The sequence below is a fragment of the Bradyrhizobium sp. LMTR 3 genome, from assembly GCF_001693485.1.
GTDB lineage: Bacteria > Pseudomonadota > Alphaproteobacteria > Rhizobiales > Xanthobacteraceae > Bradyrhizobium.
This window is the reverse complement of sequence record NZ_MAXC01000003.1, coordinates 1-55,438: the sequence shown is the minus strand read 5'-3', so window position 1 is coordinate 55,438 and position 55,438 is coordinate 1. Positions and strand designations below refer to the sequence as shown.

The 55,438-nt window shown below is 62.6% G+C and carries 55 protein-coding genes and 1 pseudogene (1 of these 56 cut by a window edge); 31 read left to right on the top strand and 25 right to left on the bottom strand.

The annotated features are described in order from the left end of the window. On the bottom strand, positions 1-862 hold the beginning of the coding sequence (locus tag LMTR3_RS03450) for an FAD-dependent oxidoreductase (RefSeq protein WP_065743700.1). Its footprint begins 863 nt before the window's first position; 862 of the gene's 1,725 nt are visible here — the first part of the coding sequence; it begins with the start codon at positions 860-862; its stop codon lies beyond the left edge, outside the window. A gap of 509 nt (positions 863-1,371) precedes the next feature. Between LMTR3_RS03450 and LMTR3_RS03440 the strand changes: the two genes are divergently transcribed. Continuing rightward, the gene (locus LMTR3_RS03440) at positions 1,372-1,899 is read left to right on the top strand and encodes a hypothetical protein (protein WP_141686453.1); all 528 of its coding nucleotides are present in this window, start codon (positions 1,372-1,374) and stop codon (positions 1,897-1,899) included. 152 nt (positions 1,900-2,051) lie between these two features. Here LMTR3_RS03440 and LMTR3_RS03435 read toward each other — a convergent pair whose 3' ends face one another. Then, on the bottom strand, positions 2,052-2,660 hold the full coding sequence (locus LMTR3_RS03435) for a TetR/AcrR family transcriptional regulator (RefSeq protein WP_065743829.1): 609 nt from the start codon (positions 2,658-2,660) through the stop codon (positions 2,052-2,054). 102 nt (positions 2,661-2,762) lie between these two features. Between LMTR3_RS03435 and LMTR3_RS03430 the strand changes: the two genes are divergently transcribed. The 6 genes from LMTR3_RS03430 to LMTR3_RS03405 all read left to right on the top strand — a co-directional run bounded on the left by LMTR3_RS03430 (position 2,763) and on the right by LMTR3_RS03405 (position 7,242). Next, positions 2,763-3,458, top strand: a complete 696-nt coding sequence (locus LMTR3_RS03430) for a PspA/IM30 family protein (protein ID WP_065743697.1) — start codon at positions 2,763-2,765, stop codon at positions 3,456-3,458. Between the two features lie 44 nt (positions 3,459-3,502). Next, positions 3,503-3,778, top strand: coding sequence for a YiaA/YiaB family inner membrane protein (locus LMTR3_RS03425; RefSeq protein WP_057841492.1), 276 nt, complete (start codon positions 3,503-3,505; stop codon positions 3,776-3,778). A gap of 203 nt (positions 3,779-3,981) precedes the next feature. Continuing rightward, entirely contained in the window at positions 3,982-4,344 is a 363-nt protein-coding gene (locus tag LMTR3_RS38865; protein WP_065743696.1) for a hypothetical protein, read from the top strand. Positions 4,345-4,689: 345 nt separating this feature from the next. Further along, a complete protein-coding gene (locus tag LMTR3_RS03415; RefSeq protein WP_502686598.1) occupies positions 4,690-5,730 on the top strand; it encodes a hypothetical protein in 1,041 nt (346 codons plus the stop codon). An 11-nt stretch (positions 5,731-5,741) separates the two neighbouring features. Continuing rightward, positions 5,742-6,941, top strand: coding sequence for a hypothetical protein (locus tag LMTR3_RS03410; RefSeq protein ID WP_065743695.1), 1,200 nt, complete (start codon positions 5,742-5,744; stop codon positions 6,939-6,941). Between the two features lie 94 nt (positions 6,942-7,035). Next, positions 7,036-7,242 carry a hypothetical protein gene (locus LMTR3_RS03405; protein ID WP_065743694.1) on the top strand — a complete coding sequence of 69 codons (207 nt, stop codon included), beginning with the start codon at positions 7,036-7,038 and terminating at the stop codon, positions 7,240-7,242. A 218-nt stretch (positions 7,243-7,460) separates the two neighbouring features. Here LMTR3_RS03405 and LMTR3_RS03400 read toward each other — a convergent pair whose 3' ends face one another. Next, entirely contained in the window at positions 7,461-8,312 is an 852-nt protein-coding gene (locus tag LMTR3_RS03400) for an SDR family NAD(P)-dependent oxidoreductase (protein WP_065743827.1), read from the bottom strand. A 191-nt stretch (positions 8,313-8,503) separates the two neighbouring features. Between LMTR3_RS03400 and LMTR3_RS03395 the strand changes: the two genes are divergently transcribed. The 3 genes from LMTR3_RS03395 to LMTR3_RS03385 all read left to right on the top strand — a co-directional run bounded on the left by LMTR3_RS03395 (position 8,504) and on the right by LMTR3_RS03385 (position 11,919). Continuing rightward, positions 8,504-10,000 (top strand): aldehyde dehydrogenase family protein, encoded by a 1,497-nt coding sequence (locus LMTR3_RS03395; protein WP_065743693.1) that lies wholly within the window; start codon positions 8,504-8,506, stop codon positions 9,998-10,000. Positions 10,001-10,118: 118 nt separating this feature from the next. Further along, positions 10,119-11,243: an alkene reductase gene (locus tag LMTR3_RS03390; protein WP_065743692.1), complete on the top strand. Its 1,125-nt coding sequence runs from the start codon at positions 10,119-10,121 to the stop codon at positions 11,241-11,243. 163 nt (positions 11,244-11,406) lie between these two features. Then, entirely contained in the window at positions 11,407-11,919 is a 513-nt protein-coding gene (locus LMTR3_RS03385) for a GFA family protein (RefSeq protein ID WP_065743691.1), read from the top strand. Positions 11,920-12,075: 156 nt separating this feature from the next. Here the strand turns inward: LMTR3_RS03385 and LMTR3_RS03380 are convergent, their stop codons facing one another. Further along, positions 12,076-12,795: a P-loop NTPase family protein gene (locus LMTR3_RS03380; RefSeq protein WP_065743690.1), complete on the bottom strand. Its 720-nt coding sequence runs from the start codon at positions 12,793-12,795 to the stop codon at positions 12,076-12,078. 1,146 nt (positions 12,796-13,941) lie between these two features. On the opposite strand from LMTR3_RS03380, the gene LMTR3_RS03375 reads away from it, so the two are divergent. Further along, positions 13,942-14,730 carry a Crp/Fnr family transcriptional regulator gene (locus LMTR3_RS03375; RefSeq protein WP_065743689.1) on the top strand — a complete coding sequence of 263 codons (789 nt, stop codon included), beginning with the start codon at positions 13,942-13,944 and terminating at the stop codon, positions 14,728-14,730. A gap of 367 nt (positions 14,731-15,097) precedes the next feature. Next, the gene (locus tag LMTR3_RS03370) at positions 15,098-16,762 is read left to right on the top strand and encodes a thiamine pyrophosphate-binding protein (protein WP_065743688.1); all 1,665 of its coding nucleotides are present in this window, start codon (positions 15,098-15,100) and stop codon (positions 16,760-16,762) included. Positions 16,763-16,876: 114 nt separating this feature from the next. On the opposite strand, the gene LMTR3_RS03365 is transcribed toward LMTR3_RS03370, so the two are convergent. Further along, entirely contained in the window at positions 16,877-18,259 is a 1,383-nt protein-coding gene (locus LMTR3_RS03365) for an LLM class flavin-dependent oxidoreductase (RefSeq protein ID WP_065743826.1), read from the bottom strand. Between the two features lie 185 nt (positions 18,260-18,444). On the opposite strand from LMTR3_RS03365, the gene LMTR3_RS03360 reads away from it, so the two are divergent. Next, complete coding sequence (locus LMTR3_RS03360; RefSeq protein WP_065743687.1) at positions 18,445-19,827, top strand: M20 family metallopeptidase; 1,383 nt, start codon at positions 18,445-18,447, stop codon at positions 19,825-19,827. Positions 19,828-19,879: 52 nt separating this feature from the next. Here LMTR3_RS03360 and LMTR3_RS03355 read toward each other — a convergent pair whose 3' ends face one another. The 4 genes and pseudogenes from LMTR3_RS03355 to LMTR3_RS03340 all read right to left on the bottom strand — a co-directional run. Further along, complete coding sequence (locus LMTR3_RS03355) at positions 19,880-21,388, bottom strand: tripartite tricarboxylate transporter permease (protein ID WP_065743686.1); 1,509 nt, start codon at positions 21,386-21,388, stop codon at positions 19,880-19,882. A 7-nt stretch (positions 21,389-21,395) separates the two neighbouring features. Continuing rightward, positions 21,396-21,881, bottom strand: coding sequence for a tripartite tricarboxylate transporter TctB family protein (locus LMTR3_RS03350; RefSeq protein ID WP_065743685.1), 486 nt, complete (start codon positions 21,879-21,881; stop codon positions 21,396-21,398). A gap of 161 nt (positions 21,882-22,042) precedes the next feature. After that, positions 22,043-23,011, bottom strand: coding sequence for a Bug family tripartite tricarboxylate transporter substrate binding protein (locus LMTR3_RS03345; RefSeq protein WP_065743684.1), 969 nt, complete (start codon positions 23,009-23,011; stop codon positions 22,043-22,045). A gap of 257 nt (positions 23,012-23,268) precedes the next feature. After that, positions 23,269-23,682: pseudogene (locus tag LMTR3_RS03340) on the bottom strand (FAD-dependent oxidoreductase); the annotation flags it as partial. Positions 23,683-24,117: 435 nt separating this feature from the next. Between LMTR3_RS03340 and LMTR3_RS03330 the strand changes: the two are divergent. From LMTR3_RS03330 to LMTR3_RS03305, 6 genes are all read left to right on the top strand, one after another. Then, complete coding sequence (locus LMTR3_RS03330) at positions 24,118-25,080, top strand: LysR family transcriptional regulator (protein ID WP_245319721.1); 963 nt, start codon at positions 24,118-24,120, stop codon at positions 25,078-25,080. A gap of 43 nt (positions 25,081-25,123) precedes the next feature. Further along, entirely contained in the window at positions 25,124-26,035 is a 912-nt protein-coding gene (locus LMTR3_RS03325) for an amino acid ABC transporter substrate-binding protein (protein WP_065743680.1), read from the top strand. A 228-nt stretch (positions 26,036-26,263) separates the two neighbouring features. Further along, positions 26,264-26,995: an amino acid ABC transporter permease gene (locus LMTR3_RS03320; protein ID WP_065743679.1), complete on the top strand. Its 732-nt coding sequence runs from the start codon at positions 26,264-26,266 to the stop codon at positions 26,993-26,995. 1 nt (position 26,996) lies between these two features. Beyond that, entirely contained in the window at positions 26,997-27,689 is a 693-nt protein-coding gene (locus LMTR3_RS03315; RefSeq protein ID WP_065743678.1) for an amino acid ABC transporter permease, read from the top strand. Between the two features lie 6 nt (positions 27,690-27,695). After that, entirely contained in the window at positions 27,696-28,427 is a 732-nt protein-coding gene (locus tag LMTR3_RS03310) for an amino acid ABC transporter ATP-binding protein (RefSeq protein ID WP_065743677.1), read from the top strand. 168 nt (positions 28,428-28,595) lie between these two features. Next, a complete protein-coding gene (locus LMTR3_RS03305; protein WP_065743676.1) occupies positions 28,596-29,453 on the top strand; it encodes a D-amino-acid transaminase in 858 nt (285 codons plus the stop codon). 143 nt (positions 29,454-29,596) lie between these two features. Here LMTR3_RS03305 and LMTR3_RS03300 read toward each other — a convergent pair whose 3' ends face one another. From LMTR3_RS03300 to LMTR3_RS03285, 4 genes are all read right to left on the bottom strand, one after another. Then, a complete protein-coding gene (locus LMTR3_RS03300; RefSeq protein ID WP_057841466.1) occupies positions 29,597-30,058 on the bottom strand; it encodes a carboxymuconolactone decarboxylase family protein in 462 nt (153 codons plus the stop codon). An 82-nt stretch (positions 30,059-30,140) separates the two neighbouring features. Continuing rightward, a complete protein-coding gene (locus LMTR3_RS03295) occupies positions 30,141-30,926 on the bottom strand; it encodes a fumarylacetoacetate hydrolase family protein (RefSeq protein WP_065743675.1) in 786 nt (261 codons plus the stop codon). A gap of 14 nt (positions 30,927-30,940) precedes the next feature. Further along, a complete protein-coding gene (locus LMTR3_RS03290; protein WP_065743674.1) occupies positions 30,941-32,308 on the bottom strand; it encodes an LLM class flavin-dependent oxidoreductase in 1,368 nt (455 codons plus the stop codon). Between the two features lie 31 nt (positions 32,309-32,339). Then, on the bottom strand, positions 32,340-33,392 hold the full coding sequence (locus LMTR3_RS03285) for an Ldh family oxidoreductase (RefSeq protein WP_065743673.1): 1,053 nt from the start codon (positions 33,390-33,392) through the stop codon (positions 32,340-32,342). A 380-nt stretch (positions 33,393-33,772) separates the two neighbouring features. Here LMTR3_RS03285 and LMTR3_RS03280 point away from each other — a divergent pair, with 380 nt between their 5' ends. After that, positions 33,773-37,861: a bifunctional diguanylate cyclase/phosphodiesterase gene (locus tag LMTR3_RS03280; protein ID WP_065743825.1), complete on the top strand. Its 4,089-nt coding sequence runs from the start codon at positions 33,773-33,775 to the stop codon at positions 37,859-37,861. Here the strand turns inward: LMTR3_RS03280 and LMTR3_RS03275 are convergent. From LMTR3_RS03275 to galE, 3 genes are all read right to left on the bottom strand, one after another. Beyond that, complete coding sequence (locus LMTR3_RS03275; RefSeq protein ID WP_065743672.1) at positions 37,835-38,173, bottom strand: hypothetical protein; 339 nt, start codon at positions 38,171-38,173, stop codon at positions 37,835-37,837. The genes LMTR3_RS03280 and LMTR3_RS03275 overlap by 27 nt on opposite strands. A 60-nt stretch (positions 38,174-38,233) precedes the next feature. Next, positions 38,234-38,473, bottom strand: coding sequence for a DUF2171 domain-containing protein (locus tag LMTR3_RS03270; protein ID WP_057841461.1), 240 nt, complete (start codon positions 38,471-38,473; stop codon positions 38,234-38,236). Between the two features lie 189 nt (positions 38,474-38,662). Continuing rightward, positions 38,663-39,673 carry a UDP-glucose 4-epimerase GalE gene (galE, locus tag LMTR3_RS03265; protein WP_065743671.1) on the bottom strand — a complete coding sequence of 337 codons (1,011 nt, stop codon included), beginning with the start codon at positions 39,671-39,673 and terminating at the stop codon, positions 38,663-38,665. A 321-nt stretch (positions 39,674-39,994) separates the two neighbouring features. Between galE and LMTR3_RS03260 the strand changes: the two genes are divergently transcribed. Both LMTR3_RS03260 and LMTR3_RS03255 read left to right on the top strand, forming a co-directional pair. Next, positions 39,995-41,026 (top strand): glycosyltransferase family 2 protein, encoded by a 1,032-nt coding sequence (locus LMTR3_RS03260; protein WP_502686600.1) that lies wholly within the window; start codon positions 39,995-39,997, stop codon positions 41,024-41,026. A 237-nt stretch (positions 41,027-41,263) separates the two neighbouring features. After that, positions 41,264-41,455 (top strand): hypothetical protein, encoded by a 192-nt coding sequence (locus LMTR3_RS03255; protein ID WP_065743670.1) that lies wholly within the window; start codon positions 41,264-41,266, stop codon positions 41,453-41,455. A 164-nt stretch (positions 41,456-41,619) separates the two neighbouring features. Here LMTR3_RS03255 and LMTR3_RS03250 read toward each other — a convergent pair whose 3' ends face one another. From LMTR3_RS03250 to LMTR3_RS03235, 4 genes are all read right to left on the bottom strand, one after another. Further along, entirely contained in the window at positions 41,620-42,567 is a 948-nt protein-coding gene (locus LMTR3_RS03250) for a DUF5996 family protein (RefSeq protein ID WP_065743669.1), read from the bottom strand. Between the two features lie 167 nt (positions 42,568-42,734). Next, positions 42,735-43,334 (bottom strand): NAD(P)H:quinone oxidoreductase, encoded by a 600-nt coding sequence (wrbA, locus tag LMTR3_RS03245; RefSeq protein WP_065743668.1) that lies wholly within the window; start codon positions 43,332-43,334, stop codon positions 42,735-42,737. 143 nt (positions 43,335-43,477) lie between these two features. Continuing rightward, positions 43,478-44,176 (bottom strand): pirin family protein, encoded by a 699-nt coding sequence (locus tag LMTR3_RS03240; RefSeq protein WP_065743667.1) that lies wholly within the window; start codon positions 44,174-44,176, stop codon positions 43,478-43,480. A gap of 72 nt (positions 44,177-44,248) precedes the next feature. Further along, positions 44,249-45,001 carry an SDR family NAD(P)-dependent oxidoreductase gene (locus LMTR3_RS03235; RefSeq protein ID WP_065743666.1) on the bottom strand — a complete coding sequence of 251 codons (753 nt, stop codon included), beginning with the start codon at positions 44,999-45,001 and terminating at the stop codon, positions 44,249-44,251. A gap of 115 nt (positions 45,002-45,116) precedes the next feature. Between LMTR3_RS03235 and LMTR3_RS03230 the strand changes: the two genes are divergently transcribed. The 3 genes from LMTR3_RS03230 (at position 45,117) to LMTR3_RS03220 (ending at position 47,785) form a co-directional block, all read left to right on the top strand. After that, positions 45,117-46,034: a LysR family transcriptional regulator gene (locus LMTR3_RS03230; protein WP_065743665.1), complete on the top strand. Its 918-nt coding sequence runs from the start codon at positions 45,117-45,119 to the stop codon at positions 46,032-46,034. Between the two features lie 267 nt (positions 46,035-46,301). Further along, a complete protein-coding gene (locus tag LMTR3_RS03225) occupies positions 46,302-47,291 on the top strand; it encodes a tripartite tricarboxylate transporter substrate binding protein (RefSeq protein WP_065743664.1) in 990 nt (329 codons plus the stop codon). 125 nt (positions 47,292-47,416) lie between these two features. Next, complete coding sequence (locus tag LMTR3_RS03220) at positions 47,417-47,785, top strand: hypothetical protein (protein ID WP_065743663.1); 369 nt, start codon at positions 47,417-47,419, stop codon at positions 47,783-47,785. Here LMTR3_RS03220 and LMTR3_RS03215 read toward each other — a convergent pair. Genes LMTR3_RS03215 through LMTR3_RS03200 form a run of 4 tightly spaced genes read right to left on the bottom strand, consistent with a single transcriptional unit; the run spans position 47,782 to position 50,770 of the window. Continuing rightward, positions 47,782-48,267 (bottom strand): YbaK/EbsC family protein, encoded by a 486-nt coding sequence (locus tag LMTR3_RS03215; protein WP_065743662.1) that lies wholly within the window; start codon positions 48,265-48,267, stop codon positions 47,782-47,784. The two genes, LMTR3_RS03220 and LMTR3_RS03215, sit on opposite strands and share 4 nt — an antisense overlap. Positions 48,268-48,272: 5 nt before the next feature. Next, positions 48,273-49,019: a haloacid dehalogenase type II gene (locus tag LMTR3_RS03210; RefSeq protein WP_065743661.1), complete on the bottom strand. Its 747-nt coding sequence runs from the start codon at positions 49,017-49,019 to the stop codon at positions 48,273-48,275. Between the two features lie 5 nt (positions 49,020-49,024). Continuing rightward, positions 49,025-49,849 carry a dienelactone hydrolase family protein gene (locus LMTR3_RS03205; protein ID WP_065743660.1) on the bottom strand — a complete coding sequence of 275 codons (825 nt, stop codon included), beginning with the start codon at positions 49,847-49,849 and terminating at the stop codon, positions 49,025-49,027. Between the two features lie 36 nt (positions 49,850-49,885). After that, positions 49,886-50,770 (bottom strand): amidohydrolase family protein, encoded by an 885-nt coding sequence (locus LMTR3_RS03200; RefSeq protein WP_065743659.1) that lies wholly within the window; start codon positions 50,768-50,770, stop codon positions 49,886-49,888. Between the two features lie 107 nt (positions 50,771-50,877). Between LMTR3_RS03200 and LMTR3_RS03195 the strand changes: the two genes are divergently transcribed. The 4 genes from LMTR3_RS03195 to LMTR3_RS03180 all read left to right on the top strand — a co-directional run bounded on the left by LMTR3_RS03195 (position 50,878) and on the right by LMTR3_RS03180 (position 53,029). Continuing rightward, complete coding sequence (locus LMTR3_RS03195) at positions 50,878-51,354, top strand: MaoC family dehydratase (protein WP_065743658.1); 477 nt, start codon at positions 50,878-50,880, stop codon at positions 51,352-51,354. Positions 51,355-51,368: 14 nt separating this feature from the next. Then, positions 51,369-51,818 (top strand): MaoC family dehydratase, encoded by a 450-nt coding sequence (locus LMTR3_RS03190; protein ID WP_065743657.1) that lies wholly within the window; start codon positions 51,369-51,371, stop codon positions 51,816-51,818. 336 nt (positions 51,819-52,154) lie between these two features. Then, on the top strand, positions 52,155-52,280 hold the full coding sequence (gene ykgO, locus LMTR3_RS03185; protein ID WP_002718645.1) for a type B 50S ribosomal protein L36: 126 nt from the start codon (positions 52,155-52,157) through the stop codon (positions 52,278-52,280). Between the two features lie 149 nt (positions 52,281-52,429). After that, the gene (locus tag LMTR3_RS03180; RefSeq protein ID WP_442893803.1) at positions 52,430-53,029 is read left to right on the top strand and encodes a tetratricopeptide repeat protein; all 600 of its coding nucleotides are present in this window, start codon (positions 52,430-52,432) and stop codon (positions 53,027-53,029) included. A gap of 240 nt (positions 53,030-53,269) precedes the next feature. Here the strand turns inward: LMTR3_RS03180 and LMTR3_RS03175 are convergent, their stop codons facing one another. Continuing rightward, the gene (locus LMTR3_RS03175) at positions 53,270-53,449 is read right to left on the bottom strand and encodes a hypothetical protein (RefSeq protein ID WP_065743655.1); all 180 of its coding nucleotides are present in this window, start codon (positions 53,447-53,449) and stop codon (positions 53,270-53,272) included. A gap of 263 nt (positions 53,450-53,712) precedes the next feature. Here LMTR3_RS03175 and LMTR3_RS03170 point away from each other — a divergent pair, with 263 nt between their 5' ends. Together LMTR3_RS03170 and LMTR3_RS03165 are read left to right on the top strand one after the other, a co-directional pair. After that, positions 53,713-54,675, top strand: coding sequence for an alpha/beta fold hydrolase (locus tag LMTR3_RS03170; protein ID WP_065743654.1), 963 nt, complete (start codon positions 53,713-53,715; stop codon positions 54,673-54,675). Positions 54,676-54,956: 281 nt separating this feature from the next. Then, the gene (locus LMTR3_RS03165) at positions 54,957-55,250 is read left to right on the top strand and encodes an antibiotic biosynthesis monooxygenase (protein WP_065743653.1); all 294 of its coding nucleotides are present in this window, start codon (positions 54,957-54,959) and stop codon (positions 55,248-55,250) included. The last annotated feature ends 188 nt before the right edge of the window (positions 55,251-55,438 follow it).

Genomic DNA, 55,438 nt, shown 5'->3' with positions numbered 1-55,438 from the left:
GCGGAAACATCGTCTTGCGCCTCGCCGCATCATGCGGAAAGCCGCCGCAGGCGAGCACCACGCCGCGTTTGGCGATGATGCGCACCAGCTTGCCATGGCGCTCGACGATCGCGCCGCGCACCGTGCCATCCTCGACGATCAGTTCATGCACGGGCGAGGACAGCCACAACGGAATTTTCAGGTCAAACGCGGATTTTGCCAGCCGGCCGGCCAGCGCATTGCCGTTGGTCAAGGTCATGCCGCGGCCGTGGCGCATCACGTCCATCAAATGCTTCGACAAGCGTTTTGCGACGTAGACCGCCGAAGTCAGCGATTTGGTCGCCCGCATGAAATGGACGATCTCCTTGCCGGAGCCCAGCATCATGCCGAACACGGTGAGCTCGGGGAGGGGATTGCCGAGATCCTTGATATGCTCGCCCAGCTCGCGGCCATCGAACGGCCGCGTCACCATCGAGCGACCGCCCTGCGCACCGCCTGGGGCTTCCGCGTGGTAATCCGGAAAGGTCAACGGCATGTCGAACTGCACGGCCGTCTTGCCGGTGAAAAAGTCCACCGCCGCGGGACCGGCGGAGAGAAACGCATCGACGCGCGCGGCATCAAAACTGTTGCCGGCTTCGTGGCGGAGATAGGTCTTCGCCTGCTCCGGGCTTTCCTCGATGCCCCACGCCTTCGCCAGCGAAGTGCCGGGAATCCATAGCCAGCCGCCGGAGCGGGCAGTGGTGCCGCCGAAGCGCGGCTCCTTTTCGACGATGAGAACGTTGAGCCCGTGATGTCCCGCAGTGACCGCTGCCGACATTCCGGCACAGCCGGAGCCCACCACCAGCGCGTCGCATTCGTAATTCTCTTGTTCGTTGCCAGCCACGCGATCCGCCTCGTTTCTGTGTCTTGGGCAGACATTTGGGTTGGGATCGATTGGCCTGTCAATCGCGGGCGTTTCTTCCTTCTCCCCTTGTGGGAGAAGGTGGATCAATCGCGCGGAAAGCGCGATTGGGACGGATGCGGGGTCTATCTCCGCGGAGAGAACCCCTCATCCGGCGCTTCGCGCCACCTTCTCCCACAAGGGGAGAAGGAAGATGAGCGCCGCCGTGCATCCAGGGAAGGGCGGCCCCTCAAGTTGAGCGCTTGCCCCGACCGGGCATCGGCGGCACATTTGTCCGTGCGACATCAAGATCGCCAAGAAATCGCCAAGAACCAGTATCCGAGGAACCCTGATGGCGGCCACGCGGACGTGGCCGAGACGTTTCCGGTGCATGTCGAGGACAGCTACGTGATTGTGGAGGTGTAACCGATCGCGCTGCATCTCGGAGAGCCGCCCGCAGCGCGACATAACGGCTCGCACCTTTGGCTGAACTCCTTTCGCGGGAGGTGAATTTGACCCATCACATGTTGTGCCGTTCCCCGTTGAAGGTTCTCGCGTGGCTCGTCGGATTGTTGTGTCTGTCGGCGGCGGGAGCCGACGTCGCGCATGCCTGCGCGTGCGACTCAATCTCGCCTGGTCAGGGCTTCGCACGCACTCAATACGTCTTCACCGGCAGGGTGACGGAAGTGAAGGACCATACCTGGACCGTAGACGTCGATCGAGTTTGGAAGGGGGCCGACAAACTAGCCGCCCGCGTCAAGCTGCTGGATGTCTACAAGGACATGGATTGCGAATTTTACTTCGAGCCGGGCCGCGCCTACCTCTTCTTCGCAATCGTGGCGAAGAGCAGTCGCTATGTGTACTATCAACCCGAGGTGTGCAACTGGACCAGCGCATTGCGCTCGAAGCGCGTCGCCGGTCCGCACGGCGCGGTCTGGCTCGAAGATTTGATCGTCGAGAACTACGGCCCCGGCGAGCCTCCGAGAGGCGAGGATCCGTGGAAACGCCTACCGGAACACGACCGCGACGATCGAGACTGACCGTTACGTTACCCTCGAGATCTAGTGGCGGTTTGTAGGGTGGGCAAGGCGCACTTGCGCCGTGCCCACCATCTCTTCGGTTCTCAACAAGAATGGTGGGCACGCTGGCGCTTTGCCCACCCTACGATTCTCGAAGTGCAGCGACTTGAGTCTTAGTCGGCTTTCCCCGTCAGCCCATCGACCATCGCGCGCACGATGGTCGCAATCTCCTTGCGCAACGCCTCGACCGGCACCGCGATCAGCTTCTGCTCGAGCCCGAGCAGCACCATGCCGTGCACGGCAGAGAAAAGACTGCGTGCGGTCACGCCTAGTTCGCCCTGCGTTCGTTCTGGAAATAGCGTGGCAAGCGGCTGGTAGATATGGCGGAATAGATTCATCTGTTCGCTGATGGCCCAATCCGGCACCGGCTTGCCCGGCGCCATGCGGTGCTCGAACAGCGCGCGCCACAGTTCGAGATTTTCCGCGGCGAAATCGCAATAGGCGACCGCGATGCGGACCAGTGTCTCGCGAGGCGAGGCGGGTCCATCGGCTTCAGCAGCCGTGAGCGCGGCGTCGAGCCGAGCCAGCGTGCGCGACCCCACGCGCAGGATCAATTCGTCCACGTCTTCGACGAGATTGTAGACCGCGCCATTGGCGATGCTGATGTCCCGCGCCAGATCGCGTGTTTTCAGCCCCGCCAGACCCCCTGCGGCAATCCGTCGCTCCGCCGCTTCGATCAGGGATTCCCGGAGTTTAACTCGTCTTTCCAGTGCCTTAGACATCATTCTCCGATCTTGAGCGTCGCTCAAAATAATTCTTGAGCAATGCTCACGGCGCTGATAAAACCCTTTCATGAGCAATGCTCATAACACAGGGAGCTACCAATGTTCAAAACTGTTTTGACGCTTTTCCGGGGTAGCGTGGCTGCCGCGGGGGAAGAACTGGAAGACCGCACGGCGCTGCTCATTCTCGATCAGCAGATGCGCGATGCAGCCGCCGCGGTCGAACGTTCCAAGCGCTCGTTGGCGCTGGCGATCGCGGGCGACCAGCAGGAGGGGCGCCGTCTCGACGCCACCAACGCCCGCATCGCCGATCTCGAAGTTCGCGCCACCGCTGCGCTCGATGGCGGAAGGGAAGATCTCGCCCGCGAGGCGGCGCAGGCAATCGCCAATCTCGAGGCCGACCGCGATGCCGCGATGACCGCGCGGACGCTGTTTGCGTCTGAAATCACACGCATGAAGCGCCAGGTTGCCAACGCCGAGGCGCGGATTACCGAGCTCGATCGCGGCCGTCGCATCGCTCGCGCGTCGGAAGCGGTTCGCGCGCTCCGAAGGGGCGGCGTCGAAGCCGCGCGCCCTTACGAATCCACGCTGCCGGAAGCGGAGAACACGCTGAAGCGGCTGCGTGAGCGCCAGATCGAGGCCCAGGCCGCGGCCGACGCCTTGGTCGAACTCGATGCCGCCAGCGGTCCGCTGGCGACCGCCGAAAAGCTCGCCGAGCAGGGCTTTGGGCCACGCCTGAAATCAACCGCGGACGACGTGCTCGCGCGGTTGAACGCCAAACGCACGCAAGCTGCCTGAAACTGAACCCGATCGATTAAAACCCATATCAACAGGAGATTATCATGAACCAGAACGTCCAACCCCACAGCGGTGCCTGGGTTACCTTCACCTACGTTTCGTTTGCCGCCTCGGCCTTCATGGTCGCTGTCGGCGTGTTCTTCCTGCCGCTCGATCTCTGGATCAAGGGCTATCTCGCGATGGGTATCGTGATGCTCGTGCAGTCCTGCGTCACCCTGACCAAAACCGTGCGCGACATGCACGAGAGCGGCAAGCTGGTGAACCGCATCGAGGACGCCAAGGCCGAACGGCTGCTGATGGAAGTTTCCAAGGCTGCCTAGTTCCCAAGGCCGCGTAGCCTGTGGCGCGGTGCTGGCGAGGGCGGGCGGCGGATGTTTCGGCATCCGCCGTTCGCTTGTCCGCCTTCGCCCTCACCAGAAGCAGCAACTCGCTACCAGGCAAAGCAAACTGAAAGGGAATGTCCGTGCCTCCTCCTGAAAATGATGACGGCCGCGGGCATCCGACTTCGCTGCGAAGAGCGCTCGTGTTCGTGTTGCTGGGTCCCGTCCTCGGAACGCTCATAGCCTTTTCAGTTGTGGCCATTGCGATCCGTGGATACGCCGCCGACCTTTACGGCGTCCCGATAGCGTTTTTGTTCAGTCTGGTTGTATGTGCGATCACCGGCCCCGTTGACGGAGTTCTGGCTTGGGTTGTGCCTGTTTCCTCGAGGGCGCCTTTGACCGCGATCGTCGGGGCGGCCGTTGCCGTCGGCCTCGTCCTTTTCTTGGGAGCCCAACTGGGAGGCATGACGCTGCCGCTGCACACCCTGATTCCGATCGCAGTCATCGGGGCGCTTAATACAGGTGCGTGCTCGTTGCTCTCGCACCGTCGCAGCCGGACGACCTGACCCCGCAACGTCAGCCGTTCCCCGTCATGAATCATTTAATACGGCCGCTAAATGCATCGTTTACCCTTCCGCAACCTAAGACTGCATACCTCATAGGTCATTAACTGGCGCGAGCGCAGAAATCCCAAGCGGGCGAAGTCGAACAAATGGAATTCAGGCATCGTACCCTGTGGCGTGGTACTGACGAAGGCAGGCGGCGGATGCTTCGGTATCCGCCGTTTGCATATCATGTTGGGCGTTCGAGGCTTCAACGCATCGTTTACCTTGCCCCAACCGCGACGTGCCGCAATCATGCCTCCTTAACGGGCGGGGCGCACAAGTCCGGCCCGAATGCAAGCGGATCGCATGGCATCATTCTGGAGCGGCAATTCGGCGACACGTCGCGTTCTGGTGCAGGTCGGGTCCACCGCCGGCCGCCTGCGCGGTTACGCCGCATTTTGGCTGAAGGCACTGCGCCAGCCCACCATCGATCTCACCCTGCGCACCCATACCGGGCTGATCACGCGAATCGTCGAAGCCCCCGGCCTGTCGCTCTCCGAAGTCGAACTCGACGAGCTGGTCTCGCAACTGCGCGTCGTGGCGGCCAAGACACTGCCGAAGGAGAGCCTCACCTACGGAATATTCTCCGGCGAGCGCGAACGGCTGTCGCGCGCGATCGTCACGCTGATCTCGGAGGAAGCAACGGGCCGGCCGATTGCCTTCAACGCGCTGTCGGTCATGAAGGTCGAGCTCGATGGCGAGCCGGTGGAAGTAACGCATCTCGGCCTGGTCATGGTCGATCCCGATGAGCGGGGGCAAGGGCTCTCCTGGGTGCTGTATGGCCTGACGGCGCTCGTTCTGTTTGCCCGTGACGGACTGCGTCCGAAATGGATATCGAACGTCACCCAGGTGCCGTCGGTGGTCGGCATGGTCAGCCAGACCTTTTCGGATGTCTTTCCGTCGCCGCACCCGGATTCGCGCCAGAGCTTTGCGCATCTGCAAATGGCACGCGGCATCATGTCCCGTCATCGCTCCGTGTTCGGCGTGGGTGAGGACGCCGGCTTCGACGAGGCGCGCTTTGTTATCACCAATGCCTATACCGGCGGATCGGACGCGCTGAAGAAAACGTTCGAAGCCGCACCCAAACATCGCGACGAGCAATATAACGCCTGGTGCGCGCGTGAGCTCGATTATGCCAGGGGCGACGACGTCCTGCAGCTCGGTCGCATCGATCTCGCCGGCGCCCGCCGCTACATCCAGCGCGATGTGCCGGCTGGCTCATTGCCGGCGCTGCTCGCGGCCTCCGCCGTGCTGGCGTTGCAGCGGCTGATACTGCCGGTGGTTTACTGGCTCGACGACACGCGTCCGTTCGGCAGCTTGCGGCCTTGGCGAGGGAACGGCCGATGACACCAGGTGAAATGACATCTGGCATGATCGCCGATTCCATCGTCAATCTCTGCGGCGCGATCGGGCTTGGCGTCGCCATGATCACGCTGCACCGGCGCGATCCGAAGGGCCCGCTGACGCGGCGTCTTCTGGTCGCGCTTGGCATTATCGCGCTGCTGTTCCTGGTGCGGGGCACCGCGTGGTGGAGCGGCAGTGCAGGGCTCAACAACCTGTCGGCCATTCCGGCCGCGCTGATTCCGCTCGGCGCCTTGATCGTCACCGAAGGTATCCTGCGGCGTCATGCCCCGCGCCCGGCCAAGATCGCGCTTCTGAGCGGCGGCATCGCGCTCGGTCTTGCCGGCGCTGCCGGGTTGGAAACCCTCGCGATGCCCGCCGCCATCCTGCTCGCGTTGTTTCAGCTTGGTGGCTTCGCCATCTGCGCCTGGTTGCTGGCGACGCGCGACCGGGCGACGCTGATGGTATCGGAGAATCGCATCGTTAGCCGTCTTGCCGTTGGCGCCATCCTGGTCATTCCCTTCATCGTCACCGATTTCCGGGTGCTGTTTCCGGATATCCCGGTCAGGCTCGGGGCATTGGGAGCATTGCTCGTCGTTACCGCGATATTGATCGCGGAACGCGGCGCAGAGACGCAGCGTCAGGCGCTGATGATGACGGCATTGCGGCTGTCGAGTTCGGCGCTTCTCGGCATTGCCGCGGCGTTTGTCGCACCGGACGCCGATGCGGCGCAGGTCATGCGATTTTGCGCGATAGCGATCGCGGGCGTTCTCACCATCGGGCTGATGGTCGACGCGCTGCGCGCCCACTTCGAATCCCAGGTGCCCGGTGTTCTCAACTCCGTCGCAGCCTCGCCAGCCAGAACGCGCGACGCGCTGATCGCGGAACTCGCGCGTCATCCGATCTTCGAGAGTGCCCGGCGTTACCGGGAGAGCGAACTCTCGGGCTACGATCCGCAACTGCTGCGCGATTTTCTCTCGACCCGGCGGGTGCTGCGCCAGCCCGATGCGCCGTGGGGCCTGACATCGTCCGATCCGGCCGTCGAACGCGTGGTGTCGCTGCTGGCCGCCAACAGCGCAACGCACCTCATCGTGCTATCGCACGATCCGGTCGACGTCATCACACTAGCGGTTCCCGTGATTTCGGCCGATCCGGCCACCGAAACCGCGCTGGCCCTGCTCCGGCGCCTGCTGGCGCTGACGCCGGAGGCGACGTGAGTTTCAGTCCCACGATTTTTCACGCCCGGCTTACGAAACGCGTTGTGACTGTGATAAGACCGCCGCCGTAGCGAGTTCATGACGGGGCAGGCCAATGTCGAAGCAAGCGATGCGTGAGGAGGCCGAGCGCCTGATCCGCGAGACGATGGAAAGGAAGACCCTCGTCGTCAAGCAAGGACAGACCAGGATCGAGGCGGTCTGCGGCAAATGCGGCGCGCCGAACCGCGTTCAGGCCGAGAAGGGCGCGACCCGCGTCAAATACGCCTGCAAGCAATGCGGCGACAAGCAGGTAACGCTGTAGCGCTCGGTTTGTAGGGTGGGCAAAGGAGCGTAGCGACGTGCCCACCATTTTAATGCCGCGCGCGCGATGGTGGGCTTCTTCCTTCTCCCCTTGTGGGAGAAGGTGGCGCGGACGAAGTCCGTGCCGGATGAGGGGTTTCTATCCGCGGAGAGAACCCCTCACCCGTCTCGAATGAGCTTCGCTCATTCGATCCACCCTCTCCCACAAGGGGAGGGGACTCATCCCCCCTTCACAAACCTGGCGAAGGCCTCCGCATAATCCGGATGCCAGCGCGACAGTGCGGGGCGGTTCTCCACGATATCGCCAATCGCCCACAACATGCGCCGCTCGTCGAGTTGCCGTGGCACGTCATTGTCCGGACAGAGGATGTAGAAGTCGCCGGCGTCGATGCGTTCGATCATGAAATCGATCGTTTGCTCCGGCGTCCAGGCGCCGGGCGGCTTCTCGGTGCGGCCGCGCGCTGTCAGGGGAGTGAAGACGTGACCGGGGATCATCAGATGCGCACTGATCTTGCAGCCCGGCAGGTTCCGCAATTCGTGCTGCAGCGCCTCCGTCTGCGCTTTGATGCCGGCCTTCGAGACGTTGTAGGCGGGATTGCCGGGCGGCGTCGTGATGCCTTGCTTGGAGCCGGTGTTGATCACGATGCCGGGCCGCCCGCGTTCGACCATGTGAGGTACGAAAACTTGCGTGCCGTGAATGACGCCCCACAGGTTCACCGCGAGAATGCGCTGCCAGTTCTCCAGCGGACCAAAACTGTTGCTGTCGGGGCCAATGCCGGCATTGTTCATCAGGATGTCGGTGCCGCCGAACCGCTTTTGCACCGCGGCTTCCAGGCCCGCAACCTCATCGAAGCGGCTGACGTCGACCGATGCCGTCATGATGTCGGCCGCACCGCCCCTGGCGACGCCTGCCAGCCTGGCCGCGGCCTCGGCGAGGCGCTCGGCGCCGATGTCGGCGATGCACACCTTCATGCCGAAGCCGGCGAAACGCATCGCGGCGGCGAGCCCGATGCCGGAGGCGCCCCCGGTGATCACGGCAACATGATTTGGCGACATCGCGGGATGGGGCATCGTCATTCTCCGGATAGATGAGGGATGTATTCGCAGGCCGACACCTTAGACTACCATGAACGAACGGGCATGGGAGGTCTTCGCATCCGCCGCTTTCCGCAATCATCCGGCCGCATTACGGTTTCATGTCACCGCTATGGATCCGCAAACATAGCGGCATAGAATCCCAACCGACTTCAAGGGAGGTAAACATGGCTGTCACGCAGGCGATTCCGATCACGCGCCATCCTTACGCGGATGGTTCCTACAAGAGGATGCTGATCGACGGCCAGTGGGTCGACGCCGCCTCCGGCAAACAGTTCGAGACCCACAATCCGGCAACCGGCGAATTGCTCGCGACCGTCGCTGAAGGTGACGCGGAGGACATCAACCGCGCCGTGGCGGCGGCCCGCCGCGCCTTCGAGGGACCGTGGAGCAAGGTCAGGCCATATGAGCGGCAGGGCCTGTTGCTGAAGCTGGCCGATCTCGTAGAGACGAATTTCGAGGAGCTGTCGCAGCTCGATACGATGGACATGGGCGCACCGATCAGCCGCACCCGCGGCAACAAGCTGCGCGTGCTCGGCATGCTCCGCTATTACGCCGGGCAGGCCACGGCACTGCACGGCGAGACCATCGAGAACTCGTTGCCCGGCGATATCTTTTCTTACACGCTGAAGGAGCCGGTCGGGGTGGTCGGGGCGATCATCCCGTGGAACGGGCCGCTCGCCGCGACCGTCTGGAAGATCGGTCCCGCGATCGCGACCGGCTGCACTGTGGTGTTGAAGCCTGCCGAGGAAGCGCCGCTGACCTCGCTGCGGCTTGCCGAGCTCTGCATGGAAGCCGGCGTCCCGCCTGGCGTCGTCAACGTGGTGCCCGGCTATGGCGAGACCGCCGGGGCGGCGCTGGCGTCGCATCCCGATGTCGACAAGGTCGCCTTCACCGGCTCGCACGTCACGGGACAGTCGATCATCCGCGCCTCCGCCGGCAACCTCAAGCGTGTGTCGCTCGAACTCGGTGGCAAGTCGCCGGATATCGTGTTCGCCGATGCCGACCTCGACGCGGCGGTGCCGGGCGCCGCAATGGCGGTGTTCGCCAATTCCGGGCAGATCTGCAGCGCGGGTACGCGGCTGTTCGTCGAAGAGAACGTCTATGACGAATTCGTCGGCCGCGTCGCCGAGTTCGGCAAGAAGCTGCAGGTCGGCAACGGCCTCGATCCGGGCACGCAGATCGGCCCGTTGGTCTCGCAGCAGCAGATGGACCGCGTCGCTGGTTACCTCGACATCGGCCAGAAGGAAGGCGCCAAAGCAGTGGCCGGCGGCGGCCGCCTGACCGAAGGCGCGCTCTCGAAGGGCTTCTTCGTGCAGCCGACCGTGTTCGCCAACGTGCAGGACAATATGCGGATCGCGCAGGAGGAAATCTTCGGTCCGGTGATCTCGGCGATCTCCTTCAAGGATACCGACGAACTGGTCAAGCGCGCCAATGCCACCACGTTCGGCTTGGGCAGCGGCGTCTGGACCACCAATGTCAGCAAGGCGCACCAGGTCGCGAAGGCGCTGCGCGCCGGCTCGGTCTGGGTGAACTGCTATCAGGCGATGGATCCGGCCGTGCCGTTCGGCGGCTACAAGATGAGCGGCTACGGCCGAGAGTCCGGCAAGCAGCACGTCGAGGAATATCTCAACGTCAAGGCGGTCTGGATCAAGACGGCCTGAGACATTTTCGGGTCGGCGGATGCGATGGCGGCGGCTTCGGCCGCCGTTGTCATGAACCTTTTACGAACAAGCTGAAGCGGTTACATATTCATATCAACACGGGGGTTCTGGAAGAGACATGAATTATCCATCGTTGTTTTCGCCGCTCAAGGTCGGCCCCTATCAGCTCAATCATCGTCTCGCGTTGGCGCCGTTGACGCGGATGCGGGCGGCGAAGCCGAGCCTCGCGCCGCGGCCGCTGAATGCCGAATATTATGCGCAGCGCGCGACGCCGGGCGGATTGCTCATCGCCGAAGCCTCGCCCGTGATGGCGACGGGCTTCGGCAGCCCCGGCGTTCCCGGCATCTATACCGAAGCGCAGATCGAAGGCTGGCGCGAGGTGGTCGATGCCGTTCATGCCAAGGGCGGAATCATCTTCTTGCAGCTCTGGCATGTCGGGCGTGTCTCGCATTCCTCCTTCCAGCCGGGCGGCGTGTTGCCCGTCGCGCCATCGGCGGTACCGATCGCCGACCTGAAGACGGGCACGGCAGACGGCAAGGCGGTGCCCTACGAGACGCCGCGCGCGCTTGAGACGTCGGAAATTCCGGGCGTGATCGACGCCTATCGTGAGGCCGCGAAGAACGCGCTTGCCGCCGGCTTCGACGGCGTCGAGGTGCACGGTGCCAACGGCTACCTGATCGAGCAGTTTCTGCAGTCGCACACCAACCTGCGCACCGATCGGTATGGCGGTTCGATCCCGAACCGCGTGCGCTTCCTGATGGAGGTGACCAAGGCCGTGGTCGAGGTCTGGGGAGCCGACCGCGTCGGCGTGCGGCTGTCGCCTTATGGTGTCGCCAACGGCAGCGGCGAGCGGGACCCGATGCCGCTCTACACATATGCCGTCGAACAGCTCAATCCGCTTGGCCTCGCCTACCTGCACTTCATCGAGCCGCGCTCCTCCGGCGCGGGCCGCGCCGAGGTCAACCACCAGAACGTGCCGTCGGCGATGGTGCTGTTCCGCCCGATCTGGAAGGGCGTGCTGATCACGGCCGGCGGCTTCACCGGCGAGACCGCCGATGCGGCGATCAGGGATGGCCATGCCGACGCGGTCGCTTTCGGCCGCATCTTCATTTCGAATCCGGACCTGCCGCGCAGGCTGCAGCGCGGGTTCCCACTGACGCCCTATAACCGCGCGACGTTCTACGGCGGCGATGTGACGGGCTACACGGATTATCCGGAGCACAACGAGCTGGAGCAGGCGTAAAGCCCCGCCGTCATTCCGGGGCGATGCGAAGCATCGAACTATGGTGCGCAATTGCGCACCAGAGAATCTCGAGATTCCGGGTCTGGTGCTAACGCACCATCCCGGAATGACAGCGTCTTCGTCATCGCTTCGCTCCTCGCAATGACGGCAAAGGCGGCACAAAATGTTTCCAGAAGAGGAATTAGAGAAAAAGAAAACCAAGGCCGTATCCCTCGGCAAACCTGCCGCGGGCCAATGCCTGTGCGGCAAGGTCGCCTTCGAGATCGACGTGCCGGCGCGCTGGGCCTGGCACGATCATTCGCCGGCGAGCCGTCGCGCGCACGGCGCGGCCTATGCGACCTATGTCGGAAGCTGGCGCAAACGATTCCGTATTACGAAGGGCAAGACCAGCCTCACGCGCTACGAAGACGAGGCCACCAAGACCGTGCGGAGTTTCTGCTCCAATTGCGGCACGCCTGTCGTCTATGAGCGCCCGCGCTCGCCGCACATGGTCAACATCCCCCGCGCGCTGTTCTCCGGCCGCACCGGCCGCCAGCCGCTCTATCACATCGCGATCGAGGAGTTGCAGGAATGGGCCTATACCGGCGAGCCGCTGGTGCCGCTGAAGGGATATCCCGGCGTGGTCTGGCAGCGCTCGAAAAAGAAGAAGCGCGCGGACCGTGAAGGGATGTTCTAGGGCGTGGACCGGGCATTCGCCTGGACTTCAATTTCGGATCGCATCAATCGCTGATCTCTTGCACGGGCAAACATGTTGTGGCCTGTGATCCTACCCACCAGACGACCGCTGCCCTCTTGATCGACTCCTGATCTCTGGCTGCAAACCTTATCTTGCTCATGGGGGCAATAAATTCGCAACCTCGGCAGTCCCATTTGGGTTCATCAAGATGGAATCGATGGTCTCTTCATACTTCGCCCATTCCCTTCCTGAGTTCTCGATGCTGATCTTCGGGATATCCAGATCCGTGTAGAGCCGGTCAGTGAGCTGACGATAATCGCGATAGAGCTCGATGAGCCCTTCAAGACCAGCCAAGCCATGCCTAACGGCATACGGCGATGCCAGTTTCCAATTGACCTGATATGTCACCCATGCATCGCCCCGCTCAGTAGCAATCGTTCTAATAGCTCGGTCAACGTCATCTTGGTGGAAGTAGATCAGCAAGGGGCGTAGCGGCTTGATGGCAGCTACCACATCATGAACATAGCCGCGAATCAGGGCTATGTCGGCATCAAGCAGGAACAGTGCCGTTAGATTCCCATGGAAAAGTTGTCCATCGACAACCGTGATGCTCTCTGACATCGAGGCAGAAGTGGCGTAGGCACCCCAACGGGCAGCGGCTGACTTCGCCAGTTGCGCTGCCGGCATGTCCGCCCATGGCAGGTCCCAATCGAAACGGATCGGATGTGGGCTAATGCCCTCGGTAATGCCGAGGACGGAGACACCGGATGTCTTCAATCGATCAGCTATTCGCAACACGGTCGTCGACTTGCCAGACCCCATGATCCCTTCGACGATCACAATTCTGGACCAGATGTTACAAATGAGCCGGGTCATGCAGAGCCGATGATGGCCTATCCCATGCGCTGCTACCAGCGAAACTTCTTCCGCTTGTGGCCCTCAACCGACATGCCGAGCTAATCGGCAGATGTCCGCCGTCGGGAGCAAAGCAGAAGTGTCTGCAAGTCAGATCGATATCGCATTTTGACCCTTAGCCGCCGTTTTCTAGTAGCCATGCAAGCAAACTCCCCAGCCATAACTAAAATTGTTTGCGTTTTGTCGTCGATAAATCTCCGGAGCAACGTTTAGTTGTAGCCGGACGCTATCGGCGGTAATTCTCGATACTGAGGGGCAAAGGACTTGGCGTTCAAAATCAATCGCATTATCGGGCTCATAATACTAGCAGCGTTCATCTACGGCTTGCTCCAGACTTTCGGGTTGCTCCCTGAGGGCGCGCCTAAGTAGCTTCCTCAACGCAGCGGCTCGCTTGCGGCTTGAGAAGGGAGCAAGGCAGAAATTGGACGCAGAACTCAAAATCGTACTCTTCGCGATACTTGCGGCGGTTGTGTTTGTCGGCGGTGGCGTAGTAGTCCTCCAATGGCAAAAGCCGAATTGTCCTCCGGGAATGACCGCCAAATATAACGGGTACAAGTCTGACCGTGGTTGGCGCTGCACATAAGAGTGAAATATCTTCGGGGCTCACAGGAACGGTCCCACACGCGAGTATTCAGAATGGAAGCTTTGGCACTCTGGATCGCGGACCTTCCAATCGGCAAATCCTCTGATTACGCGCCCCGGACACCTCTTGGCTGGACTTCGGTGGGGCTGCTTGCTGGTCTAATTGCGCAGATCGTTTACCTGATCCATTTATGGGCCGCGTCATCGTCCCAACTTTCCTTTGGTTCAGCACCCTCGCAAACTTTGTGGCGTTAGCTGTCGTCCGACGCGCTCTGAGATGGCGGTATCCCATCTAAGGGGGAAGGCCGCGTCAGTTGGCTCTCGTTTCCCGCTACGTCTGGTGTTGGCCCCAAGCCGACCAACTTCGTCGCCTGCGGCTGGTCTGGTATTGAGGGCAGTCCGGACTTCGCATCAGCGATCCTTCGACAGCCGCTCGTGACCCGCCTCGGAAGTCGGGCGGCCAAGTTTGCTGCGCTGCGATAAAGCCACTTCTGGTAAACTGGCCTCACCGGCTCCAAAGGAGATATGTCCATCATGCTGGACCGCATTCTCGATGCAGCAACCGACAATCTCAGGTTCGCGAAGATACTGGTCCAAATGGGTCTCGATCCGAACAACGTGACCTGGGACGCCATCTTCAACCGCCTGCTGGAAATCTTTCTGCACAACATCACGCTTGCCAATATGTTCGCCCTGGTCGGCGCGATCTTCTTTGTCGCCACATTGCTGACGCACACGATGGTGCCGCTGCGGGTCGCGAACATGATCGGTTGCGCATTCTTCGCCATCTTCGGTGCGCTCACCGGAGCCGTCACGATCTTTCTTCTTTATCTCCTGATGATTCCCATCAATGCCTACCGTCTCCGTCAGATGCTCGCTCTCGTGAAGAAGGCGCGCACCGCAACACAGGGCGACATGTCGATGGAGTGGCTCAAGCCGTTCATGACCGACCGCAAGTATCGCAAGGGCGATATCTTGATGAAGAAGGGTGACGCAGCCAACGAAATGCTGCTGACCGTTACCGGCAAATTCCGGGTCATCGAAATCAACGTCGAACTTCCGGCGGGGCGTTTGATGGGCGAGCTTGGTTTCCTCACGCCCGACAACCGCCGGACCGCGACGATCGAATGTATCGAGGATGGCCGCGTCCTGACTATCAGCTATGAAAAGCTGCTCGAGATCTACTTCCAAAACCCGCAGTTCGGCTATTACTTCCTCGTCTTGACCAGCCAGCGCCTGCTGGAAAATCTCGCGCGGGCCGAAGCCATCATCGCGCAGAACAAGATCGCGCCGCAGACGCCTCTTGCCAACTGACAGCGGTCCGGGGCGATTGATCCCGGCCGTCGCCTACTCCGCCGCTGTTGAGGGTTGAGCGGACATCAGTCAGTCGCTTAATGAGTACACGGCTAGAGCGGGATGAGGCCGTGACGACGGACCATCTCGTGCCTCGGACGCAAGCTGCCTGAGTGCTGCGAGCCGGATCCCATTCTACTTTGCATGGGGTTGTTTTCGCGTTTTTTTGTTCGGGTCCCGCGGTGTACCGCTGCCGCGCTGCACGGCGCCGGGGACACGGAAAATGCCTGCGCAGAGCAGCCATGACTGCGATCCATTGCTTACATGCGCCAAGTTTGGTCATCTGCTTCCGCCCCGCACGTCATCGAAGCGGCGGGCGGGAGGAAAAATGAAGAACAAGATCACCGGCCGTTCGGCATTCCTGGCGCTGCTGAAGGACGAGGGCGTTACGCATCTGTTCGGCAATCCCGGCACCACCGAACTGCCGATCATGCACGCGCTGAAGGACCATCCCGACCTCACCTATGTGATGGCGATGCAGGAAAGCCTGGTCGTCGCGATGGCCGACGGCTTCAGCCGCGCCTCCGGCAAGCTCGTCGCCTGCAACGTCCATGTCGCGCCCGGTCTGGGCAACGCGATGGGCTCGCTCTACAACGCCAGCTTCACGGGCACGCCGCTGATCCTGACGGCCGGCCAGCAGGAGCAGGGACACGGCCTGACGGAGCCGGTGCTTTATGGTCCGCTGGTGCAGATGGCTGCGCCCCTGGTGAAATGGGCGGTGGAGGTGACGCGGCTGGAGGACCTGCCGCGGATCGTGCGCCGCGCCGCCAAGATCGCGACCACGCCACCGACGGGGCCGGTGTTCATCTCGCTGCCGGGCGACATCCTCAATGCCGAGGCCGGCATCGAACTCGGCCGCTCGACCCGCGTCGATACGCGCGTCAAGCCGTCGGAAGAATCGTTGCAGGCGCTGACCGCGCGGATTCTCAAGGCAGAGCGGCCGGTGATCATTGTCGGCGACGAGATCGTGAAAAGCGATGCGTTGCAGGAGGCCGCTCAACTCGCGGAAACGCTGGGTTGCCCAGCCTACCAGTCGCCGACGCCCTATGGCGCCCATTTCCTGTCGGAAAGCCCGTGCTTCATGGGTGCGCTGGCGCGCATCCAGAAGATCGCCCGTGACGCGCTGTCGCCGTACGATCTCATCATCGCGCTCGGCGGCGATCCCTTGCGGATGTCGGTCTACAGCGAAGTCGATCCGTTGCCGGACGGGGTGTCGATCGTGCAGATCGGCCTGGTCGATCAAGACCTCGCCAGGAATTACGGCGCCGACATCGCGCTCAAGGCCGATGTGCGGGAAACCTTGCGCGCCCTGGTCCCGGCTCTAAAGATCGCCGGCGGCAGCACGCTCCAGGCGCGCGCGAGCCAGGGATTGGACGCACTCATTTCGAAGAACTGGACCGCGAGGCGCAAGCCGCTGATCGAACAGATTTCGAAACATGCCGAGACTTCGCCGATCGATCCGGACTGGCTGGCGCTGCAGGTGATCGATGCGATGCCCGACAACGCGATCCTGGTCGACGAGGGGTTGACGTCGTCGCGGCAGATGATCGCGCTGCGTCCGCACCGCGATCGCTACGGCTATCACGCGCTGGCCTCCGGCGGCATCGGCTGGGGACTGCCGGCGTCTGTCGGTGTCAGCCTCGCTAACCCGGAGCGGCCAGTGGTCTGTTATTCCGGCGACGGCAGCTCGATGTACTCGATCCAGTCGCTGTGGACGGCCGCAAACCACAAGCTGCCGCTGACGTTCGTCATCGTCAACAATGGCGGCTACCGCATCATCAAGCAGCGGCTGCTCGCCTTCCACGGTGACGATCATTACGTCGGCATGGATTTTGTGGATCCCCCGGTGGATTTTGCGGGCGTGGCGAAATCGCTCGGTCTGGAGGCGACGAAGGTGACCGATCCTTCTCAATTGAAGTCCGTGTTGTCGTCGGCCTTCAGCCGCCCCGGCGCGAAGCTGATCGAGGTGATGGTGAGTAACGCGGTGAATTGAGAGGCTTGTCATTCCGGGGCGATGCGAAGCATCGAACTATGGTGCGCAATTGCGCACCTGAGAATCTCGAGGTTCCGGGTCTGGTCCTTCGGACCATCCCGGAACGACGGAGCGCTACTCAGCCGCCTGCACATGCGGGCGAAATCGCGCCGCCGGATGCTGCTCCGTCAGCCGCGCGCGGCCTGTGCCGAACAGCTTCTCGCGCAGCGTCCCCTTCGCGTACTCGCTCTTGTACCGTCCTCGCTTTGTCAATTCAGGCACCAGCATGTCGGCGATGTCCTCGAAATCGCCGGGCGAAGTGGCGAACGCGACGTTGAGGCCATCGACGTCGGTCTGCTCGAACCAGGCCTCGATATCGTCGGCAGCCTTCTCGGGCGTGCCGACCACGACCGGCCCCGCGCCGCCGATGCCGACATGCTCGACGACCTCGCGCACGGTCCAGACCCGGTCGGGATCGGCGCGCGTGACGTTGTCGAGCGCAGTGCGGCCGGCGTCGTTCTGGACGTGGCGCACTTCCTGGTCGAGGTCGTAGCTCGAGAAATCGACGCCCATCCAGCCCGACATCAAGGCCAGCGCGCCCTCCGTCGCGATGTGCGCCCGATAGTCGGCGTATTTCGCTTTCGCCTCTGCCTCGGTGCGGCCGAGAATGATCGTCATCATGGAGAACATCAGGATTTCAGCCGGATTGCGGCCGATCTCCTGCGCCAGCGCGCGGATCGCGGCAACCCGCGGCCCGATGATCTTGGCCGACGGGCCCGACATGAACACGCATTCGGCATGTTGGGCAGCGAACTTTCGACCGCGCGGGGAGGTGCCGGCCTGGTACAGTACCGGCGTTCGCTGCGGCGACGGCTCGCTAAGATGGATGGCGTTGAGCCGGTAGTTACGGCCCTCGTGCTGGATGCGATGCACTTTTGACGGATCGGCAAAAATCCCGCGCGCGCGGTCGCGCAGCACGGCGTCGTCTTCCCAGCTTCCCTCCCAAAGCTTGTAGACCAGCTCCATATATTCGTCAGCGATGTCGTAGCGGTCGTCATGCGCGGTCTGCTTGTCCTTGCCGGCGCCACGGGCGGCGCTGTCGAGATAGCCGGTCACCACGTTCCAGCCGACGCGGCCCTCCGTGAGATGATCGAGCGTCGACATTCGCCGCGCAAACGGGTAGGGCGGCTCGAATGAGAGATTGCTGGTGACGCCGAAGCCGAGATTCTGCGTCACCGCCGCCATCGCCGGGATCAGCATCAGCGGCTCGTTGGCCGGCGTCTGCGCGGCATTATGCAGCGCCGCGTCCGGGCTGTTGCCGAAGACGTCGTAGACGCCGAGCACGTCGGCGAGGAAAAGTCCGTCGAACCGGCCGCGCTCCAGCGTCCTCGCCAGATCGAGCCAGTAGGGCAGTCGGTTGTAGTCCAGCGTGCGGTCGCGCGGATGGGTCCAGAGCCCCGGCGATTGATGCGCCACGCAGTTCATGGCGAAGGCGTTGAGCCGGATTTGTTTTGTCATGACGCGAACCTCGCAGCGCGCAGTTCCCTTGCGCATTTGCCCGGTTAGACGCCGGGCTGTTGCCTGAAATTGTTGCATCCTCGCTGCGTTTAGCAAGGGCCATTCGACGGGCCCTGCCACTTCCAGCGGGCGGCTTATCCCGATAGGTTGCGGTCCCAACACGTTAGCGAACAAAGGAAAGAAATATGGCTGACAGAGCCGATGCGATTGCGCGGGTGCGTGAGCAACTTCATTCCGGCGCGTTTCTCGCCGAGCTCGGCCGCAGGGTTGGATATCGGACCGAAAGCCAGAACCCCGGCAGCGGCGAGGCGCTGCGCGCCTATCTCGTCGACGACCTCCAGCCGGCCTTTGCGGCGCTCGACTTCGCCACCCGCATCATCGAATCGCCGACCGGCAGAGGTCCGTACCTGCTGGCGGATTATCGTGAGGATGCCTCGCTGCCGACCGTGCTCACCTATGGCCATGGCGACGTCGTCGACGGCATGGAAGGCGAATGGCGCGACAATCTCGATCCGTGGCAAGTCACGACCAAGGGCGAGCGCGTCTATGGCCGCGGCACCGCCGACAACAAGGGCCAGCACAGCATCAACCTCGCGGCGTTGCGCGCCGTGCGTGAAAGCCGCGGCGGCAAGCTTGGCTTCAATGCCAAATTCATCATCGAGACCGGCGAGGAGATCGGTTCGCCCGATCTGCGGCAGGTGTGCGAAACCCATCGCGAGGCGCTGAAGGCCGATCTGTTCCTGGCGTCCGACGGGCCGCGGCTCTCGGCCGATCGACCGACGATCTTCCTCGGCTGCCGCGGCGGCAACCGCATCCACCTCGATGTTAACTTGCGCGAAGGCGGCCATCACTCGGGCAATTGGGGCGGTGTGCTCGCCAATCCGGCGACGATCCTTTGCAACGCCATCGCGAGCCTTGTCGACGGCAAGGGACGGATGAAGCTCGACGCGCTCAAGCCGCCGCGGATATCGAATGCCGTCCGCGCGGCGCTTGCGGATGTGAAGATCGAGCCGACCGCGGACGAGCCGGCGTTGGCGCCCGACTGGGGCGAGGAGGGGCTATCGCCGGCAGAGCGGCTGTTTGCCTGGAATACGCTGGAGGTGCTAGCGATGTCGTCGGGCAGTATCGAGAAGCCGGCCAACGCCATTCCCGGACGCGCCAATGCCGTGCTGCAGCTCCGCTTCGTCGTCGGCACTAAATATGAAGAGGTGATCGACGCCGTGCGCGCGCATTTGCACGCCAACGGCTTTCCGATGGTGGAAGTCAGCGGCACGCAACGTTTCGCGGCTTCACGCACCGATGTCGACAGCCCCTGGGTGAATTGGACTGCGAAGTCGATCGGGGAGACCACCGGCAAGTCGCCGGCGATCCTGCCGAACTTTGGCGGCTCGCTGCCGAATGACGTGTTCGCCGAGGGGCTTGGCCTGCCGACGATCTGGGTGCCGCATTCCTACCCTGGCTGTTCGCAGCACGCGCCGGACGAGCACATTCTGCTGCCGGTGACGGAAGAGGCGCTGGCGATCATGGCAGGGATATTCTGGGACCTCGGTGAGAAGGCGAAGGCGTGACTCTGTCATGACCGCGCATGACGAGCTGAGAAGTCATTGGCAGCGCCGTGCCTCACGCCTCTTCATCCAGCGCGACCAGCTCGCGTTTCTGGCGAAGCGACGGCAGCAATGGTGCGACCAGCAGCACGACTGCGAGCAGAAGGCAGGCGGCCGAGATCGGCCGTTCGATAAAGGTCATCAGATTGCCCTGGGAGAGGATCAGCGACTTGCGCAAATTGTTCTCCAGCATCGGTCCCAGCACGAAGGCCAGCACCAATGGCGCCGGCTCGTAGCCGAGCTTGCGCATGAAGTAGCCGATGATGCCGAACGCGATCATCACATAGACGTCGAACACGTTGTTGCTTGAGCAATAGACGCCGATGATGGTGAACAGGATGATCAGGGGGAACAGGATGTTGTAGGGCAGCTTGAGGAGCTGTACCCACATGCCGATCATCGGCAGGTTCAGTACCAGCAGCATCAGATTGCCGATATACATGCTGGCGACGATGCCCCAGAACAGGCCGGGGTTCTGCGTGATCATCAAGGGCCCAGGCTGCAGGCCGTGAATGACGAATGCGCCGAGCAACAGCGCCATCACCACATTCGGCGGAATGCCGAGCGTCATCAGCGGAATGAAGGCGCCGCCGGCGGCGGCGTTGTTGGCGGCTTCGGGCCCCGCCACGCCCTCGATCGCGCCGTTGCCAAAGCGCTCCGGTGTCTTGGACAGCCGCTTTTCCAGAGCATAGGACGCAAAGGAAGAGATCACCGCGCCGCCGCCCGGCAGGATGCCGAGAAGGAATCCCATGATCGTTCCGCGCGACATCGGGCCCGCGCTGGCCTTCCAGTCTGCTTTGCTCGGCAGCAGGTGCGTGATCTTCGTGTTGATGATGTCGCGTTTGATGATTTGTTCAGTGTTGAGCAGCACCTCCGCGACGCCGAACAGGCCCATGACAACCGGGACGAGGCCAATGCCGTCGATTAGCTCGATCCGGCCGAAGGTCAGGCGCGGCTGCGCGGTGATGCTGTCGAGACCGATCACACCGAGCACGACGCCGATGCAGGCCATAAGCAATGCCTTCGGCATCGAGCCCTGCGTCAGGAAGGTCAGCACGACGAGGCCGAGCACCATTAGGCTGAAGTACTCGGCGGGCCCGAAGGCGATCGCGACGCTCGCGAGCTTGGGTGCCACCAGCATCAGCGCGACCAGCGCGAAGGTGCCGGCGATGAACGAGCCGAACGCGGAGATGCCGAGCGCCGGGCCGGCGCGGCCTTGCTTCGCCATCTGGTGACCGTCGATACAGGTGACGACGGAAGCGGCCTCGCCGGGAATGTTGACCAGGATCGAGGTGGTCGAGCCGCCATACATCGAGCCGTAATAGATGCCGGCCATCATGATGATGCCGGATTCCGGCGTCCCCGACAGCGTAATCGGCAGCAGCAGCGACATCGCCGAGATCGGGCCGATGCCGGGAAGCACGCCGACCAGCGTGCCGATGAAGACGCCGATGAAGCAGTAGATCAGGTTGACCGGTTGAAGCGCGACGCCGAAGCCATGCGCGACGTTGATGAGCGTGTCCATGGTTCGGTCAGCCGATTTCGAAGATGCCGGATGGCAACTGGATCAAAAGCAAACGTTTGAGGATCCACCACATGCCGAGCGGGACCAGTAGCGCGATCGGAATCGTGAGCTGCCAGCGCACCGGATCGACCAGGCGCAACAGCAGTACCATCAGCGGGATCGACGACAGCAGAAAGCCGAACGTATTGAGCGAAAACGCGAACGCGATGAGGCAGGCGATGATGATGACCGGCTTGGTCCAGCGCGTATTCTCCCAGCGCGAGCCGAAGGTCGGCCCGCCCTCGGTCAGTGCCGCGATAATGATCGCGGCGGCGAACAAGCATATCAGAATGCCGGTATAGAACAGCACGAATCCAGCGCCGGGATCGTTGATGGTACCGAGCTTCAGCTTGAGCCCGGACCAGATGACAAAGCCGCCAAGCGCGAGCCCGATCAGTCCGCCCCACAGTTCTGAATTGTTCAGGCGGAAATTGACGTTGGATTGATCACTCATTGATACTCTCTCAGCCGTTCCCCGGACGCTGCGCAGCACGAAATGGTGCGCTGCAGAGCCGGGTCCATAAATTTGCGGGCGTAGTGTTTGCGGACGCAGTGGGTCCCGGCTCTGCGGAGCAGCGTGAAGAACGCTGCACCGCGTCCGGGACACGGCCGAAGCTAGTTCGTCTTTTTCGCCAGGCCGAGCTTGTCGACCACCTTGCGCTCGGACTCGGTGACCTCGACGACGAACTTCTTGTAGTCCTCGGTGTTCTTGTAGTTTGGCACCATGTCGAATTTGGCAAGGGTGGCGATGACAGCCGGATCTTCCAGCGCCTTCTTGAAGGCGTCGTGCAGCTTGGCGACGATCTTCGGGTCCATGCCTTTCGGGCCCGCGATGCCGAACGGGGAGTCGTAGACCATGGGATAGCCGAGCTCCTTGAGCGTCGGCACGTTGGGATAGTTAGGCGAGCGCGCCGAGGTCCACACCATCAGAAGCCGCAGCTTGCCGGCGTCGACCAGCGGCCGCCAGCCGGTCGAATCCGCCTGCAGCATGGTGTGCTGGCCCAGCACCGCGGCATTGGTCTCTGCGCCGCCCTTGAACGGCACCTGGGTCAGCTTGATGTCGGCCATCGAGGCGATCTGCTCCATGCCAATATGCAGTGATGTGCCGGCGCCCGGCGTCGCATAAGTCACCTTGCCGGGATTCTGCTTGGCGTAGTCGACCACGTCCTTCCAGGTCTTGAATTGCGACTCGGCGCTCGTGGTGACGCCGAACGTGTAGCCGGTGAGATGAACGATGTAGGTGAAGTCCTTGGCCGGATCCCACGAGACTTCCTGCATCAGCGGCAGCCGAAACACCGTGATCGGAATCTGTGCGATGGTATAACCGTCGGGTTTGGCGCCTGCCGCCATGGTGGCAGGCCCGACGGTGCCGGAGCCGCCGGCCTTGTTGTCGATTGCGATCGGCTGCCCCAGAACCTTCGAAGCGCTCTCGGCGATCGCGCGCATCGAGATGTCGGTCGAACCGCCCGCCGGCCACGGGACGATCAGCGTAATCGGCTTGGTGGGATATTCCTGCGCGCCGGCGGCTGCGGATATCAGCATGAAGGCAGCAATGGCGGTCGCCAAATGGCTACGTCTGAACATATGCAACACTCCCCTGCAGCTTCTCTTGACACGAGAGCCGCTTGTTTCTTCCCGGGCTCGATCATCCCTGAAATCGCCCAGGAAGAAAAGCGTGTTGGTGGCTGGGAGGCTCGCGCCGTCCGCGCCGCAACAGGCTGGAGATGATGCAAGCGACAATCGGTCCGCCGCGGCATCCCGGATTACGGAATTTGGCCGACGCCGGGATGCTAGGGCGCGGCCCGGAGGGCCGGCTCCCCTCGTTTGCAACGTATCGACCATTAGGCAGCGCGGCGCAGGGCAAACGCTCTGGTCGCGGTGACCGATGCCTTGCAACCGATCAAGTCAGCCGTCAGCCGCGCGCTGCCGCACGCCAGCGTCCAGCCGAGCATGCCGTGTCCTGAGTTGATGAAGAGGCCGTCAAGCGGCGACCAGCCGATGATCGGCCGGCTGTCGGGTGTCATGGGACGAAGCCCGCACCAGGGCTCGACGTCACCGGCTGCGTCGATCCCAAGCAACTCGGCGGAGGCGCGGCGCAGGACTTCGACGCGTCCTGCATCGATCGTGGTGTCGCTTTCGAGATCGGCGATACCGGCAACCCGTATGGCTGTGTGCCCGTCGCGCGCGAGCGGCGCAAATACCAGCTTGCGTTCCATGTCCGTGACGCTGTGCCGAAGGAGGCGCGCCTCCGGTGCCGGTGAAAACGTGAGCGTGAGAAACGATCGACGAAGGGGTGTTGCTCACCAGGTTTAAGGCCGCCGAACGCCGCCAGTGATGCCAAATCTGCATGATGCAAAATTTGCATAACCTGCCGGAGGCATGGCAGGCTAAGGAAGATGCGATCATGGGCGAATGCGGACGGGCGACATGAACGGGCGAGAATTGACGGGGACTGCCGCAGAAGCGAAGGCGAGTGGAGGCGATGCAAAGCTTGCATTGGTCATGCCGCGTGGCGACCCGCTACCTTTGCCGGCATGGAGCTTCACATTTGCCATCGAGAGCCAGCGCCGGTTGGCGTCCGCAGCCATGCGTTGCCCCAGAGCGGCTATCGTGGCGGCCGTCGTGGCGGCGCGGCTGTCGCCTGCAATGCGGGGGGCTTGATGGAGCTTCGCTGGCTTCAGGATTTCCTGATGGTGGCCGAGACCGGCAATTTCACCCGCGCCGCCGAGAAACGAAACACGTTCCAGGCCGCGTTCAGCCGGCGGATCAAGTCCCTCGAAGCCTGGCTCGGCTTCGACCTGATCGACCGCAGCGTGTACCCGACGCAGCTCACGCCGCAAGGCGAGCGCTTTCGCGAGCATGCCGGCGAGCTATTGCGGCAGATGCTCGACAGCCGCGTCGAGCTTGGCGGCAAGCCACTTCGCCGCAACGAACATATCCGTATTGCCCTGCCGTTCGCGATGGCCACCGCCCGGCTGCCGCATTGGTGGCAGGCCTGGTCACAAGAGCGGCGGTTGAGCTGCTCTGTGGTCGTCGGCAACATCCACGATCTCGTCACCTCGCTCGTCTCCGACAACGTGGATTTGATGATCTGCTACCACCACGCCCAGCAGCCGATCCATCTCGATCCGGATCGCTACGAGCGCGTCACGCTCGGCACCGAATTCCTGCGGCCCTATGCCAGCGAGGCGCTGGTGGCGAAGGGAGGCGCGTCGCTACCCGGCCGGGCGTCGCATCCGGTCCCCCTTTTGATGTATTCGCCCGGCGTCTATTTCGCCCGGCTGGTCGATCTCATCCTGGAGACCGCCCCCATTTTCGGCGTGCGGGCCATTGAAAGCGACATGTCGGACGTGCTGTGCGGGATGGCGCTCAGCGGACGCGGCGTGGCTTGGTTAACGGAGGGGACTGTGGCGGCTTCCGGCCGGAAACGGCTGGTCCCGATCGGCGGCGACAAGTGGGCGTTGCCTTTGTCTTTAGTCGCATTCAGGGGCCGAATGCATGATGGTCAACGGGCGCTAAATCTGTTTTGGTCCGAATTGTGCAGGCATAGTGCCGGGCACGCCGGAGGCGGTCTTGCCAAGGGTCTTGCCAAGGGTTCTGCCAAGACAGGTTCGAGACCGCCGGCCAAACGGCCCGGCAAGTTGCTGAGTTAGGGTGGATGAGCAATCATCTGAAACCTTTGGAGGGAGAAGTTACGTGAAACACCGTCATATTATCGGCTGTCTGGTCGCGGGTGCATTGTGCGCCGGGCCGGCAACGGCCCAGGAGCTCACCGGAACGCTGAAGAACATCAAGGACACCGGCGCCATCACGCTCGGCTACCGCGACTCGTCGATTCCGTTTTCCTATCTCGACGACAACCAGAAGCCGATCGGCTACGCCATGGACATCTGCTACAAGATCGTCGATGCCGTGAAGAAGGAGCTCAAGCTCGACAAGCTCGAGGTCAAGCTCAACCCGGTGACGTCGTCGACCCGCATCCCGTTGCTCGCCAACGGCACGATCGATCTCGAATGCGGCTCGACCACGAACAATGCCGAGCGCCAGAAGCAGATTTCCTACACCAACACCCACTTCCTGACCGCGAGCCGCTACGTCACCAAGAAGGCGAGCAAGATCAATTCGATCGACGATCTGAAGGGCAAGCCGGTGGTCTCGACCGCCGGCACCACCAATATCAAGCAGCTCACCGAAGCGAACGCCGCGCGCAACCTCAACGTCAACATCATCCCGGCCAAGGATCACGCCGAGGCATTCCTGATGGTTGAGACCGATCGCGCCGTGGCCTTCGTGATGGACGACATCCTGCTCGCGAGCCTGGTTGCCGGCTCGAAGGCGCCAGGCGATTACGTCATCTCCAAGGATGCGTTCTCCAAGCCCGAGCCCTACGGCATCATGCTGCGCAAGGACGATCCGGCCTTCAAGAAGGTGGTCGATGCGGCGACGGCTGCGCTCTATACCGGCGGCGAGGGCCAGAAGATCTACGACAAGTGGTTCACGCAGAAGATCCCGCCCAAGGGCCTGAACCTCAACACGCCGATCAGCGCCGAGCTGAAGAACGAATTCGCCAAGCCGTCGGACTCGCCGGATCCGGATTCGTATAAGTAAGTGATCTGTTGACCCTCATGGTGAGGAGGCGCGCCAGCGCCGTCTCGAACCCATGAGGCCCCAGTTGGGCCTTCATCCTTCGAGACGCCGCGCAATGCGCGGCTCCTCAGGATGAGGGGCTTCCAACCGGCAGATCCGGCCATTTTTTGAAAGCAAAGAATGGCCGGACATTTGCATACGCAGTCATAACCAAGAGCTTTACCGGCACTTTCGGGGACAAGGTGCAGCGTGAACTATAACTGGAACTGGCACATCTTTTTCGAGCCGAACCCGACAGGGGCGGGGACCTATCTCGACATGCTGGTGGCGGGACTGCTGCTGACCATCCAGACCGCGCTGCTGGCTTGGGTCATCGCGCTGATTTTCGGCACGATCATCGGCATCCTGCGCTCGCTGCCGTCGAGAACCGCATCCTGGATCGGCTTCGGCTATGTGGAATTCTTCCGCAACATGCCGCTGCTGGTGCAGTTATTCCTCTGGTTCTTCGTGTTGCCCGAACTGCTGCCGCGCGGCGCGGGGCTGTGGCTAAAGCAGATTCCCAATGCGCCGTTCTGGACGGCGGCGATCGGGGTCGGGTTGTTCATGTCGGCGCGTGTCGCTGTGCAATTGGCCGCGGGCATCGCCTCGCTGCCGCGTGGACAGAAGAATGCCGCGACCGCGCTCGGACTGACGACGGCGCAGGGCTACCGCTACGTGCTGCTGCCGATGGCGTTCCGCATCATCATGCCGCCGCTCACGTCCGAATTTCTCAATACCGTGAAGAATACATCCGTTGCGATCACCATCGGCCTGATCGAACTGACCGGCCAGGCGCGGGCGATGCAGGAATTCTCGTTCCAGGTGTTCGAGGCCTTCACCGCCGCAACCGTGATGTATCTCGCGATCAACATCGTCGTCGTCACCGGCATGCGCTTCCTCGAACGCAGCCTGGCGATCCCCGGCTACATCACGGGGAAATAGCATGTTCGACAATCTCGATTTCGATGTCATCCGCCGCTCGCTGCCTTATCTGTTCCTTGACGGCATGAGCTTTACGCTGATGCTGACCGGGTTGTCGGCGCTGGGCGGCTTGATTTTCGGTACGCTGATCGCGCTGATGCGGTTGTCCGGCTACAAGCTGCTCGGCCGCGTCGCCGGGCTCTATGTCGACTTCATGCGCTCGCTGCCGCTGGTGCTGGTGATCTTCTGGTTCTATTTCCTGGTGCCCTACATCGGCCAGTGGCTGACGGGTGCGTCGCGCCCCATTCGCGTTGGCGCGTTCACCTCGTCTCTCGTCACCTTCATCATGTTCGAGGCGGCGTATTTCTCCGAGATCATGCGCGCCGGCATCCAGTCGATCTCCAAAGGGCAGCCGGCTGCGGCGAGCGCGCTCGGCCTGACCTACAGCCAGTCCATGCGCTACATCGTGCTGCCGCAGGCGTTTCGTAACATGCTGCCGGTGCTGCTGACGCAAACCATCGTGCTGTTCCAGGACACTTCGCTGGTCTATGTGCTGTCGATCCCGGATTTCCTGGGCGCCGCCAGCAAGGTGGCGCAGCGCGACGGCCGGCTGGTCGAGATGTATCTGTTCGCAGCCGCGGTCTATTTCGTGATTTCCTGTGTCGCGTCCTATGGCGTCCGGCGCCTGCAGGCACGCATTGCTATTGTTCGGTGAGACCCCATGATCGAAATCAGCCACGTCAATAAATGGTACGGGCCGAGTTTCCAGGTGCTGAAGGACTGCACCACGAGCGTCGCCAAGGGCGAGGTGGTGGTGGTGTGCGGCCCGTCGGGCTCGGGAAAGTCGACGCTGATCAAATGCGTCAACGCGCTTGAACCGTTTCAGGAAGGCCAGATCATTCTCGACGGCATCAAGGTCAACGATCCCAAGACCGATCTGCCGAAACTGCGCGCGCGCGTCGGCATGGTGTTCCAGCATTTCGAGCTGTTCCCGCACTTGAGGATCATCGAGAATCTGTGTCTCGCGCAGGAGAAGGTGCTGGGCCGCTCGCATGACGAGGCCATGGCCAAGGGCGACAAGCTGCTCGATCGCGTCGGTTTGAAGGCACATGCAACCAAATATCCGGCCGAATTGTCCGGCGGCCAGCAGCAGCGCGTCGCGATCGCGCGGGCGCTTGCCATGGATCCGATCGCGATGCTGTTCGACGAGCCGACCTCGGCGCTCGACCCCGAGATGATCAGCGAGGTGCTCGACGTGATGGTCGACCTCGCCCATGAGGGCATGACCATGATGGTCGTCACCCACGAAATGGGCTTTGCCAGCAAGGTCGCGCATCGCGTGATCTTCATGGACAAGGGCGAGATCGTCGAGGATGCGCTGAAGACGGACTTCTTCGGCAGTCCGCGCAGCGAACGCGCGCAGAAGTTCCTGTCGAAGATTCTGTCGCATTAGGGACGTAGCGTCATTCCGGGGCGCCTCGCAGAGGCGAACCCGGAATCTCCAGATTCCGGGTTCGATGCTGCGCATCGCCCCGGAATGACGGCGAGAGTTCCTCATCAATAATGACTTGCATATAACGTCCGTCACACCCGTTTCGCATTCCCTACAGGAGACTCTACTTTGGAACAGATCGCTTACGTCAACGGCTCGTTCGTCCCGCTTTCCGAGGCGAAGGTCTCGATCCTCGACCGCGGATTCCTGTTTGCCGACGGCATCTATGAAGTCGCCGCCGTGCTGGACGGAAAATTGATCGACAACGCCTCGCACCTGGCGCGGCTGGAGCGCTCGGTCGGCGAGATCGAGCTGGCGCTGCCGGAGACGACGGCGCGCATCCAGGAGATCCAGAAGGAACTGGTCGCGCGCAACGATCTCGTCAACGGCATGGTTTATCTGGAAGTAACGCGCGGCGCCGACACCGGGCGCGATTTTGCGTTTCCGAAGAACGTAAAGCCGACGTTGATCATGTTCACCTCAACCAAGGACATCATCAATGCGCCGTCGGCCAAGACCGGCATCAACGTGATCACGGTGCCGGACCTGCGCTGGGCCCGCCGCGATATCAAGAGCGTCGCGCTGTTGGCGCAGGTGTTGGCCAAGCAGGCTGCGGCGGTGGCCGGCGCCGGCGAGGCCTGGATGATCGAGGACGGCAAGGTGACCGAGGGCGGCTCGTCGTCATGCTTCATCCTGACCCAGGACGACGTAATCGTGACCCGGCAGAACGGCAGCGAGATCCTGCCCGGCTGCACCCGCAAGGCCGTCGTCGCGCTGGCCGAAGAACGCCAGCTCCGCGTCGAGGAGCGGGCGTTCTCCGTCGAGGAAGCGCTGGCCGCCAAGGAAGCCTTCGTTACCAGCGCCAGTCTGTTCGTACAGGCCGTGGTGTCGATCGACGGCAAGAAGGTCGCCGACGGCAAGCCCGGCCCGATGACCAACCGCCTGCGCGAGATCTATGTGGAGTTCGCCAAGGCAACGGCGGTGTGACAGACCGCACCTTACTCTCGGCCCGTCATCGCCCGCGAAAGCGGGCGATCCAGTATCCCAGAGACCTCAGTGCTCGAAGCGAGAGGCCGCGTACTGGATGCCCCGCATCCGCGGGGCATGACAGCGCAGTTGACCTCCTCGCTTTACGCTACTGCCGCCTTTGCCTTGACCGGGTGCACCGCGCGGAAAGCGATCGCCAGCCGGTTCCAGGCATTGATAGCCCCGATCAGCATGGTCAAATTGACCGTCTCCGCTTCCGAGAAGTGGGCGCGCACGTCTTCGTAGAGATCGTCAGGGGCATGCGTTTCAGCAATCAGCGTCAGCGCGTCGGTCCAGGCCAACGCCGCGCGTTCACGGTCGGTGTAGAGCGGCGACTCGTGCCATGCACTCAACAGATACAGGCGTTGCTCGGTCTCGCCGAGCTTGCGGGCGTCCTGGGTGTGCATGTTGATGCAGTACGCGCAGCCGTTGATCTGCGAGGCGCGTGTCTTCACCAGTTCGATCAGCGACTTTTCGAGACCTGAAGCGACGATCTGGGCCTCCAGAGCGACAAGCGCTTTGATGGTCTCAGGCGCGGCCTGGTAGTAGTTCATCCGGGGCTTCATGCGCTTCTCCTTCTCTGGGACGCTTTCAATTTGAGCGGTTGTTTCAGTGTACGCTGACCACCTGTCTTCATTGCTGAGGACGTCAAAGCTTCTCCCTCACAAACCTGTTCCGCAATGTCCCGATGCCGGTGATGTCGATCTCGACGACGTCGCCGGCTTTCAAATCAGGCGAGGTGCCGTCGGTACCCATCCAGATCACGTCGCCCGGCGACAGCGTGAAATATTTGGAGAGTTCGACGAGAAACGGTACGATGCCGAAGATCATGTCGTTGGTGCGAAAGCGGCCAGTTTCCGTGCCGTTGACGCGGATCACCGTTTCCATCCTGTCGAGGTCGACATCTGTTTCGATCCAGGGGCCCATCGGCTTGAAGGTGTCGGCATTCTTGGAGCGCCACAGGCTGCGGTCGGCCTTCTGCCAGGTGCGCTCGCTGACGTCGTTGCCGATCGTATAGCCGAACACGCAATCCATCGCGTTGGCCTCGGTGAGGTGTTTTGCCTTCCTGCCGATCACGACCACCAACTCGCCTTCGTAATGAATCTTCTCGGTGGCGCTCGCCGGGATCACCACATCCTCATCATGGGCGATCAGCGCGTTTTGCGCGCGATAGCCGATTTCGGGCCGGTCGGGTACGTTCGGCACCGTGCCGGCCTTGTCGGCGGCTTCCTTGAGGTGTTTGCGATAATTCAGCCCGACGCAATAGAAGGTGCGCGGGATCAGCGGCAGCTCGATCCTGACGTCCTTCAGCGCATGCGACGGCGTTCCGCGCTGCCATTCGCCGAACGGATTGCCATCGACGGCGATCACGCGCTCACCCTCGACAATGCCCCAGGATGTCTTGCCGGCGGTGGTGAATTTGAGCCAACGCATGAGGTGCCCTCTCGTTATTCGGCCGCGGCTCGCGGCCGGGCTTTCCAGGCGCCGGCGGCAGGCCGTTTCAGGCCGAGATTGTCGCGCAGGGTCTTGCCGGCATAATCGTTGTGAAACAGGCCGCGGCGCTGCAATTCCGGCACCACATGCTTGACGAAATCGGCGTAGGAGCCCGGCACGATGGTGGCCGCGATGACAAAGCCGTCGCAACCGCGCTCGACGAACATCTCTTCGAGTTTGTCCGCGATCTCCTTCGGGCCGCCGACGATCGCGTCCTGCACCTGGCCGCGACCGGAGAAGGTGACGAAGTCGCGCGCGCTGGGGTTGGTCTTGCCTGATGCCTTCAGTACGCCGTCGCGAATGCCGAGGATGCCCTGCATGCTCTTGAGTTCTTCCGTGGTCAGCGGTTCATCGAGCGGCTTGGCGGCGAAGTCGAAGTTCAGTGCTTCCGCCAGCAGCGACAGCGCGTCGATTTCCAGCGGTAGCTTGTTGATGACGGCCATCTTGTCCTCAGCCTCGGCCTTGGTCGCGCCGCAGACGGGGGTGGTGAGGTTGCAGAGAAACATCTGGTCGGGATCGCGGCCGGCTTTCGCCGCTTCGTTGCGGACGGCCGCATAGCCTTCCTTGGCGGCGGCCACATTGCGCGCGGCGGTGAAGATCACCTCGCCCCATCGCCCCGCAAAGCGCTGGCCGCGACCGGACGCGCCGGCCTGGATGATGACGGGATGGCCCTGCTCCGAGCGGGGCACGGTGAACGGCCCGCGCGACTTGAAGAATTGTCCCTTGTGATCGAGCCGCTTCACCTTGGCCGGATCGGCGAAGCGGCCGCTCTTCTTGTCCATGATCAAGGAGCCGTCTTCCCAGGTGTCCCAATGGCCGAGCACGACTTCCATGAACTCGTCGGCGCGATCGTAGCGGAAATCATGTTCGAGGTGAGCGTCCTTGCCCATGTTGTGGGCCTCGCCGTCATTGAGCGAGGTGACGACGTTCCAGCCCGCGCGTCCGCCCGACATCAGGTCGAGGGTAGCGAAGCGGCGGGCGACGTCGAACGGTTCGTAATAGGTGGTCGAACAGGTCGACCCCAGGCCGAGCTTCGTCGTGACCATGCCCATCGTGGTCAGCACGATCAGCGGGTCCATCTTCACGCAGCGGATGCCGTACTCGACGGTGTGGGCATGATCGTTGCCGTAGCGGTCGGGCATCGCCAGGCGGTCGTCGAAGAATGCCATGTGGAACTTGCCGGCTTCGAGGATCCGGGCGATCTCCTGGTAGTAGTCGGCCGACATCGAATCGTCGCGCGATTCCAGGTGCCGCCATGAACTCGGCAGGTTGGTGCAGTTCTGCGCCTGCAAAAATCCCACCAGCGCCATTTGCCGTGTCATGCCGTTCTCCTTGTGCGGACTGGTTTGGATTTCATTTCAGGTCGAGCTCGGCGATGAGCTTGTAGTCGGTGGCGAGTGCCATCAATTTTTCCCAGGTGGCGTCCTCGACCTCGATACCGTCGCGCCTGCGCTGCTGCTCGCGGATATGTTCGATCTCGCCGGGATAGAACACGCCGGGCGAGCCTTCCGACGGCGGCGTCGATTTGAGATAACGCGCGAACTCGCCGACCTCCCTCTCGAAATCCTTCAGGGGACGGAAGGCTGCGACATTGAACACCGCCATGAAACATCCGTCGTTGTGCCGGCCGGTCGGCTCGACGCCAAAACCGAGGCCGGTGAGCAGGCCACAGAGCACTTCCACCATCGCCGCCAGCCCACTTCCCTTGTAGCCTTCGCTGCCGCCGAGCGGCAGCAGCGCCCCGCCCTTGCGATACTGGGTGGGATCGGTGGTGTGCCGTCCCTCGGCGTCGATGATCCAGCCTTGCGGAATCCGTTCGCCGCGCGCGACCGACAGTGCGATCTTGCCGGCCGCTACCGCCGAGGTCGCCATGTCAAGATAGAACGGCGCCTCAAGATCCGACGGCACCGCAATCGAGATCGGGTTGGTGCCGAGCCTTGCCTCGCGGCCGCCAAACGGCGCGACATGCTTCGGCGAGCGGCCGGAATCGGCGGCAGCAATCCCGATCATGCCGGCCCGCATCGCCATCAGCGGATAGGCGGCGAGACGCCCGACATGGCTCTGGCGGAACACCGTGCAGGCGGCGACATTGGCGGCTTTGGCTTTCTCGATCGTCAGGGCCATCGCCTTGGCGTTGACGTGAAAGCCGAACCCCCAATGGCCGTCGATCACGGTCGTGGTCGGCGATTCCTGGACGATGGTCCATTTGGCGCCGGGCACGATATGGCCGGCCTTGATGCGGTCGACATAGGTCGGGATCGCGATCACCCCGTGCGAATCGTGGCCGGCGAGATTGGCGTTGACGCAGCCGACGGCGACCGCGCTGGCTTCCTCTTCGGTTGCACCGGCAGCCCTAAGCAGGGCCGCGCCGATTCGCGTGAGACGGTTGGCCTGGACCATCGGCATGGGAGTTTCCTCACCTTGAGCGCCCGCGCGAACCGCGGGTCGTGCTTGGTACCGGCATGCTCTCAAAGCGCCCGCAGCAGGGCAAGCGTGGAAATATCCTGTTAGCCATGTCGTCAGCACGGCCCTCGCGTATCAGGATTTTCATCCTGCAAAATCCGAAAATTGCTTGTGGCGGGCCCGCATCCGCAGCCGGCGCGCGCCAGCGGTATGGCTGACAAATCGTGAATGGGCCGTAGTTCTCCGGAGCGGAGTCGTTCGTCGTTGGTCTGACATTTACTCTGAATCGCAACTCCCGCCGCCAATAACGAGCATTTAGGCCTGTTGCACGCATAAAATCCACAAGGGGCAGCCCGGCGCTGCCGGCAGGGAGCTTGGGGACGGTGACGACCGACATCGCGCGCACACTCGCGGCGTTGAATGCGACCAACGAAGCGATTCTGTACGCCAAATCGCCCGAAGAACTGTATGCGAAGGTTTGCGAAGCCGCGTTCTCGGTCGGCGACTTCCTGGCTGTATCGGTCTTCTTGCTGGAGAGCGAAACCAATCTCCTGCGCTTCGCCGCCGGCTGCGGCGATGACGTGCCCCGCCTTCGCAGCATCGACATTTCGATCGTGGCCGGTACGCCAGAGGGTAACGGGGTTGCCGGACAAGCGTTTCGCGACCGGCGCATATGCGTCAGCAATGACTTCCTGAACGATCCGCGCTCGCTGGCCTGGCGCGAGGGCGCCGAGGCCAACCAGGTGGGCGCGGCGGCAGCGCTGCCACTGATCTGCAATGGCCAGAGCGTCGGCGTGTTGCTGGTCTCGCGGCGCGAGGCGCACTCGATCGACGCGCAACTCGTATCGATGCTGGAGCGCGTCTCGGCAAACGTTTCGTTTGCGCTCGACAATTTCGACCACGAGGCCGCGCGCAAGAACGGCGAGCGTGCGATGCGGCGGTTGAACCGGATGTTCGGCGCCATCAGCGCGACCAACGAAGCCATTCTTCGCGCCAAGACCGAACAGGATCTCTATCAGCGCGTTTGCGACGCCGCGGTATACAGCGGCAAATCCGCGGCCACAGTGGTCCTGCTTGCAGAGCCGGATTCGATCTGGCTGAAGCCGGCCGCCGGGACAGGCGCAATCGTCGAACAGATCATGCGGGCGCCGTTCTCGATCGACGCGGGCAACCCGTACGGAACGGGCGTCTGCGGCAAGGCATTCCGGACACAGCAGCCGGCCGTCAACAACGACATCCTCAATTCGACACAGGGGCAGCCCTGGCATCAGGCCACCCGCGAGACGGGCGTTACCGCCTGCGTCGCCGCTCCCCTGATCAAGGCGGATGAGAGTATCGGCGTGCTGCTGTTCTTCGTCGGAAAGCTGTGGGCGGAGGACGAAGAGATCGTCGCGCTGATGGCGCGGATTGCGGAAAACGTCTCCTTCGCGCTGGAAAACTTCGAGCGCGCCAGTGAGAAGGCGCGGGCCGACGCCCAGAAGCAACGTCTGGGACGCATGCTGGCGGCGCTCAGCGCGACCAATGAAGCGATCGTCCGCGCGACGTCGCGGGCAGAGCTGTTCGAGCTGGTGTGCGAAGCTGCCGCAAACGGCGGACGGTTCAACTCGACCAGCATCCTGTTGGCCCGCCCCGACAGCTACGATATCGATCTGGTGGCCGTTGCAGGGCCGACGGCAAACAACATGCGGCGGGTCAAGGTCTCGACCGACGCGGATCTGCCTGAAGGGCGCGGTCTCTGCGGCAATGCGTTCCGCTCCAGGCGAGCTTGCATCGCAAACGACTTTCGGTCCGATCCGCGAGGATCGGCATTTCGTCAGTTCATTCACAGCGACGGAGCTATGTCGGGCGCTGCATTTCCGCTGCTCGTTTCCGGTCAGCCCGTCGGTGTGATGTTCTTCATCTCGTCCGAGAAAGACACGTTCACGCCCGAATTTGCCGAACTGCTGCAGCGGCTCACGGAGAATGTGTCGTTCGCGTTGGAAAACTTCGACCGTGCGGACGAGAAGGCGAGGACCGAAAGTCAGAAAGAGCGCCTGACGCGGATGTTCGCCGCTTTGAGCAGGACCAACGAAGCCATCATGCGGGCCAAGTCCCGCACGGAGCTCTTTGATCTCGTGTGCGAAGCTGCAGCAAATGGCGGCAGGTTCACGTCGGCCACCATTGCGCTGGCAACTCCGGACAGCGACCTTCTCAGGATCGTGGCCGCCTCCGGTCCGGCAGCCGAGACGACGCGGCACGTGAGGTTGTCGACGGATGAAAGCCGTCCCGAGGGACGTGGGCTCAGCGGGACGGCGTTCCGAACCAGGCGTCCATGCATCACCAATGATTATGTTAGCGACCAGCGCGTTGCCGCCTTCCAAGCCGTCGTAGGTAGCTATGGCGCTCAGTCGGGCGCCGCCTTTCCCCTCTTGGTGCATGACGAGCCAGTTGGCGTCATGATTTACATGTCCCTGGATAAGGACACTTTCACTCCCGAATTCTCGGAACTGCTGCAGCGATTGGCCGACAACGTATCTTTCGCGCTGGAGAATTTCGACCGCGCCGACGACAAGGCGAGGACCGAAATCCAGAAGGAGCGCCTGACGCGCATGCTGGCGGCGCTGAGCGCGACCAATGAGGCGATCATCCGCGCGACGTCGCGGGCGGAGCTGTTCGACCTGGTGTGCGAGGCCGCGGCCGACGGCGGCAAGTTCACCCTGACCTCCATCGTGTTGACGAAACCCGACAGCGACTATCTCGACGTTGTCGCTGCCGCCGGTCCGACTGCCCTCAGCGCACGTCTGGCAAAGATATCGGCCAGTGAGGCACACCCGGAGGGACGTGGGCTGTGCGGTCAGGCGATCCGTTCTCAGCGCGCCTGCATCATCAACGATTACCTCGCGGATCCCAATACCGAGGCGTTTCACCACAGTGCGCGTCTTGATGGTACGAATTCCGGCGCTTCATTCCCCCTGCTGGTGCATGGGAAAGCCGTCGGTGTGATGTCGTTCATGTCGCTCGAGAAGGATACATTCACGCCCGAATTTGCCGAGTTGTTGCAACGGCTCGTCGACAACGTGTCCTTTGCGCTGGAGAATTTCGACCGCGCGGATGAAAAGACCCGCGCGGACGAGCGGATCGAGTACCTGGCATCGCACGACAGCCTGACCAACCTGCCGAACCGGGAAATGTTCAACGGCATGCTTCGCCGCGCGATCGATGCCGCCGCGCGCTACCAGCGGCAGTTTGCGCTGCTGTTCATCGACCTCGACAGGTTCAAGGTCATCAACGATTCGCTGGGGCATGACGCCGGCGACATGTTGCTGGTGGAGATCGGCGACAGGCTACGCCGTGCGCTGCGCTCGAGCGATGTCGTGGCGCGGCTCGGCGGCGACGAGTTCGTGGTCATTCTGGAGGAGGCAGCCGAGCGTCACGAGGTGGAGCGCATAGCCGGCGGGCTTCTCTCCGTACTGGGCCAGCCGCTGCAGCTCAGCGGTCACGAATGCCACACCACCGCTTCGATCGGGATCGCGATGTATCCGTCGGATGGCACCGACATGCAGACGCTGACCAAGAACGCCGACATGGCGATGTATCTCGCCAAGGAGGACGGCAAGAACGGCTTCCGCTTCTTTACCAAAGAGATCAAGACACAGTCGATCGAGCGGCTGACGCTGGAGAGCGCGCTTCGCCGCGCGCTGGAGCGCGACCAGTTCTCGCTGCATTATCAGCCGAAGATTGACATGGCGACCGGTCAGATCACCGGCGTCGAGGCGTTACTGCGCTGGGTGCACCCCGAACTCGGCACCGTCTCCCCGGGACAATTCATCCCTCTCGCCGAAGAAACCGGCCTGATCGTTCCGATCGGCTGCTGGGTGCTCAAGGAAGCCTGCGCGCAGAACATGGCCTGGCAGCGCCGTGGCCTGCGGCCGGTGACGATGGCGGTCAACCTGTCGCCGCGGCAATTCGCCGATCCGCATCTGTTGCACGATGTCGACGAGGCGCTGTTGGCAAGCGGCATGTCGCCGGTGCTGCTGCAGCTTGAAGTCACCGAAAGCATGGTGATGCGGAATGTCTCGCGCGCGATCAAGGTGCTCGACGCGATCCAGAGCCGCGGCATTCGCCTCGCGATCGACGATTTCGGAACCGGCTATTCGTCGATGTCGCTGATGAAGCAGTTCCCGATCGACACCATCAAGATCGATCGCTCTTTCATTCGCGACCTGCCCGTCGATTCCGAAGACCAGGCCATTGCGCAGGCGATCATCAGCATGGGCAAGGCGCTTGGCATGACCGTCATTGCGGAGGGTGTCGAGACCGTCGAGCAGGAGGTGTTTCTGCGCAATCACGCCTGCGACGAGATGCAGGGATTTCTGTTCTCCAAGCCGCTGCCTGCAAAGCAGATGGCTGATCTGCTCCGGGCCGAACCGCGGCTCGCCTCGCCGCCGCTGCAGCCGGATGCCGGGTCAGGGTTGGAACGCACCGTCGTCTGACGGCTGCGGGTGCAGCTCACGCGCGAGCTTGGTGTCCGGAGCCTTGCGAGGAAAGTCGTCGGGCCAGGGCAGGGTCGTCTGTCCCGCGATGGCTTTGAGGAGGAGTTCTGCCGCGGCGGCATATGTCGCCTGGTTGGGCAGGCCAAGCTCGGCACACCATTCCGCCGGCAGGGATTGCGGCGCGCTGCGCAACTCCATCGCCGGTCCCCACCACCATGCTGGGGCGGGCGATCGTTCGGTTTCGGGAACAGCCCGCCAGCGTGCATACTCGCCGATCAAGCGTTCGAACTGCAATCGCGCCGCCGGATGCATCTCATCTCCTGTCATCAGATGATATCCACATCCGCACGCGGCGCAATGCGTGTCAGCCGGTCACTGCCGGCCGTGCTGCCAGTGCGCGGTCACATCCGCGCCTGATTTATTGAGATGCACGTGCTGATCGACGTGATCGACCCATGACACCGGAATGAAGTGGTGATGCTCACCATCAGGCGAGCTCTGCTTGGTCAGCTTGATCTTGTCGGGCCCTTCCAGATGATCGACTTTTCCGACCGTCTTCCTGTCCGACGAGATGACGTCCATGTGTTCCTTGATCTGCGCGGTAACAGCCATGTTCTACATCCGTAAGCTGGTTGAGAACACAAAAACGCGCCGCACCCAAAATAGTTGCGTATCGGGAATGGACCGGCGAGGCCGGGGTTGCTTCTCTTCTGCCGCCGTTGAGGTCGCCGGGCCTTCGCCCATGTCCAGCAGCACGACGTCTTCGTCCTTGGCGCCGTCAGGCCGACGGAGTGGATCCGTTCAGTCGCGACCAGGCGCACCCGTCTTCAGCGGGTGAGCCTTCTTGTGCCAAGCCCAGGCGGTACGGATGATCGTGGCCAGATCCGAATGGGCGGGACGGAAGTTCAATGTCGCGCGTGCGGCGGAGGGATCGGCGACCAGATAGGTTGGATCGCCTGGTCGGCGGGGCCTGACGACATGCGGGACTTCGCGGCGGGTCTCGGCGGCGATCGCCGCGAGGATTTCGCGCACCGAAAAGCCGTTGCCGGTGCCGAGATTGAAGGCGCCGCCGGTATGCCCCTGCAGCAGAAGCTCGAGCGCAAGCACGTGGGCAGCCGCCAGATCGGTCACGTGGATGTAGTCGCGGATCGCCGTCCCGTCGGGCGTGTCGTAGTCGTCACCGAACACGGCGAAATCAGGCACGTGTCCCTGCAGCGCCATCATCGCGCGGGGGATAAGGTGGGTTTCCACTTCGCGCAATTCGCCGATGCCGCCGGCAGGGTCGGCGCCAGCGGCGTTGAAGTAGCGCAGTGCGAACGAGCCGAAGCCGTAGGCTATGCGATAATCCGCCAGCACGCGCTCGATCATCCATTTCGAGGCGCCGTAGGGGTTGATCGGCGCGCAGGGATAGTCCTCGCGCAGCGCCTTGCTGTCGGCGCTGCCATAGACCGCGCCGGTCGATGAAAACACCAGGCGGTTGCAGCCGGCCGCGCGCATGGTCTCGAGCAGCGACAGCGTGCCGGCGAGATTGTTGACGTAGTATTTCTGCGGATCGGCAACGGATTCTCCGACCAGGCTCGACGCAGCGAAGTGCATGACCGCCGCGATGTCATGCTCGGCAAAGGTCCGCGCCAGCGTCGCCCTGTCGGCGATGTCGCCGACCACCAGCGTGCCCGCGGCGAAGCTGCGATGGCCGGTCGAAAGATTATCGTAGACGACGGGCTGGTAGCCCGCCTTATCCAACGCCCTGCAGCAATGCGAGCCGATATAGCCCGCACCGCCGGTGACGAGAATGATTGGACGGCTGTTCATCGGCTTTGTGCCCCGCCGATCTCTCGATCGGCTCCTGTTCAGCAACAGATAAAGCGCTCGCGGATTGGTGGTCAATAGCGCCAGAACAGCCGGCGCGGCTCCAGCCAGATGCGCGGATTAACCCCATCCATTAACCGTCGCTGGAATTCGGTGCGTCACGTTTCGCTGCCGGATCGGTTTTTGCACCACCGTGCGCGTTACGTCCGCAAGGACGGGATAATCCCCCGAGCGAGCGGCTTTATCGAGACGGAAGTGTCCCGGAATTAATCCGGCAATCCCGTTTCGGGACGACGAGACATATTCGTGAACGACCAGACTTTCATGGCAGAGAGCTCGATCGGCGATATCAGGATGGGTCGGCCTGATCCGGCGGTCAGAGCTCTGCGTGCGCTGGTGGCGGCTTCACCGGCGCTCGATCCAGGAATCGAAACGGTGGTGTGCATCCCCTGTTTTCGCCGTCCCAAGTACCTGCGCCGGACGCTGCAGTCGCTTGCCGTTCAGCGCACCAGCCGCCGCTTCGCCGTCGTGATGGTGGAGAACGATGCGTCGAGGAGCGAGAGCGTGCCGGTTGCCGCCGAATACCTCGCGTCGGCGAAATTGTCGGGGCTCTGCGTGATCGAGCCGCGGCAGGGAAACTGCTATGCGATCAATGCCGCCTTCGAGACGGCGCTGCAGATGTTCCCCCTGGCCACCAGCCTTCTGATGATCGACGATGACGAAATCGCTTCGCCGGATTGGCTGGAGCAGATGGTCGGGACTGCGGAGGCGACCGGCGCCGACATCGTCGGCGGTCCGGTATTTCCTGAATTCGATGACGAACGAAAGCGTGGGCTGCGGCGCCATCCCGCTTTTGCGCCGGCCTACGACGCCTCAGGTCCAGTGCCGGTGATCTATGGCTGCGGCAATTGCCTGATCCGGCGCGCGGTGTTTGATCGGTTGGGCATGCCGGCATTCGACCTCCGTTTCAATTTTCTCGGTGGCGGAGACACCGATTTCTTCCATCGCTGTGAAAGGCTCGGCTTGCGATTTCATTGGGCGGCCGAAGCCGCGATCAGCGAAACCGTGCCGCAAAGCCGGACCAGCCTGAAATGGCTGGCGATGCGGGGCCTGCAGATCGGGGCGATCAATTATCACGTCCAACGCAAGGCGACGCCGACGTTCTGGTTGCGGGCGAAGCTGACGGCCAAGCTGCTGGCAGCCTTGCCGCTCTCGCTCGGATATGCCGTGCACGCGGTCCTCACCGAGCGTGAGTGGACCATTGCCATGCATCCCGTCACGGTGGCGATCGGCAGCGTGCTGGCCGCGTTCGGCCTCGAGCCGCAGCCCTACAAGGCGTCGAAGATCGACTCATGAGCCGGCTCATCGAGGCATCCGAAATCCGAGCACCTGCTCGGCTAGTCGCTGTCGCGCGATAAGAGCTGACACATTGTTGCCGCACGGGAACTGCCGTGCAAATCTGCAACACGTGCCAGGAATATGCAGCCGTTCATTATGTGTTCGCGAGAGTTGATGATCGGCTTGGCCGCGCGCGCGTATGCTGCGCTTCGGGTGATGGGCTACTCGTGAATTGCTGCCGTGGGGAGAGCCAACATGCCAGCCTATATTCATCATCATGGCATTGAGCCGGGTTTCGTCCTTTGTCCGAGCTGTGTCGGACTTCCGATGTATGTGCGCGACGTCGAACCGCATTGGAGCCAGGCCAAGATTGACTTCACCTATGAATGCGCCGATTGCGGCGCCGAAGTTCGCCAGACCATTATGAAGCCGCAACTGCGGCATTAGTGGCAGTTCGTAGGGTGGGCAAAGCCGCAGGCTTGCTCACCATTTTCGACATTGCACGCGCGTGATGCTGGGCACGCGGAGCCTGTCGCCGTGAGCGCCCTTGCGCTCGCCGCTGGCCGCGCGTTCGCGCGACTCGTTGGCTTTGCCCACCCTACACAGCAGCTTCAAACCTGCCTCACCACGCCGGGCTGCCCGGAATCGCATTCCAACGCGTCGCGATCCCAATTTGCCGCGATTGCCGCGGCCTCATACGTGCTGTGCAGGAAATCGAGCAGCGCCTTGTCGGGATCGGCAGCCGTCCGGACGGCGTCGTATGGCAGAATGAATTCGCCGAGCGCTTCACTGAAGAACGCCGCATCCGGTTGCACCTTCGTCGCGCGAAAACCCGGCGGCTCGGGATAGGCATAGGAATAGAAGGCGGGATGATCGATAGCGCCACCGCCTGGCCAAAACCCGGCGCTGCTGACTTCGTGTGAATAGGCTTCATGTGCAACAGCGTCGGGCAAATGTGGCACCCCGCCGGGATGGCGTGGCGCGCGGCGTCCCGAGAAGCGCGTCACCGCGAGATCGAAACTGCCCCAGAAGAAGTGCACCGGGCTGGCCTTGCCGAGGAAGCCGGTTCGGAATTGCTTGAAGATGCGGTCGCAGTTGACGAGAATTTGCAGGAAGCACCCGACGGCATCTGGATCGTAGGCGGCGTGCACGGTGTCCTCGGAGAAGTTTATCGGATCGGGCAGTTCGTTCGGCATCTCGTCGATGGCAACGGCAATGCCGAGCTCGGCAAGCGCTGCCATCGTGGCGGCATAGAAGCTGGCGACCGAATGTCCTGCTAGCGCAAATTGCTCTAGCGAGCCGTCGCTGGTCGAGATGCGCAGCGTGTGGTCAATGAAATCGAAGTCGATCTGGAACGTTCGTGCGCCGTCGGGCACTGGCGATGTCGTCAATCCGCGCGGCGTGACATAGAGCGCCACGTGCCAGGAATGATTGAGCCATGGCGATTTGGCAAGGCGGACCTTGCCGACGATCTGGGTCCAAAGATGGAGTGTCGCATAGGTGTCACGCCACGCCGCGGTCGGCAATTCCGGCCACCGGACTTGCGAATTGTTGCTCATGCTAGAACCTTTGCGCGCCGACCGGGAGGCCGAAGACCTATCACGGATTCATAAAGCGGTTAGAAACTATGCCTCACGATTTCGTGCATTCCGGGCAGCACCGGGCTCCGCCCCCGAAGGACTAGATAGGGCGGCATTCGTAAGAGAGAACGCCGCCCATATCGCATTCAGCCATGCAGCTTGCTGGCGGTCTCCGCGATCACGCGCCCCTGATAGCGCGCGCCGGCGAGTTCGTTTTCGCTCGGCTGACGGCTGCCGTCGCCGCCGGTGATCGTGGTGGCGCCATAGGGTGCGCCGCCGGTGATTTCGTCGAGCTTCATCTGGCCGGCAAAGCCGTAGTTCAGGCCGACGACCGTCATGCCGAAGTGCAAGAGATTGGTGATGATCGAAAACAGCGTGGTTTCCTGCCCGCCATGCTGGGTCGCCGTTGCGGTAAAGGCACCGCCGACCTTGCCGTGCAGCGCGCCCTTGGCCCAGAGGCCACCGGCCTGGTCGAGGAAGTTCGCCATCTGCGACGTCATTCGGCCGAAGCGGGTGCCGGTGCCGATGACGATCGCGTCGTAATTGGCGAGGTCCTCGATCTTTGCGATCGGCGCGGTCTGATCGAGCTTGTAATGCGAGGCCTTCGCGACCGCTTCAGGCACGAGCTCTGGCGCGCGCTTGATGTCGACGGTGGCGCCAGCCTTTCGCGCGCCTTCGGCTACGGCATTCGCCATCGCCTCGATGTGACCGTAAGCGGAATAATAGAGCACGAGTACTTTGGCCATGGTGGTTGTCCTTTGGATTTGATGTGAGTTGTTGTTGGGGCTGTCATTGCCGGGCTTGACCCGGCAATCCATCGCCTTTGAAGAGTCTTGCGAAGCGAGATGGATGCCCGGGTCAAGCCCGGGCATGACGATCGGTGAGTGGCTTACGCCGCGTCGACCAGCACCAGTTCGGAATCTTCCAGCGCGGTAATCGTCAGCTTGGCCTCGTCGCGGATCGCGGCGCCGTCGCGGGCATTGACGCGCACGCCGTTGACTTCGACGCTGCCGGCCGCCGGCACGAGATAGAGGTGACGCGCCTTCGCCGCCTCATACGCCGCGCTCTCGCCCGCTTTCAGCGTGGTGGCGAGCACCCTCGCATCGGCGCGGATCGGCAGCGCATCCTTGTCGCCGGCAATGCCGCTGGCGATGGTGACGAGCTTGCCGGAGCGATCCGACTTCGGAAACGGTTTGGCGCCCCAGGTCGGCTGGCCACCCCTCGTCGTCGGCTCGATCCAGATCTGGAAGATCTTGGTCTTGCTCGGCTCCAGATTGTACTCGGAGTGACGAATGCCGCTCCCGGCGCTCATCACCTGCACGTCGCCGGCTTCAGTCCGGCCCTTGTTGCCGAGCGAGTCCTGGTGCGTGATCGCGCCTTCGCGGACATAGGTGATGATTTCCATGTTGGCGTGGGGATGGGCGGGAAAGCCGGTGTTCGGCGCGATCTCGTCATCGTTCCACACCCGCAACGCGCCGTGGCCCATATTGTCGGGATCGTAATGGCTGCCGAACGAGAAGTGATGTTTTGCCTTCAGCCAGCCGTGATCGGCGCTGCCGAGTTTTGCAAATGGTCTGAGTTCGATCATGGGATATTCCTTCGTTGAAAGTTCTTGAATGAAGTGGCCGGGCGGCTTGCGCCCGGCCGCGCTGGATTTGAGTTACGCGCCGAAGCCGCCATCGACATTGAGCACCGTGCCGGTCACGAACGACGCTTCGGGGCTTGCGAGGAACACTACGCCGGCTGCGATTTCTTCAGCGGTGCCGAAGCGCTGCAGCGCGTGCTGGACACGCTGGGTTTCGGCAAAATCGCCACCATCCTTCGGATTCATGTCGGTATCGATCGAGCCGGGCTGCAGCACGTTGACCGTGATGCCGCGCGGTCCGAGGTCGCGCGCCGCGCCCTTGGAGTAACCGACAACGGCAGCCTTGGTCGCGGCGTAGTCGGCCAGGCCCGGAAACGAGGCGCGGGTGGCGATACCGGAGCCGATGGTGACGATGCGTCCGCCGTCGCCCATCAGTTTCGACGCGGCGCGGATCGCGGTAATCACGCCATGCACGTTGATGGCGTCCTGCCGGGCCAGCGCTGCGCTATCCGTATTGGCGTCATCAATCGGGCCACCGACAGCGACGCCTGCATTGTTGACGAGGATGTCGAGTCGCCCGAAATCCTTCGCGACGTTCTTCACGAGCTGATTGACATCGGCGACGGATGCCTGGTCGGCTTTGTAGGCGCGGGCGTTGACACCCTTGGTCTTCAACTCGGCCACAACCGCTTCCGCCTTGTCGGGAGAAGCGACATAACTGATCGCGACGTTGGCGCCTTCTGCCGCAAGCGCGCGGGCAGACGCTGCGCCGATGCCGCGCGAACCGCCGGTGACGAGGGCTACCTTGCCTGAGAGCTTCTTGGTCATTGGATTTCTCCGTTGCTCGAATTCCGATGGCCATTGGATATGCCTCCTGCCGTGGTATAGAAATAGAAACTATCGAAACTCATTGTTTCAAAAAATGAGCCTTAGGGTGATCCGAATGTCCAAGCTCCCGGATTTCGAGGCGTTGGCGATTTTTGCAAAAGTCGTGGAATTGCGGTCATTTGCGGCGGCCGCCACCGAGCTGGCGCTGTCCAAGGCCACGGTGTCCAAGGCCGTCAGTCGGCTCGAGCAGCGGCTCGGCGCGCGGCTGTTCAACCGCACCTCGCGGCGGTTGGCGCTGACCGATGCCGGGCAAAGGCTCGCCGAGCGCGCCGCGCGCCTGCTCGCCGACGGCGAGGACGCCGAGAACGAAGCCCTGTCGCAATCGATGGCGCCGCGCGGGCTGGTGCGGCTCGCGGTGCCGATGACGTTTGGCGTGAAAGCCGTTGCGCCGATCTTGCCGGAATTTCTCACAGCCTTCCCGGAAGTCTCGATCGACCTTCACCTGAGCGACGCGACGGTCGATCTGATCGGCGAAGGTTTCGATGCCGGCCTGCGCATCGCCCGCCTGCCGGATTCGTCGCTGATCGCGCGGCGGCTCTGCGCGATGCCGCGCTACACTGTCGCGGCGCCGTCCTATCTCAAGCGCCATGGCAGGCCGACGCATCCGATGCATCTGGCGGAGCATAAATGCTTCGGCTACGCCTATCTCTCGACAGCCGGCGTCTGGCACTACACCAATGCGTCAGGCGAACAGGCCAGCGTGCGGCCCGCAGGCCAGCTCCGCGTCAACAATGGCGAGGCGCTGTTGCCGTCCGTCATCGCCGGCCTCGGTATCGCCGATCTGCCGGACTTCATCGTCGGCGACGCCATTGCATCCGGCGAGGTCGAAGTGATCCTGAAAGGCTGGCACCAGCCCGAAGGCGCGGTGCACCTGGTGACGCCGCCCGGCGGCCCAAGGCCGGCGCGCGTCGAAGTGCTGGCGGAGTTTCTTGCGAAGCATTTTGCGCGAGCGAAGAAGCGGAAGAGCGGGTAGGCGAGGTCCTCACCCTCCCCTGGAGGGCCCTGGAGGGGGAGGGTCGACGCTCATGTAATGAGCGGCGGGGTGGGGTGACGGTCTCTCCACATCCGACAGTGCCCGTGCGGATAGATCACCCCGCCGCGTCTCACATTCCGCTGCGCTCCATGTGACCCGACCCTCCCCCTCCAGCGGAGGGTGAAGGGTACGGCTATCGCAACGTACCGGCTTCAGGCTAGGCTGCCTCCAATAACCAAAACAAAATGAACCGGGGAGGCTTCTACCATGAACCGCCGCGAACTTCTGAAAGCTGCCGCCGCATTGCCGCTCGCGCCAGCCGTGCTCTCCAACGCTGCCTTAGCGCAAGGCCCATACCCCTCGCGCAACATCACCATGATCGTGCCGTTTCCGCCCGGCGGGCAGGCCGATCTCGCGGCGCGGCCGATCGCGCAGGCGCTGGAGCGGATCCTCGGAAAGCCCGTGATCGTCGACAACCGCGCCGGCGGCGGTGGCGGATCGGTCGGCAATGCGGCGGCGGCGCGTGCCGAGCCTGACGGGCACACACTATTGATGACGCTGTCTTCGCTTGCGGTGCTGCCGGAAGCCGACCGTCTGTTCGACCGCCCGGTGGCGTACGAAGTCTCGCAATTCGCAGCCGTGGCGCGCGTGCTCGCCGATCCGACGCTGCTGGCGGTGCCGGCGTCCGCGCCGTGGAAGACGCTGCAGGAGTTCGTCGACGACGCCAAAAAACGTCCCGGGCAAATTCCCTACGGCTCGTCCGGTCCATACGGCACGCTGCATGTGGCGATGGAAATGTTTGCCGCGAGCGCCGGCATCAAATTGCTGCACGTGCCGTTTCGCGGCGCCGGGCCGGCGCTTACCGCGCTATTGAGCGGCACCGTGCAGGCGGTGGCATCGGCGCCGGGCACGCTGAAGCAGCAGGTCGATGACGGCAAGATGCGCGTGCTCGCCAATTGGGGCGCCGAGCGCATCAAGAGTTTCCCCGATCTGCCAACCTTCAAGGAGCTCGGTTACAAGGATGTCGAGTTCTACATCTGGGCGGGACTGTTTGCGCAACGCGCATTGCCGGCGCCGATCATGACGCGGCTGCGCGAAGCGATGGCGGAAGCCGCGAAGGCGCCCGAAGTGGTCAAGACCTATGAGACCGCCGGCAGCCCAGTCGCCTACCTGGACGCGCCGGAATTTGCAAAATTCGTCGCGGAAGACAGCGCGCGGCTGGTCGCGGCGGTGAAGAAGATCGGCAAGGTGGAGTAGGGGAACCCGCTTCACATTTTTTTGTTCGCACTAACGTCGCATGGCCGCATTCATTCGACAGGCTTAGTGCCGTCGCCGCGCGGAGCTTCCGCGCCTGTGAAAATTGAAAAGAAGGGGACCTGTCCATGCAAACGCAGCGGATCGTCCTTGCACTCGCCCTCGCGATCGGCGGCGGAACTGGCGCTGCCGTTCCCGCTTTCTCGCAGGAATATCGCGGAACCTGGGAACAGCAGATGGCCTGCACGCCCGACGTCTGGCGGCTTTGCGGCGACCAGATCCCGGACGTCAACCGGATCGTGGCATGTTTGCGGTACAACACGCCGCAGCTCTCCACCGGTTGCCGCGCCGTATTCGAATCGCAGGCCGATGCGCGGCCAGCGCCGCGCGGGCTGCAACAAAACGCGCCACGAGCCCGCGCCCCGCAGCCGGGCCAGCCGCAAGCGGTACGGCCACGGCCGATGCAGCCATCGCCTTATTATGAGGAAGACTACTAGGTCGACGTGGCCTCGGCCGGCCTAAGTTCGCAGACGTCGACCCATTCGGCCGACGTCAGTTCCGCCATGCGCGCAGGCGTAATCTTCACCGCGCTGTGGGTAGAGCCCGCGGCGGGCACCACGATGTCGAACGCCTTCAGCGACACGTCGCAATAGACCGGCAGCGGCGTCTTCAGTCCGAACGGACAGACGCCGCCGATCTCGTGCCCGGTGATCTCGGCGACCTCCTCGAGGCCGAGCATTTTCGGCTTTCCGCCGAACAGCGCCTTTACCTTCTTGTTATCCATTCGCGACGTGCCGGCCGCGACGATCAGGATGATGCGGTCGCCGATCCTCAAGCTCAGCGTCTTCGCAATCCGCGCCGGCTCGACGCCGTAAGCCTCCGCCGCCAGCGCGACGGTGGCAGAACTCATTTGGGATTCAATCACGGAAATTTCGGGCGCCTTTTCTGCAAAGAAGGCGCGCACGGACTCTAGACTCATCTTGTTCAGGACCTTTGCGCAGACACCAGTGCGGGCAGTTCGGAGAGGCTGTGGATGCGATGATCGGGCTCAAATCCCAGCTCATCCATCTGGGTGCGCAAAATCTTGAACATCGTCAAGGGCGGCAGCGTCTCGCTTTCGAGGCAGGCCAGCGCCATCGCTTCCGGCGTCACCCGTTCGATCCAGGCGACGTTGAGCCCGAACGCCTTGGCGCCGCAGGCGTCCCAGGGATTGGAGGAGATAAACAGCACCTCGGCAGGCGGCACGTGCAACACCTCCTCGATCAATGCGTAGACCTCAGGGCTGGGCTTGAATATCTTCTTCGCGTCGACGCTGATGGTGGCATCGAGCACGCGGTCGAGCCCGCTGTTCTGCACCAGCGCGTTGAGCATGTCGGGGCTGCCGTTCGACAGGATCGCGAGCCTGCAATCCTTCATCGCCGACAGCGCCGCAAGCGCATCTGGATAGAGATCGAGATGCAGATATTTCTCGATGATGCGCGCGAAAGCATCGTCGTCATATTGCAGCCCGAGGCTGCGCAGCGTGTAGGCGAGCGCGTCGCGCGTGGCGACCGAGAAATCCTGATAGCGTCCCATCAGCGAACGCAGCCAGGTGTATTCGAGCTGCTTGATGCGCCAGACCTGCGTGATGATCCCGCCATAGCCCGGGAACGCATCCTCGGTGACGTCAGCCACCGACTGGACATCGTAAAGCGTGCCATAGGCGTCGAAGACAACGGCTTTGATGGTCATGGTAACTACTCTTTCGCGCCGATGGTCGCGCCGAGAAATTCACGAAGCGCCTCGGATGATTGATCCGTTGCCGGCTTATTGAATTCGAGGTGGTGCCCCTTCAACACGAGCGGCGTCGTGAGCTGCGGGGCATCGAATGCGTGATAAGCGCCGGGAAACACCGTCAGCTTGATCGGCACGCCCTTGTCCTTCTGCCGCGATATCCCCCAGTCGTCTCGGCCCTCCACCACATTACGGCACTGTTTAGCCGAGGCCCAATCGTCGAGTTCGCCAATCAGGATCAGGGCTGGCGCGGTCATCTCGCCCTTGAGACCAAGGCAGGATGGATAGAACGCAATGGCCGCGCGGAATTTGTTCGGCGATGACTGTTCCAGAAAGCCATGGTCGACCGACATCAGCGCCGCCCGGCCGCCGTTGGCAAAACCAATCACAGCAACACGATCGGGATCGACGAATGGATCGCGCACCAGAAAGTTCAGGGCACGATAGGCGTCCCCAGCCGAATCGATCCGGGCCCTGTCGTCGCAGATTTCAAGGCCGCGCGGACCCAAGCTATCCACAGTGAGCACCACGTAGCCCCAGGACGCGATCCGCTTGCCCCAGCGTTCATCGATCCGCTTCCAGTTTCCATGGCAGCTATGCAACAACACGACAGCGGGCGAGGGGCCTGCAGCCTTGGTTTGTCTCAAATAGCCCTGCAGTGGATGCGGACTTGCAAGCGGGTTCTCGATTTCGACATAGGTCGCTGACGATTCAGCCGCAATGCACTCGGCCGCGCTTCCGGTTAAGAGCGCGGCGAGCAGGGCAACGGTCTTGGCAAAGTTCGTCACTGGCCATCTCAACCTTTCGTCGATGATGGCCTTCGATTATATACCCAAAATCTTCCTTGCGTTGGCTTTCATCACCTTCGGCCTGATCTCCTCGCGGATCTCGAGCTTGGCGAAATCCGCCAGCCAGCGGTCCGGCGTGATCACCGGCCAGTCCGAGCCGAACAACATCTTGTCCTGCAGGATCGAGTTGATGTAGCGCACCAGGATCGGCGGGAAATATTTTGGCGACCAGCCGGAGAGGTCGATATAGACGTTCGGCTTGTGGGTCGCGACCGACAGCGCCTCTTCCTGCCAGGGGAAGGAGGGGTGCGCGAGGATGATCTTCAGGTCGGGGAAGTCAGCCGCGACATCGTCCATGTACATCGGGTTGGAATATTTTAAGCGCATCCCCATGCCGCCGGGCATGCCGCTGCCGACACCGGTCTGACCAGTGTGGAACAGCGCGATCGCGCCGCCGTCGTTGATCGCTTCATAGAGCGGGTACGCCATGCGATCGTTGGCGTAAAAGCCCTGCATGGTCGGATGGAATTTGAAGCCGCGGACGCCGTATTCCTCGATCAGCTTGCGCGCCTCGCGCACCCCTAACTTGCCCTTGTGCGGATCGATCGAGACGAACGGGATCAAAACGTCGAGATGGTCGGAGGCGACCTCCAGCATCTCGTAATTGTTGTATCGGCGAAAGCCGGTCTCGCGCTCGGCATCGACCGGGAAGATCACCGCTGCAATGTTTTTCGATCGGTAATAGGCCGCGGTCTCCGGCACGGTCGGCGGATGCTTGTGCGGCGATTTGAAGTATTCGGCCATGCGCTCCTGGAAGTCGTCATAACCGTCGTCGCCATGCAGGCCGCAGGGCTCTTCCGCATGGGTGTGGATGTCGATCGCGACGACATTCTCGATATCGGGCAGCTTGAGCTTGGGCATTTGAGTTTCCCGCCGGCTTGATTTTTGGGTCTGGAAAATTGATTATACTATATAACGAATTCCGCAAGGCGGCAGAAGCAAAAGACGGAAAAATAGGGGAGTACGGCATGGCCCAAACGCAGGCCTTCGAGACCGATTTCTGGAAAGACGCCAACTTGAGAAAGGTCTGGGACGACATCGTTCCCGGCGAGCCGCGCAAGACCATCCCCTACACGCTGACCAAAGAGGCGATTGAGCTGTACTGCAAATCGGTCGGCGAAACTCATCCGATCTATTTCGACGAGGCCTATGCGAAGACCACGCGCTATGGCGGGCTGATCGCGCCGCCCTCGATCCACATCCTCTTGATGTTCTCCTGCACGCCGGCGGATGACTGGATGCGCTCGCCGGGCACCGTCAATGCCGGTCAGTCCTGGAGCTACAACATTCCGGCCAGGCCCAACGACGTCATCACCTTGCAGGCCCGTGCGCTCGACAAGTTCATCAAGCGCGAGCGGCTGTTCGTGGTGCACGACAATGTGTTCTTTAATCAGAAGGGCGACGTAATCTGTTCCGGCCGCGGCTGGACGATTCGGCCGATCTGAGCGGGGAGGTTGCGATGACCACGACGTTCGAAAAGCTCAGAGCCGGCGACAGCATCGACGGCCCCACCTTCGCGGTGAGCCGCGAATCCATTCGCCTGTTTTGCGACGCCTCGCTCGACTACAACCCGCTGCATCTCGACGACGAGTACATGAAGGGCAGTTTCGGCAAGACCAATTTCGGCGGCATCATCATGCACGGCATGAACAATTTCGGCCTGATCTCGCGCATGATCACCGACTGGGCGTATCCTGCAGGCGCGATCCATCGCCGGCTGGAGACGCGATGGGTCAAGCCGGTCAGGCCGGGCGATACCATCCAGCCCTTTGGAATCATCAAGGCCAAGCAGGCGACCGAAAAATCCCGCTGGGTGTTGATCGACGTGGTGGTGAAGAACCAGACGGGTGAAAAGATCGCGACCGGCGAGGCCCTGGTCGAGTTCCCGCGCGACCTGTTCTGCCAGTGAATCGGGTGTTGGGCTGCTTCCGCGGCGGTCATTCCGGGATGGTCGAAGGACCAGACCTCAGATGCGCAATTGCGCATCGGGGAATCTCGAGATTCTCAGGTGCGCAATTGCGCACCATAGTTCGCTTTGCGCCCGGGAATGACGGGTATTTTCTGGGGCCGGCAGCCAGGAGGCCCCGAAACGGCCCTTCCGCATTGACATCCGGTGCCACCTTGCCCTAGAAACCGCCCCGTCCCGGGCGGTTGGCCGCTTTTCGGGATTGATCCCATTTTGCCACTTTCGGGTAGCTCAGGTTCGGGCCTCCAGCACGGCCTTTCAAAGCATCAGGATTGTCCCATGAAGGTCCGTAACTCCTTGAAATCGCTGCGTGGTCGCCACCGTAACAACCGTCTGGTCCGCCGCAAGGGCCGGGTCTATGTGATCAACAAGGTGCAGCGCCGCTTCAAGGCCCGCCAAGGTTAATCCCTGGCGCCGAGCCGGCTTTTTTCTTCGCTTCACGGGTCTTTGACGATCTGCTGCTTTGCGGCGCGATTTTGCGCGTCTAGACTTGTCCCATGGTTTTGAGATTCCCGGGCGCCCGTAACTGCCGGATCGTGGTCCTCGCCGCTGTCATGACGGCCGTGCCGGCCGCTGCGTTTGCCCAGAACGACCCCAGGGTCATTCCTCCGCCGAAATCCGAGAAGAAGTTGCCGGAAGCGCCGAGCAAGCTTCCGAAGGTTGGTGCGGATCGCACCCGCGGGCTGGACTTCCTGTTCGGTGCCCTGAAAGCTGCTCCCGATGAAGCCAGCGCCAAACACGTCGAGGCGCGGATCTGGGCGCAGTGGATGCAGACGCCGAGCGACACGGCTGCGCTGTTGATGCTGCGCGCCAAGGCCGCGATGGATGCACAGAAGATCGACGTCGCGCTGAAACTGCTGGATTCTCTCGTCAAGCTGCGTCCCGATTACGTCGAGGCATGGAATCGTCGCGCCACGCTGTATTACCTGAAGAACGACTACACCCGTTCGCTCGAGGACATCCGCCAGGTGCTGATCCGCGAGCCCCGGCATTTCGGCGCGCTGGCCGGGCTCGGCATGATCATGCAGGAGATCGGCGACGAAAAGCGCGCGCTGGAAGCCTTCCGCAAGGCGCTGGCCGTCAATCCGCATCTCGAGAAGGTGCCGGAACTGGTCAAGACGCTGACCGAAAAGGTCGAAGGCCGCGATATCTGAACTTTCGCGGTTAGTTCTACTGCGTCACAGTTGCTCAAACCCCTCATGCTGACGAGCCCGCGTAGCGGGCGTCTCGAAGGATGTAGGCTGCAGTCGCTTAACGACGCCAAGCTGGCCCGTTCGACCCATCAGCCAATGCCTGGCGGTGGACGAGCCGCCCGCAGAGACGCGGAAAACGAGCACCAACCAGAGTGCTCTTGGGCCGTTTGCGTCTTTGGAAAACGCGTCGGTTCACAAGACCTAGTGTACGGCGTTGCTGCCGCGGGCCAGACCGTCGAGGCCTACCGCCGCGTAGATTTGCGCCAGTTCCGTCTCAAGCTGCTCGTTGACCCGCAGCAGCGCCTTGAGTGCGCCGCGGATGTCGCCATTGCAACTCGCTACGATCTGATCGATGGCGGCTTCGCTTGCGTCGAAAATCATGGGTAGTGCTCCGATGATACGCTGGAACAATTTGTAGTGAGCGCCCCTGTTCCTGTGGATGTTGGGTACAGTGCAGGCGCCTGGCTACCCCCCAATCAGGCACGCGCACACATGGCAAAAGTGGCAACGTCACTGTACAAACCTGCTGATGACGTCAGTATGACCCCGCTATCCACAGGTTCGGCCCGCTGTGGACAACCTCCGAAACCCGCGCCGGTCCGGACCGTAGCTCGCTGGTGCAGAAAATCAGCCGGAAATTCTCGATGTTGGTGGTGATTTTGGTGGCGGCGCTGGTCGTGCTGGCGCTGGTCACGCAAGCCGGCGTTTTTTTCAGCGAACGGGCCCATCCGGCCCAGGGCCGGTTGGTCGAGGTGGCGGGCGGGGCCCTGCATATCCTGGATATCGGCCCGCGCGATGCGGCCGGGCCGCCGGTCGTGATGCTGCACGGCGCCAGTTCCAATCTGGAAGTGATGCGGCAGCCGATCGGGGAGCGGCTTGCCGGAAGGCATCGCGTGATTCTGATCGACCGTCCCGGGCATGGCTGGAGCACCCGCGCGCGCCTTCAGGACTCCACGCCCGAAATTCAGGCCCGCATGATCGAGGAGGCGCTGGCCAAGCTCGGCGTCGGCCAGGCGATCTTCGTGGTTCATTCCTGGGCCGGCGCGTTGGGGGCGCGCATCGCGCTGGACTACCCGCAGGCTGTCGCCGGTTTGGTGATGCTTGCGCCGGTGGCCTATCCCTGGCCCGGCGGCGTCGGGCGCTACAACAAGCTGATCGCCACGCCGGTGGTCGGCCCGCTGTTCGCCTATACCATCACGCTGCCGCTCGGAATGCTGCTGGCGGATTCGGGCGCGCGGGGCGTGTTCCTGCCGCAGACCATGCCGGACGGCTTTGTCAAAAACACCGCCACGCCGCTGTTGCTGCGACCGCGCGAATTCATCGCCAATGCGCGCGATCTGGTGACGCTGAAGGCGGCGGTGGCCGAGCAGGCGCCGCGCTACGGCGAGATCAAGGCGCCCGTCACCATCATCACCGGCGACGCCGACAAGACGGTGTCGACCAACATCCACTCACGGCCGTTCGCGGCGGCCGCCCGGAACACGAAATTGATCGTGCTGCCCGGCGTCGGTCACATGATTCAGAATGCGGTTCCCGATCTCGTCATCGCCGAAATCGAGGCGATGATCGGCGGGATAGCACCGAATGCTACGGCGGCGGCCAACTGAAGCGTGAGAGAGGTCGGGTTCTGTCGACGCGTTCTCGCGCGACCCAGCACGGCGTGGACACCGTGGCCTGACGGCTCTGTATGCGATACGATCGGTGCGCGCGGGATTCCGCTGCTCGTCCCGCCGGGGATGAAGCCCCATAGCGTTTTCGAGCGAAGTGGATACCGGTTCGTGTGAAGAAAACGCGTCGAATAGAGAACCTAGAGCTTCGGTTCTGATTCATCGGAACCGAATCTCTAGGAGTCGCGATGTCGGGCAGCTTACCTTGGAGGGAGAGCCCCATGTACGCCGCCATTCGTCAGGGCAAGGCCAAGCCCGGCAAGGCCGAAGAGCTGACACGCAGAATCAAGGAGGGCGCGATTCCCGTCATCAGCGGCGTCGAGGGCTTCATGGGCTACTATGTGGTCTATGCGCCCGACGATACGGTGATCGCGATCAGCCTGTTCAACAACTTCGCGGCCGCCGAGGAATCCAACAAGCGCGCGCTGGCGTGGATCGAACACGACCTGGCGCCGCTGCTGACCGGGCCGGCCACCGCGACCGCCGGACCGGTGATCGTGCACACGCTGGCTTGACGGGGCGAGTGCTGGAGCTCTGTCAATCAGCGCAGGGCTGCGGACTTCACCCTCCCCTTGAGGGCTACGGGATTCCCGGATTTTCGTGTTGGGTGGCAAGGGCATATCCCTCGAGTGTGGCGGCGAGCCGATTCCATCCGTCGCGCATGGTCTTTGGGCCCGGCGGCTTGTAGTAGCAATTCCAGCCG

What these genes read in the sequence shown, in the direction of transcription:
- LMTR3_RS03250 (WP_065743669.1), bottom strand. Translation starts at nt 42,567, where the DNA reads ATGAGCAACAATTCGCAAGTCCGGTGGCCGGAATTGCCGACCGCGGCG.
- LMTR3_RS03190 (WP_065743657.1), top strand. Translation starts at nt 51,369, where the DNA reads ATGACCACGACGTTCGAAAAGCTCAGAGCCGGCGACAGCATCGACGGC.
- LMTR3_RS03270 (WP_057841461.1), bottom strand. Translation starts at nt 38,473, where the DNA reads ATGGCTGTTACCGCGCAGATCAAGGAACACATGGACGTCATCTCGTCG.
- wrbA (WP_065743668.1), bottom strand. Translation starts at nt 43,334, where the DNA reads ATGGCCAAAGTACTCGTGCTCTATTATTCCGCTTACGGTCACATCGAG.
- LMTR3_RS03215 (WP_065743662.1), bottom strand. Translation starts at nt 48,267, where the DNA reads ATGAGTCTAGAGTCCGTGCGCGCCTTCTTTGCAGAAAAGGCGCCCGAA.
- LMTR3_RS03310 (WP_065743677.1), top strand. Translation starts at nt 27,696, where the DNA reads ATGATCGAAATCAGCCACGTCAATAAATGGTACGGGCCGAGTTTCCAG.
- LMTR3_RS03375 (WP_065743689.1), top strand. Translation starts at nt 13,942, where the DNA reads ATGTCCATCATGCTGGACCGCATTCTCGATGCAGCAACCGACAATCTC.
- LMTR3_RS03295 (WP_065743675.1), bottom strand. Translation starts at nt 30,926, where the DNA reads ATGCGTTGGCTCAAATTCACCACCGCCGGCAAGACATCCTGGGGCATT.
- LMTR3_RS03165 (WP_065743653.1), top strand. Translation starts at nt 54,957, where the DNA reads ATGTACGCCGCCATTCGTCAGGGCAAGGCCAAGCCCGGCAAGGCCGAA.
- LMTR3_RS03350 (WP_065743685.1), bottom strand. Translation starts at nt 21,881, where the DNA reads ATGAGTGATCAATCCAACGTCAATTTCCGCCTGAACAATTCAGAACTG.
- LMTR3_RS03275 (WP_065743672.1), bottom strand. Translation starts at nt 38,173, where the DNA reads ATGCATCCGGCGGCGCGATTGCAGTTCGAACGCTTGATCGGCGAGTAT.
- LMTR3_RS03330 (WP_245319721.1), top strand. Translation starts at nt 24,118, where the DNA reads ATGGTGGCCGAGACCGGCAATTTCACCCGCGCCGCCGAGAAACGAAAC.
- LMTR3_RS03255 (WP_065743670.1), top strand. Translation starts at nt 41,264, where the DNA reads ATGCCAGCCTATATTCATCATCATGGCATTGAGCCGGGTTTCGTCCTT.
- LMTR3_RS03365 (WP_065743826.1), bottom strand. Translation starts at nt 18,259, where the DNA reads ATGACAAAACAAATCCGGCTCAACGCCTTCGCCATGAACTGCGTGGCG.
- LMTR3_RS03370 (WP_065743688.1), top strand. Translation starts at nt 15,098, where the DNA reads ATGAAGAACAAGATCACCGGCCGTTCGGCATTCCTGGCGCTGCTGAAG.
- LMTR3_RS03285 (WP_065743673.1), bottom strand. Translation starts at nt 33,392, where the DNA reads ATGCCGATGGTCCAGGCCAACCGTCTCACGCGAATCGGCGCGGCCCTG.
- LMTR3_RS03415 (WP_502686598.1), top strand. Translation starts at nt 4,690, where the DNA reads ATGGCATCATTCTGGAGCGGCAATTCGGCGACACGTCGCGTTCTGGTG.
- LMTR3_RS03400 (WP_065743827.1), bottom strand. Translation starts at nt 8,312, where the DNA reads ATGCCCCATCCCGCGATGTCGCCAAATCATGTTGCCGTGATCACCGGG.
- LMTR3_RS03385 (WP_065743691.1), top strand. Translation starts at nt 11,407, where the DNA reads ATGTTTCCAGAAGAGGAATTAGAGAAAAAGAAAACCAAGGCCGTATCC.
- LMTR3_RS03195 (WP_065743658.1), top strand. Translation starts at nt 50,878, where the DNA reads ATGGCCCAAACGCAGGCCTTCGAGACCGATTTCTGGAAAGACGCCAAC.
- LMTR3_RS03300 (WP_057841466.1), bottom strand. Translation starts at nt 30,058, where the DNA reads ATGAAGCCCCGGATGAACTACTACCAGGCCGCGCCTGAGACCATCAAA.
- LMTR3_RS03380 (WP_065743690.1), bottom strand. Translation starts at nt 12,795, where the DNA reads ATGACCCGGCTCATTTGTAACATCTGGTCCAGAATTGTGATCGTCGAA.
- LMTR3_RS03210 (WP_065743661.1), bottom strand. Translation starts at nt 49,019, where the DNA reads ATGACCATCAAAGCCGTTGTCTTCGACGCCTATGGCACGCTTTACGAT.
- LMTR3_RS03260 (WP_502686600.1), top strand. Translation starts at nt 39,995, where the DNA reads ATGGCAGAGAGCTCGATCGGCGATATCAGGATGGGTCGGCCTGATCCG.
- LMTR3_RS03230 (WP_065743665.1), top strand. Translation starts at nt 45,117, where the DNA reads ATGTCCAAGCTCCCGGATTTCGAGGCGTTGGCGATTTTTGCAAAAGTC.
- LMTR3_RS03410 (WP_065743695.1), top strand. Translation starts at nt 5,742, where the DNA reads ATGACATCTGGCATGATCGCCGATTCCATCGTCAATCTCTGCGGCGCG.
- LMTR3_RS03170 (WP_065743654.1), top strand. Translation starts at nt 53,713, where the DNA reads ATGTTGGTGGTGATTTTGGTGGCGGCGCTGGTCGTGCTGGCGCTGGTC.
- LMTR3_RS03220 (WP_065743663.1), top strand. Translation starts at nt 47,417, where the DNA reads ATGCAAACGCAGCGGATCGTCCTTGCACTCGCCCTCGCGATCGGCGGC.
- LMTR3_RS03405 (WP_065743694.1), top strand. Translation starts at nt 7,036, where the DNA reads ATGTCGAAGCAAGCGATGCGTGAGGAGGCCGAGCGCCTGATCCGCGAG.
- LMTR3_RS03240 (WP_065743667.1), bottom strand. Translation starts at nt 44,176, where the DNA reads ATGATCGAACTCAGACCATTTGCAAAACTCGGCAGCGCCGATCACGGC.
- LMTR3_RS03425 (WP_057841492.1), top strand. Translation starts at nt 3,503, where the DNA reads ATGAACCAGAACGTCCAACCCCACAGCGGTGCCTGGGTTACCTTCACC.
- LMTR3_RS03175 (WP_065743655.1), bottom strand. Translation starts at nt 53,449, where the DNA reads ATGATTTTCGACGCAAGCGAAGCCGCCATCGATCAGATCGTAGCGAGT.
- LMTR3_RS03390 (WP_065743692.1), top strand. Translation starts at nt 10,119, where the DNA reads ATGAATTATCCATCGTTGTTTTCGCCGCTCAAGGTCGGCCCCTATCAG.
- LMTR3_RS03360 (WP_065743687.1), top strand. Translation starts at nt 18,445, where the DNA reads ATGGCTGACAGAGCCGATGCGATTGCGCGGGTGCGTGAGCAACTTCAT.
- galE (WP_065743671.1), bottom strand. Translation starts at nt 39,673, where the DNA reads ATGAACAGCCGTCCAATCATTCTCGTCACCGGCGGTGCGGGCTATATC.
- LMTR3_RS03395 (WP_065743693.1), top strand. Translation starts at nt 8,504, where the DNA reads ATGGCTGTCACGCAGGCGATTCCGATCACGCGCCATCCTTACGCGGAT.
- LMTR3_RS03200 (WP_065743659.1), bottom strand. Translation starts at nt 50,770, where the DNA reads ATGCCCAAGCTCAAGCTGCCCGATATCGAGAATGTCGTCGCGATCGAC.
- ykgO (WP_002718645.1), top strand. Translation starts at nt 52,155, where the DNA reads ATGAAGGTCCGTAACTCCTTGAAATCGCTGCGTGGTCGCCACCGTAAC.
- LMTR3_RS03430 (WP_065743697.1), top strand. Translation starts at nt 2,763, where the DNA reads ATGTTCAAAACTGTTTTGACGCTTTTCCGGGGTAGCGTGGCTGCCGCG.
- LMTR3_RS03235 (WP_065743666.1), bottom strand. Translation starts at nt 45,001, where the DNA reads ATGACCAAGAAGCTCTCAGGCAAGGTAGCCCTCGTCACCGGCGGTTCG.
- LMTR3_RS03180 (WP_442893803.1), top strand. Translation starts at nt 52,430, where the DNA reads ATGACGGCCGTGCCGGCCGCTGCGTTTGCCCAGAACGACCCCAGGGTC.
- LMTR3_RS03435 (WP_065743829.1), bottom strand. Translation starts at nt 2,660, where the DNA reads ATGTCTAAGGCACTGGAAAGACGAGTTAAACTCCGGGAATCCCTGATC.
- LMTR3_RS03345 (WP_065743684.1), bottom strand. Translation starts at nt 23,011, where the DNA reads ATGTTCAGACGTAGCCATTTGGCGACCGCCATTGCTGCCTTCATGCTG.
- LMTR3_RS03315 (WP_065743678.1), top strand. Translation starts at nt 26,997, where the DNA reads ATGTTCGACAATCTCGATTTCGATGTCATCCGCCGCTCGCTGCCTTAT.
- LMTR3_RS03225 (WP_065743664.1), top strand. Translation starts at nt 46,302, where the DNA reads ATGAACCGCCGCGAACTTCTGAAAGCTGCCGCCGCATTGCCGCTCGCG.
- LMTR3_RS03355 (WP_065743686.1), bottom strand. Translation starts at nt 21,388, where the DNA reads ATGGACACGCTCATCAACGTCGCGCATGGCTTCGGCGTCGCGCTTCAA.
- LMTR3_RS03290 (WP_065743674.1), bottom strand. Translation starts at nt 32,308, where the DNA reads ATGACACGGCAAATGGCGCTGGTGGGATTTTTGCAGGCGCAGAACTGC.